Origin of the sequence: Clostridium sp. MSTE9 (genome assembly GCF_000277625.1) — a bacterium.
GTDB lineage: Bacteria > Bacillota > Clostridia > Oscillospirales > Acutalibacteraceae > Faecalispora > Faecalispora jeddahensis.
In genome coordinates, this window is the sequence record NZ_AKFU01000001.1 from 1 (window position 1) to 41721 (window position 41721).

A 41721-nucleotide genomic window follows, 5' to 3' on the forward strand; every position below is an offset into this window, starting at 1 on the left:
GACCAAAGGCGCTGCCTTTGGAAACCGGGAGAAGCTCCCGCTCTGGTTCTTACTCACGCACAGGCACAGCCTGCGCGTGAAGCGGGTTTGTAAGGAAAGCTTTCACGCCTGCAACTGGTACGGAAAGTGTTCTCAAGCCAATAAAAAAATGCGGCGAAGCCGCATTCCCCACAAAACTGCGAGCTAACGAGAGCGCTCTGAAAATGCCCGCCGACAGACGAGAATGCTAAGCTTGTTTCTTGATGAAGTTCGGAGAGTGGGCACTTTCATTGGAGCGCCTTACGGATAGTTATTGTTTGCACTTACAAGGACCGTTCCCCAAACGGATTCCAAATGTGTCCTTTGGAAGGCCTTTGCTTACTTTCGTCCTTTCACGAAAGTAAGTGCCCGCCCCGGCACGAGGGGCATGCTCTGCGCAAGCAGAAACCCCGCGGTATGGCCGCAAAGAAAAAATTCGTTCCTTTATGTAAAAATAAATCAAAAGCATAAAGCAACAAAAAAGCAAGTCCGTTTCGGCACAAGGGGCAAGCCCTACGCAAGAAGAATTTCCGTGCGTGGGCACCCTCAGAATGAATTTACTCTTTCAAAGCAGACCATAAAAAAAGTCGGCTTTCCCCAATACGAAAAGCAAGCCGAAAACATGCTCTCTCACCTGTGAACAAAAGACTTCCTGCAAATGGAAAAAAGCCCTGCTCCTGTCTGAGGAGCAGGGCTTTGCCAGCAGGTCAAGCCTGAATGAGCCCTTCAGGCTGTTTGACGCGGCTGAGCAGTTTTGCGCGCCGAGGCAGTTTTGCACGCCGAACGGGGCCGGCGCCGCGCCCGATGGATTCATAAGTGCAGGAGATAGAATTCATCGTTTGCAGATCGTAGCAGTTGCGCCCGTCCAGTACGACCGGGCGGCGCATGAGCATGGCGTAACGGCTCGGGTCATAATCGAGGATTTCCTGCCACTCTGTCATAATCAGGCACAGGTCGGCGCCCAGAACGGCCTCGTCAATGCTTTCGCAGCAGGTGGCTTCGTTATCGAAAAGCTGCCTGAATTTATCATACCCGGAGGGGTCCCATACGTACACACGGGCGCCCTCGTTCAAAAGAATCCGGATGCTCTGCACGGACGGGGCCTCTCTCAGATCGTCGGTATTGGGTTTGAAGGACAGGCCCAGAACCGCGACGACAAGGCCACCAAAATCCTGATAGTGCTTTCTGGCCTTTTGAATCAGGCGCAAGCGCTGGCTTTCGTTGACTTCTATGGCTGCTTTCACGGTCTTGATCTCATAATCATGAAATTTTGCCATCCAGTGCAGCGCCTTTGTGTCCTTTGGGAAGCAGGAGCCGCCGTAGCCGATGCCGGCTTTCAGGAAATTCCCCCCGATGCGGCGGTCCAGTCCCATCGCGTAAGCTACGGTTTCGATGTCGGCGTTGATCAGCTCACACAGGTTTGCGATTTCATTGATGTAGGAAAGCTTCAGCGCCAGAAAGTTATTCGACGCGTATTTCACCATCTCTGCGCTTCGGCGGTCGGTAACGATTTTTTTCGTAGGAAAGGACTTATATATTTTTAAAAGGATGCGGGCCGCGCGCTCCGACTCCGCTCCGATCACGATGCGCTCGGCCTCCATGAAATCATGTACGGCTGTTCCCTGCGCCAGAAATTCCGGATTGGAAACCACGTCTGCGGTGATGCCTGCCGGCGCTTTCAGGCGAAGCCGCTGTTCCAGCTGATCGACGGTTCCGATCGGCACGGTGGACTTTACCACGACCACGCAGTCGCGCCGGATGCTGGCGGCAATCTGGTCGATGGCGCGGTAGACGTCATTCAGATTAACCGATCCGTCTCCGCGCTCCGGGGTTCCCACACAGATGAAGATCACGTCGGCCTGCGCGCAGGCGGCTTCCTGCTCGGTTGTGTATTGAAGCCTTTCGGCGTTTTTCTCCATCAGCTCCGCGACCCCACCCTCCAGAATCGTGGGGGTGCCGGACTCCAGAAGCCGGATTTTACTCTGATCGGAATCCAGGCAAATGACCTCAAGCCCTGCGTTTGCCAGACAGACGCCCGTAACGAGCCCTACATATCCGGTTCCGAAAATGACGATTTTCAAAGGCTTGCTCTCGCTGCGGGCAGCTTCCAGAACCGACTCGTACTGCTGCATCAGCTTGCCGAGGATGCTTTCCCAGCTTCTGGAGTGCGCGGTAGACACAGAGGTGCTGCCAAGACGCAGGCGCAGCGTTTCATTTTCGATCATCCCGGTCATTTCTTCGGCCAGGCTGTCGGCGCTCCCGCACCGGAAAACAGAGGCGTTGATCCTGTGGACGGTAAAATCGGTGACTCCGCCCTCGTCGGCGCAAATCACGGGCAATCCGCTCGCCATTGCCTCCAGCACCACATTGCCGAAGGTTTCCGTGCCCGACGGGAACACGAACACATCGCTGCTGGCATAAAGCTCTGCCAGCGCTTCGCCCGTGAGGAAGCCGGTAAAGACCGTATTGGGAAGGGCCTGCTTCTGCAGCGCGTCAAGATAGGGGCCGTCGCCGGCAAAGACAAACAAAACGCGGTCAGAATACTTTTTATTTACGATGCGGATGCTTTCCATCAGGGTATCCAGACCCTTTTCGGCGGAAATCCGGCCCGCGTACAGAAAGATCAGGCGGTTTTCTCCCCCCAGCGATTGCCGGAGAGACCCTTTGCGCTTACCGGGAGAAAACTGCGAGATGTCGACCCCGCGGGACCAGATCCCCAGGTGTTCAAAGCCCTGGGCAGAAAGGCGCCGCCTGGTATCCTCAGACGGGCAGAGCGTGAGCCGGGCGAAGCTGTGGAACCATCTCATATAGGAGCCGACGGGCTTTACCAGATGCGGCATATGGTAAAAATTCAGGTATTGATCTATGTTGGTGTGGTACGACGTGATGAATGGAATGCCCAGCTTTCGAGCGGCCTTGAGCCCCGCATAGCCGATCCCGAATTCCGTTACCACATGGATGATGTCCGGCCCGAATGCCTGAAGCTGCTCTTTGATCTCTGCAAAAACCGGGAAAGCCAGACAGCACTGCGGATAAAAAATCGGGTGAACCCCCTTAAAGCGGATCACATGGGATTCATATGCCGACGGCTCGCCGTAATCGGGCGCAAAAATCAGATAATCGATCTGGTGCTCGGAAAAATATCCGCACAGCTTGGTCAGCGTGTTGGTCACGCCATTGATCTGCGGAGTGAAGGTGTCTGTAAAAATAGCAATTTTCATATGCGGTTTGATACCTCCCTAATCTCATCCATGCTGTACAGGGCAAAGGGCTCGTACTTGCTGTCGCCGAGGCTGTAGAGGGCGGCCTGCCCGGCAAGGCTGCAGGCCGCAAGTGCGCCCAGAATTTCTGACTCGAAGCTGTGCGGCTTTGACTGAAAATCATCATTGAGCTGTTCTATGATTCCGATGGCCTGCTCCGCGGCGTCGCTTTGAAGTGGAAGCTGTGGAAAGTCCGCTCTCTGCAGAGCGGGATAGTGATTGCGGCAATACAGCTCAAGCCGCCGCTCGTGTGCGATATGTTTTGCCAACCCGCCGTGAAAATTCGGCGTGTGTGCATAACAGAAAAAATCCGCCAGAAAGTGACAGACGATGCCGAGCCGGACGCTGAACCGGCGGGTGCTTGGCGGCGGGACGCCCCTTTCTCTGTGAGAAAGCTGCCGGAGCATTTCCGCGGCTGTTTCCCAATAGTTCTCCCTGGTGTGCACCGCGCGCAGCAGGCTCAGGTCATAATCGGGTGCGATATTGCCCCACAGAAACCGGGACTCATTCAATCGAACACTTAAACTTCTCTCAAAATAATCGTACGTGATTTTGCCGATCAGTAAATGGTTCGTTGTATTCACGTTCTCACCTCCACTTAGATGATAACAAGACATCGTTTCATTCAAATCAGGTTCAAGTAAAATCTTCATGATAATGAGAAGAAATGATTGGAAGCGGAAGGCCGTGCGGAAAAAAGAAAGCGCACCCGCCGATTTTTCCGGCGGGTGCGCTCAATTTGTCGAAAAAGTCGTGCAGCCGCAAAAGGAGGGTATCCTTTTGCGGCTGCGTTGGTTGCATCTGCAATATCGGGCCCATACGGCAAGTATGCTCCCTCATTGACGAGCTGGCCGTCTTGCCTTGCACGATTTTCGGCAGTCTATTGATTGTTTGCTGCATTGTTGTGAAAACGGGACGCTATTTGCAAAAATCTTTTTTTCGGAATCGTGCACGCAGTAAAATCATCACTCCCCAAGAGACGGAGAGCGTAGGCATACAGGCGAGCAGAACGGCCCGAAGCGGGGGAATATCTGAAAAACAAATCGGGCCGAAGAAAATCATAAAAGTGATCACCATCATCAAAATCAAAATAATTCTTTCTTTTTTGGTGTTGGGCGGCGTGAAAAAGATTTTTGCCAAATCCATTTTTACGATTTCTTGAGCCTGTTTTTTCATAATAAAGACCTCCCGATGGCCTGTTCGGCGATTTCAGCCAATCTTCCGGAATGGATGAAATTTCGCAAGAATTCAATATGCGGGTGTAAAAAGACATCTTGTTCGATGGTAGGGACATGTTGGCCGATCTCGGCCAGTATCTTTGCTGTTACAGGGCTGCGCGCAAGGGATGGATCGAGAAATACCTGCGACTCATACGCGGAAAGCAGCTCGATCGCCAGGATGTATTCCAGCTTTTCGGCAATTTGAACCGATTTCTTCGCGGCGTTGTAGCCCATCGCCACGTAATCCTCCTGATTGCCGCAGGTGGAGGTGTTGTCGATCGTGGAGGGGGTAGAGAGCATCCTCATATCGCCCAAAAGACCCGCCTGCGTGTACTGGGGAATCATCAGCCCGGAATTGAGGCCCGGATTTTTAATCAGGAACCACGGGTTGCCGGACAGCGTTTCGTCGATCATACGGTTATTGCGGCGTTCCGACATCTTGGCAAGACACGTTGCCGCGATGCAGGCACTGTCCATTTCGATGCCGACGTAGGAGGAATCGGGATTGCAGGCGGAAATCACATCCTCCTCGCCCGGTTCGCTCCAGATGATGGGGTTGTCGCAGCAGGAGTTGATCTCGATCTCGAGGGTCCTGCGGGCATCCAGCAGAGTTTTTCTGGCGGCCCCATGCAGCTGCGGCACACAGCGAAGAGAAAGCGCATCCTGAATACGGGCGTTCCGGCAGTGATCGATCACCTCGGAATCCGCAAGAATGTCGCGTATGTTGGCGGCTGTTTCGCTCTGCTGGGGGTGCGGGCGAACCCGCATCACTCTGTCATCGAAGGCTCGGATCAGCCCTTTCGAGGCCTCTAGGGTAATGGCGGCGATCACGTCCGCCGCTTTGGCGGCGCCCAGCAGATCGTACAGGGCCAGCGCGGCCAGCGCGGTGGCGGAGGTTGTTCCCGAAATCAGTGCGAGACCTTCCTTTGCGCAAAGCTCGATCGGCTCGATCCCGGCTTCCTCCAGCGCCTCGGCGCCCGGGAGCAGCCGGCCATCAAAATAGGCCTTGCCCTCGCCGATCAGCACCAGCGCCATGTGGGCCTCCGGGCAGAGATAGCCCACCGAGCCCTCCCGGGGAATCCACGGGACAAGGTTGCGGTTGAGGAATTCGCGGTATTTTTCCAGTACGGCCAGCCGCACTCCGCTGTAACCCTGCCCCAGATTCTGTAAAACCATCAGCATGGTCGCGCGCGCCTGCTCTTGCTTTAGCGGCTCGCCTACGGAGGTGGAATGCGAAAGGATAATGTTGCGCTGCAGCTGGGCTGTCTCTTCCTTAGAGATTGCTTTTGTGCACAGAGCCCCAAAGCCAGTGGTAACACCATACATAACGCGATTCTGGTCTACCCATTGTTCCACCAGGGCCCGGGAACGGTTGACCCGCTCCCGGTAGTCCTCAGAAAATTCCACCCTGGCTCCATGGCGTGCCACGCTGACCAGATCCTCCAGCGTAATATCGGGTCCCAGCGTGATGCTTTTAAGATAAGGCTTCTGCACGGGCTTTCTCCTTTCCGGCTTCCTGTTCGGTTTCTTCGATTCCTTCGATTAAATCTTCACTGTCTACAATATCCTTCTTCGTTTCCTTATCCAGGAAGAACACCTTGAACGTAGACGCTACCTGAAGCACAAACACGAACAGAACGGCAAAGCCGCCGCAGGCCGCAAGGTATTTGACGCCGTCAACGCCCTGCTCGCCGCCGCCGAATGCCACCATGATCGCGGAAATCAGGCCGATGGTGACGCCCCAGAGAATTTTCAGCCAGGTGGCCGGCTCTTCATCGTGGCGCGAGCCCTTTGTGCAGATGGAAGAAATCGTAGTTGCCATGCCGTTGGCGGTATTGGCGTATTCTGCAATCAGCGTGATAATGACAATGGGGATAAATACGGCGCTCAGCGGGATGTGCTTTAAGAATTCCCATATTCCGGCTACGGCTCCGTTCTGCTGAATGATGGAAACCATATCCGCAACGCCGGAGGTCTGCCAGTCGAGGGCGGTGGCGCCCCAGATGCTGAACCACACGATGCTGAAAACGGCGGGAGCGATCCAGTTGACGACCAGGAACTGGCGGATCGTGCGGCCGTAAGAGATCATGGCGAAGAAAATACCCATCAGCGGCGCGTAGGCGATCCAGATGGCCCAGTCGTACATCGTCCACCAGGTGACCAGCGCTTCGCCGCCCATCACGTAGGGATCAAGGCCCCAGGACCAGAAATGATCCAGCCAGTAGCCCATGCCAACGTTCATCATGTTCAGAATGTACAGAGTCGGCCCGATGAGAATGAGGGCGGCGACCAGAGCGTAAAAGATTTTTGAGGTCAGGTCGGCCAGCCATTTGATTCCCTTGTCAATGCCCTGAACGGAAGAAACGGTAAAAGCGGCGGTGATGAGCGCTGCGAGGGCGAACCAGAGAACGGGCCCCTGCGCGATGCCATAGGCCGACTGTAAGCCGCTGCCTACCAGAGCGAGTCCCGCGCCGAGGGAAGAGGCCAGCCCGAGAACAATGGCCAGAACAGACAGGGTGTCGATCACGTTGCGTGGGAGGCCCTGCGTTACCTTCGGCCCGAACAGGGGAGTGAGGGAGCCGGATACGGAAAGCTCCTGCCCGCGGTTATAGTATAAATACCCGATGATGACTCCCGAAAGAGCATACATGGCGTAAGGGATAAACGACCAGTTGTAGAACACACGGCCCATTGCAAAGAACGCCGCTTCGGGCGTGCCGGGCGCGATGCCCGAGGCGGTGAGCTCGCCGTATATGTTCCCAAAATAGATCAGCGGCTCGTTGGCCCCGTAAGTAATCAGGCCGGTCGCGATGCCGGCGGTAAGTATCATGGCGAACCAGGACGCAAAGGAGTATTTGGCCTTGGCCTTCGGGCCGCCAAACCGGATTTTTCCGATTCGGGAAAAGGCCATAATGGCAATCATGATGAGGGTGAACATCGCGACAATCTGGTAGAGCCATGCGAAATTTCTCAAAGACCATTCAAAAACGGTGTAGGTTGCCGATGTCAGCCACTCGTTGTTTACCAGCCCAAGGATAGCTGCGCCGCCGGTAATGACGAACGAGGGGATGAAAACCCCCAGTTTGAGAGGCTTTTTCTGCTTGGTTTCGGTTTCTTTCATTCTGTTTTCCTCCTTTTCAAAATAACCTGTGGATCCCTGAACCGTATCCGCATGCTTTTGGTACAGGGCTTTTTTGCTAGCAATGGGTATAGTAGCACATTCCGTGCCAAGTGAAAAATACAGAAAAAAACAGAATGATACAGAAAAAATCCGCAGTTTAGGCCGCTTTTACGGTAAAGTAAAAAAGTGACTGTCGGGCTGTTTTCTGAATAAGTGCCAAATTATTTGGCACTTCGGCAAGCCATTTTGCACTCATTGACCAGCCGAACGCCTTGTGCTATGATTTGAGGAAAGTGATTTTCCATCATCTGAAAAGCCGGGGAGGTGCCAGTTATGAATATGGCCGATGTCGCCATTGTTCTGGATCGGGAAAAGCGGATTCAATCTTTTGAATGGATGGACATGGCGGCGAAGAGCAGCTGCGCGCATATATGGTCGTCGTTTTTGCACCAGCCGTTCTCCGTTTTGTTTTCTCAGACGGATTTCAGCCGGAACCAGGGGGAGCTGAGCTGGAACGGCGAGCTCTTTGACTTTATTCGCTGGGACTCGGGCCACGGTATGGTCTACTACCTGAAAAAGCATACGGATGTCAATTTTCTCTACCAGTCCGCGCTGGAGAGGGTGACGGACGGAGTGCAGATTTATGACAAGGATGCTTGTCTGGTGTATCTCAACGAAAACAGCAGAAAGATTTCCGATATTCCCGACAGCCTGTCTGTGCGGGGAAAGCACTTGCTCGATATGTATGATTTGGACGAATCCATCAGCACCGTGCTGACATGCCTGAGAACGGCTGCACCCGTTCTGAACCGTTTCGATACGTTCAAGACGACGACCGGCAGCGGTGTGGCCTCGGTTAACACGGGGTACCCGATTTTCCAGAACAAGGAACTGGCGGGGGTGGTGGTCTTTGAGCAGAATCTTGAAGTGATTCAGGCCCAGATCGCCTGGCTGGAAAAAATACGCGCCGCTCTGACCGATCAGGGAGAAAAGCTGCCCCCTGCTAGGTTTTCGGGGTACACCTTCAGTAACATTATCGGCACTTCGCAGAAGTTAATTGATGCGGTAAATCTTGCCAAACGAGTGGCGGTTCAGAACAGCAGCGTACTGCTGGTAGGGGAGACCGGAACTGGAAAAGAGGTTTTCGCCCAGAGCATTCACAGGTTCAGCTTGAGAAAGGATAAAAAATTCGTGGCCATCAACTGTGCCGCGATCCCCGACACGCTGATTGAGGGGGTCTTTTTCGGAACCCAGAAGGGCGCCTTTACGGGGAGCACCAACTCCGTCGGCCTGCTGGAGGAAGCCGACGGCGGCACGCTGTTCCTCGACGAGCTGAATTCCATGAGTCTTACGATGCAGTCGAAGCTGCTGCGCGTGATTCAGGAGGGCACCTTCCGCCGGATCGGCGGCAGCCAGGATAAAAAGACGGACATCCGTTTTATCTCGTCGTGCAACGAGCCTCCCGCACAATTGCTGAAGGACAATGTTCTGCGCAAGGACCTGTACTATCGCTTGTCTACCGTGACGATTGATCTGCCGCCGCTGCGGGAGCATCCGGAGGACATCCCGCAGCTGGCGGAGGAATATATCTCGGCAAAGTCCTATAAATACGCAAAATCCATTCAGAGCATCGGCCCGGATGTGATCGCGCTGTTTTCTCAGTACGGCTGGCCGGGAAATGTACGTGAGCTTTATAATGTCCTGGATTTTACCCTGAATGTTGTAGACGGCCCGGTGATCGGGGTCGCCCATCTGCCGCGCTACCTGCAGGACATTCAGAAGCCGCAGATTCTTTCTGCTGGGGAGCATCAGGAGGAAAGCTGGCTGCACCACGATCTGCAGTACACGATGGATTCCTATGAAAGCCAGGTGCTGAAAGCGGTTCTGGAATATTACGGCGGCAATATTACGCGTGCTGCCGACTGCCTTGGCCTGCGCCGCCAAAGCCTGCAGTACCGCATGAAAAAGTACGGGATTATTCAGTAGAGAGAAAACCCCCGCCGGCTCAGCCGGCGGGGGTCGCTTGTTTTGCGGGTGCGGAATCAGCGGTCGAGAATTTCGATCCAATATCCGTCGGGATCGTTGATGAAGTACAAATCCATTTCGTGGTTCTCATAGCAGATGCAGCCCATGCTTTTGTGCAGCTCGTAGGCTTCCTGTTTATCCGGCACGCGCACGGCCAGATGAATCTCGTTGTCGCCCAGGTTATACGGTTCCTTGCGGTCGCGCATCCAGGTCAGCTCCAGTTCGAAATCGGTGGAACTGTCCGTAAGATACACGAGGATGAACGAGCCGTCTGCCGCTGTTTTGCGGCGTTTTTCTGTTAGGCCCAGCGCCTTGCTGTAAAAAGCCAGGCTTTTTTCCAGGTCGAACACATTGAAATTGAAATGCAGAAAAGTAGATTTCATAAAGCTTCTCCTTCTCGGTCAGATGGTCATCGATTTGCCAAACGGTAAATTTCCGCCATATCCTGGCGGTTCAGTTTCTGGAAGGTGCCGATGGTGCGGGTATCCTGGAAAGAGCAGCGCCAGGCCAGTTCTTCAATGACCTCTTCCGTCTGCACGCCGATGCCCAGCTCGGTGAAGTTGGTGGGCATGTCGAGCGAACGGAAATAACGGTCGGCCGCTTCGATCGCGGCTTTCGAGAGCTCCTCCGTATCACTGCCGGTCAGACCCCACACGTTTTTGCCGAAGCGGGCAAAGCGCTCGGGATTTGTGGTGCGGGTGTACGTTGCCCACGAGCTCCAGATCGCGGAGAGCGACGCGCCGTGCGCCACATCGAACTTGCCGCTCAGCTCATGGCCCAGCTGGTGAGGAGCAAAGTCCTTCCGCGCGCCTAGCCCGGTCAGCTCATTGTGGGAGAGACTGCCCGCCCACATCAGCTCACTCATAGCGTTGTAATCGTGCGGATTTGCGAGCGCGACGGGGCCGTTGCGAATGACCACCCGCAGCAGGGCCTCGGCCAGCTCGTCTGTCACCTGGTTGGTCATGACCGGATTGAAGTAGCGATCCATCGTGTGCATCATGATGTCCACCGTGCCGCAGGTGATCTGGAATTTGGGCAGGGTCATGGTCAGCTCGGGGTTCAGCGCCGAAAACGCCGGACGGTTGAACGGGCTGTTCAGCCCGCGCTTATTGTTGGTTTCATCATCGGTGAGAACAGCGGAATCGCTCGTTTCGCTGCCTGCTGCAGAAATGGTGAGCACTACAGCTACCGGCAGGGCTTTTGTTACGGTTTGATGGCGCAGCCAGAATTCCCAAATGTCCGTATCAGGATTCGCCGTGCCGATCGCGATGGCCTTCGCGGTATCGATTACACTGCCGCCGCCTACAGCCAGAATCAGCTCTGCGCCGAATGCCAGTGCCTGCTGCACGCCTTTTCGGGCCAGCTGAAGCCTGGGGTTCGGCTGTACGCCGCCCAGGGTCTGCACCTCGATCCCGGATTTCGCCAGGGACTCTTCCATCCGGGCCAGCAGTCCGTTTTTGACAACGCTGCCGCCGCCGTATACCAAAAGAGTCCGTTTCACACCGCGGGCTGCGGCTTCCGGTGCGATCTGAAGCTCTGCGTCTTTTCCGAAAATGACTTTGGTAGGGACCTGATACACGAAACTTTCCAAAATGAACACCCTTTCTGTTTTCACGCTCCAGTTTTCGTTTTGTGCAATTTCTGCTCTTATTCTATATCGTGGGAACCTGCAAAGTCAAGCGAAAGAGCGCCTGTCTGCCGCTGGGCGGCAAAATACGCCGCGGGCTGTTGGAAAAGCTGCGCAGCCGCAAAAGGTTTTCTAAATAAATGATGAAACAATTTTACTTTCAGCGTTGGCCCGCAAAGTTCAATTTCATAAACAAGCGGGATTTTTCGTTTTGTTTGCCGCCTGATCCTGCACGATTTTTCTCTGCTTTGTATTTTTCATCAGACTGACGTAAGAAAATACCGTCTGTATGTTTTTAAACTGCTTGCAGACAATAAAGAACGGAGGTGAAAAGAAAACGCGAGTGCGGATGAAAAATAGCGAAAACAGTAGAATAGGTGTGCTTGGAACATGTGAATTTCGCGGATAAATCAGGTGGTAGTGCCAAAATCTAATCGGATGTCAGTCGTCAGACGTCACATGACGTTTGGTGGATTTTTAGTACTGTTTGATAATTTAATGTCCAAAAAATAAATATAATTATAAAAAGTCTTGAAATTCGATTTTGAGTTTGGTATAATCAAATCGTCAAATTTGTGTATTTGCACAAAAAACCTGATGAAACGCAGCTTTCGTCCGGGAGGGACAGAATGCGCAGCGCAGCAAAAACCGAGGAGTGTGGACATGAGTCAAATTTTGTTTGGGACCAGAGAACTTCCCCTCTTGATTTCCAAAAAATTGAAGGAAATGATTGTGGAAAAAAATCTGAAGCCCGGCGATCGTCTTCCAAGTGAGGGAGAGCTGGCGGTCATGTTCGGCGTGGGGCGCTCTACTGTGCGTGAAGCGGTCAAGCTGTTGATCGCCGATAATATTGTTGAAATTCACAGGGGGAGAGGCACTTTTATTACGGAAAGCCCCGGACTCAAAAGCGACCCTTTGGGGCTGCATTTTGCAAATCCGAATAAACTGCTTCAAAACCTGCTGGAAAGCAGACTTCTGATAGAACCGCAAATCGCGAGGCTGGCGGCGCAAAGGGCCACCAGCGAGAATCTTTATAGGCTCGGCCAGGCAATTGAAGAGATGGAAACCGCGGAGCGCATCAATGGGCTCGAGTACCCTTCCCGCGACGTGGATTTTCATACGGCTGTGGCGGAGTGCACGCAGAATGACGTATTAAAGCGCATTCTGCCTTTAATCTGTGAATCGATTCGGGAGGGTTATCTCGAAACGATGAATGTTCCTGGCACGCATCAGCGGGCCATCGCTGCTCATATCCGCATTTTCGAGGCAATCCGGGATAAAAATCCGGATGTCGCGGCGGAGGAGGCACGGCGGCATATTTTGCAGGCCATGGACGATTCTCAGCTTAAATACTAGGAGGAATGAAAGTGAAAAGGAAAAAAGTACTGGCACTTACCCTGGCGCTCGCAATGGCAGTCACATCGTTTGCCGGCTGCGCCAAACAGCCCGGAACCGCATCCAGCGCGGCGGAATCTCAGGCGGCCAGCGGCGAACCGGTTACCATTACCCATTGGTACTGGGCAGACAGCTCCGACTACTCCGCTAAAATGAAGGAAATTGTGGAAGATTTCAACAAGTCCAACAAGAGCAACATCACAGTGAAAGCCGAGGAATATCCCTGGGACGGCGGCGCGTACAGTGAGAATCTGTTCAATGCCGTTATGGGCGGCGGCGGCCCCGACACCGCGGCATGGAAGCTGACTTCCACCCCGCTGTTCACCGCCAACAACCTGCTGGCCAGCCTCGACAGCTATGTTTCGAAGTGGGACAAGAAGGACGACATCGACCAGAACATTTACGACATTATGAAGCAGGCCGGCGGCAAGGACGAAATGTATGTCATGCCCTGGAACATTCAGGTTCTGTATGTGTACTATCGTCCGTCCATCTTCAAGCAGGCCGGCGTAGAGGTTCCGAAGACCTATGAGGAATTCCTTGAGGCGATCAAGAAGACCACCCTGGACACCAACGGTGACGGCAAAACCGATGTTTACGGCTTTGGCATGCGCGGCGCGAAGGGCGGCCAGGAACCCTGGGGCAGCTTCATCTATGGCCGCGGCGGCAGCTTTGAAGACATGACCACCCCCGAGTCTGTTCAGGGTATGCAGGATTTCATCGATCTGTACAAGAACGGCTATGTACCGCCCACGGCGACACAGGACGGCTTTAACGAGATCATCGCAAACTTCAAATCCGGCAAAACCGCTATGACCATTCACCACGTTGGTTCTTCTGCCGGCATGGTAGAGACCTTCGGCGACGACGTTGACGCGTTCCCGTTCCCCGCAGGCAAAGGCCAGTGGACCTCCATGGGCGACACCGAGAACGTTATCTTCGAGGCCTGCAAGAACAAGGAAGCTGCTTTTGAGTGGGTCTCTTATCTGGCAGCCGGCGAAGGCCAGGAGAAATGGTGCAAAATCACCGGCAACATGCCTGTGAGCAAAACAGTACAGGCTCTGCCTGACTTCAAGGACAACAAATTCATGAAGGCCTCCATCGCTGGTCAGTCTTACGCGGGCATTATCCCGATCAAAGACACCACCACCGAGTGGATCAGCACGATTTGGCCGAACACAGTCGCTTCTGCCCTGACCGGCAAAGAGACTGCTGCTGACGCCATGAAGACCCTGCAGGAAGGCCTGTACGGCAAAAAATAAGATCTGAAGACATGGGCTACGCGGGCTGCGGTCGGGCGGAAGCACGGCCGCGGCCCCATTCTTTCGAAGAGGTGAAGATACAGTGCAGCGTAAAAAGATGAATATCTGGCCGTATTTGCTGATCACGCCTGCGGTGCTGATTATTATCGCGGTTGTTTTATTCCCTGCGCTCAACGCGGTTTTAATGAGCTTTCAAAGTTACGATTTAAGAAGGCCGAGTGATATCGGTTTTGTTGGGCTGACCAATTACATTGATGTGCTGCAGGATAAGCTGTTCTGGGCATCCCTTTGGAGGACAATCCTGTGGGTTGTTTTCGGTGTAGGCTTCCAGTTTGTTTTTGGCTTTATTCTGGCGAATCTTTTGAATAAGGGCTTTCATGGCCGCGGTGTTGTGCGCGCGGTAAGCTTGATCCCCTGGGTTACCCCCGGCGTTCTCATCGGTTTGATGTGGCGCTGGATTTACGACGGCAGCTACGGCGTGCTCAACGACCTGCTGATGAAGGTCGGACTGATCTCCGCGCCGGTTCCGTTCCTCGCGCAGGAATCGACGGTTATGCCGTCTGTCATTCTCACGATCATCTGGCAGGGCATCCCGTTCTTTGCCCTGATGCTTCTGGCAGGCTTGCAGGGCGTGCCCGGTGAGCTGTACGAGGCGGCCGACATCGACGGCGCCACGGGATTCCAGAAGCTGTTCCGCATCACGATTCCCGCGATTAAAAACACGATCTTCGTCACCACGCTGCTGCGCATTATCTGGGTGGCAAACTCGGTGGACGTGATCTTCAACATGACGGGCGGCGGACCTGCTTACGCTTCGCAGACGCTGAGCGTTTATGTATTCAACAAAGCGAACGCCCTGAACCTGGGCTATTCGTCGACCATGTCGCTCCTGCTCACATTCCTGCTGCTGCTGGTGGCGATTCCGTATCTGAAAAGTATGTTTGCGAATCAGGAGGCGTAATGTTATGCAGCATAAAAGAACACCGATGCAGAATTTCCTGTTGCTGTACCTGCCTCTGTTTGTGATCCTGCTGTTTCTGCTCTTCCCGTTTTACTGGACCTTCGTTACCTCCATTAAGCCGGAAGCAGAGCTGTACGGCAGCGTGGTCACCTACTGGCCCCATAACCTGACATTTGAATCCTACAGAAAGCTTTTTGTGGATTTTAACTTTTTAAAGCCTATGGGCAACAGCTTTGTGGTGGCGATCATCACCACACTGATTACCCTGACCGTTTCGATGCTGGCGTCGTACTCTTTTTCGCGTTTTCGTTTTGCCGGCCGAAAAGCATTTATGGTTCTGTTTTTAACCAATAACATGTTCCCTACGGTCTTGCTGTTGATCCCTCTTTATGCTATTATGCGTAGTATGGGCCTTCTGTACACTCCCCTTTCTCTGGTGCTTTCTTATGCCACGTTCACCATTCCGTTTTCGGTATGGCTTTTGAACGGCTTTATCAATGACCTGCCCTTGTCTTTGGAGGAAGCCGCCATGGTAGACGGCTGCAACCGGGCGCAGGCATTTACACGCATTATTTTCCCCGTGCTGGTGCCCTGTCTTGTCGCTACGGGTGTGTACATCTTCATGACCTCCTGGAATGAGTACACTTTCGCCGTGATGTTCACCAACGAGCGGAACCGCACAATTCCTGTGGCTCTGAAAAATCTGATCGGCCAGCTGGGGGTCCAGTGGGATCTTCTGACGGCCGGCGGAATCATAACGATCATCCCCGTCTGCATCATGTTCTTCTTCGCGCAGAAGCGTTTGGTGGAAGGCCTGACCGCGGGGGCCGTGAAGGGTTAATTGTAAAGGAGTAATCGAAATGAACAGCGAACTGAACGCAAAAGCCAAGCAGATTAGAGCCGATATTTTAAAATCGCTCTATGCCTGCCAGTCGGGCCATCCCGGCGGATCCCTGTCGTGCGTAGAGATCCTGTTGGCGTTGTACGAAAATGTAATGAAGTACGACCCCAAAAACCCGCACATGGAAGACCGCGACCGTTTCGTAATGAGCAAGGGTCATGCCTGCCCCACTCTGTACGCGGTTCTGGCGGACAAGGGTTTCTTCCCGAAGGAAGATCTCCAGCATCTGCGTCAGGCGGATTCTCACCTGCAGGGGCACCCCGATATGACCAAAACCCCGGGCGTTGACTGTAACACCGGCTCTTTGGGCCAGGGAATTTCAATTGCCGGCGGTATGGCGATTGCGGCAAAATACAAGAAGGCAGATTACAAGGTTTACGCCCTGATCGGTGACGGCGAAATGCAGGAGGGCCTGGTATGGGAGGCGGCGATGTCCGCGGCTCATTACAAGCTCGACAACTTCACGGTACTTCTCGACTTTAACCATCTTCAGATTGACGGCAGCAACGATCAGGTCATGAGCGTTGGCGACCCGATTGAAAAGTTCCGCGCATTCGGTTTTGAATGCCTGGAAGTGGACGGACACGATATCGACGCGATTACTGAAGCGATCAAGAAGCCGGTCGTCGGCAAGCCCAAGTTTATTTGCTGCCATACCCACAAGGGCCATGGGATTTCCTTTATGGAGGATAACCACGGATGGCACGGCAAGCCGATGTCTAAGGATGATTTCGCGGCGGCAATGAAGGAACTGGGGGTAGAGATCGATGGCTGAGAAAAAATCTTTAAGAGTAGCATACGGCGAGGCTCTGGTAGAGCTTGGCGCGAAGAACGATAAGGTAGTCGCGATGGACGCCGACCTGGCCCACGCTACCATGAGCAGCATGTTCATGGATGCATACCCGGACCGCTTTTTCAACTTCGGTATTGCGGAGGCAAACCTCGTCTGTGCGGCAGCGGGCTTTGCACATTCCGGTCTGATCCCCTTTGCCAGCACCTTTGCGCTGTTCGGCACCGGACGCGCATACGAACAGATTCGCAATGGAGTTGCGTATGTAAACGCCAACGTGAAATTCGGCCTCTCTCATTCCGGCCTGTGTGTCGGTGAGGACGGTGGCAGCCACCAGTCCATTGAGGACCTGGCGCTGATGCGCGTTGTTCCGAACATGACCATTTTTGTTCCCTGTGATCCGATTGAAACCAAGAAGGCTGTCTTTGCTGCGGCAGAGATCAACGGCCCTGTTTATATCCGCGTGGCGCGCCCTGTGTGCGACGTGATTACCGAAGAAGATACTCCCTTCATCCCCGGCAAGGCCAACATCATGAAGGACGGCACCGACGTATGCCTGGTTGCCACCGGCCTGATGGTTCCCGAGGCGCTGAAGGCTGCCGAACTGCTGGCGGCTGACGGCATCAGTGCTGCGGTTGTGAACGTTCACACCATCAAACCCTTTGATGATGAAACGATCCTCAAGATGGCTGAGAAGTGCGGCGCCATGGTTTCTGTGGAAGAGCATTCCATCATCGGCGGCCTCGGCTCTGCTGTTGCGGAAGCTCTGGCGGGCAAATCCAGCGCGAAGTTCGATCGCGTGGGCGTAATGGATAAGTTCGGTAAGTCCGGCAAGCCGGCAGACCTGTTCCGCATTTACGGCCTGACCCCGGAGAATATTGTGGCAAAAGCCAAGGTACTGCTGAAATAAGAGGGAGACAAAACCATGAAAATTCAAAGCTTTGAGATGAACGGCGAAGGAATGCAGAGAGTCTACGAGAATGAGAAGTGGACTGTCGGCATTAAGAACTGGAAGCCCGCAAACGACATTACCGGCCTCGATTGCCTGGAGCGCCACAACAAGACCGACGAGTTGTTTGTGCTGCTCAGCGGCCGCTGCACCCTGATCAGTGCAGAAGAGACTGATGGCGAGCTGAAGATGGAAGCGCTGGAAATGGAGCCGTTCAAGGTTTACAATATCCCTCAGTCCCTGTGGCACAACACCGTGACCCAGAAGGACACCAAGATGATCCTGATTGAGGATGTTTCCACCGGCATGGAGAACAGCGATATTCTCGATTTGACTCCCGCTCAGATTGAAACATTGAAATCTCTGGTAAAATAAACCGCAAGCGGCTGTTTACCGCCATATGGATCAAGAGACCGCAGCAGCGCTTTGCGCTTGCGGCAGCATAAGCAAAATTGCACAAAAGTAAGGCGGTGCGCCGTGTTCCTTTGGGAGGCGGCACACCGCTTTTTCAGTTGACTGATTTAAAGTATCATACTATAATAAAAAGTAATTCAAAGTGAATGCTCTTTTAAGATGGCGGCTTCTTTTCGCTCCGAAGGCGGATGGAAAAGAGCCGGATAATTTTATCTTTTTTTGAAGCGGCATTTCGCAGAACAATCGCGATTCTTGGTTTTATCGAGAATCCGTATCAAATCAATATTACAAGTGGGAAGGTGGAGTACGATGATCAGCGGAGCGGAAATCATGGTGAAATGCCTGGAGCAGGAAGGGGTCGTCCTAACGTTCGGCTATCCGGGCGCGGCGATCTGTCCTTTTTATGATCAGCTATCACAGTCCTCCATCCAGCACGTTCTGGTTCGGCAGGAGCAAAACGCCGGTCATGCGGCAAGCGGCTATGCGCGTTCGAGCGGAAAGCCCGGGGTGTGTATCGCTACCTCCGGCCCCGGTGCGACGAACCTGATTACGGGCATCGCGACCGCCTATATGGATTCGGTGCCTCTGATCGCCATCACCGGGCAGGTTCGTTCCGAGCTGCTCGGCCGTGATGTGTTTCAGGAGGCCGATATTACCGGCGCCTGCGAGCCGTTCACGAAGCACAGCTATTTGGTAAAGGACACTGCCGATCTGCCGCGCGTGTTTAAGGAGGCGTTCCATATTGCTTCCACAGGCCGCCCGGGCCCGGTGTTGATCGATGTGCCGGTAGACGTGCAGCAAAACCAGATCAAAGAGTTCAAATACCCGCAGCACGCGGATATTATCGGATATAAGCCCCGCACGCAGGGACATGCCCTGCAGATCAAGCGCGCTGTCGAGGCGCTTGCCGGAGCGCAGAGGCCGCTGATTTGCTGCGGCGGCGGCGTGGTGCTGGCGGGCGCCAGAAAAGAGCTGATGGGCCTGGTGGAGAAAACGGGAATCCCTGTGGTTTCTACCATGATGGGCATCGGCGTGGTTCCGCTGGACAGCGATTCTTACCTGGGAATGGTCGGCTCGCACGGCAAGAAAAGCGCCAATCAGGCGCTGCTCTCTGCCGATGTGGTCATTCTCTGCGGCGCCAGAGTGGGCGACCGCGCGATTATCGCCCCCGAAATGCTGGGCAGCAAGTCGCAGATCATCCACATTGATGTGGATCCCGCGGAGATCGGCAAGAATATTACCGCGCATATCCCGATCGTTGGAGATATCCGCCTTGTGCTGAACAGCCTGGCAGATAAGGTGAGCAACGCGGCGCCGCAGGAGTGGCTGAACCGGGTTCAGGAGCTGCGGCAGGCGGATGTACCGCATGGGGAGCCTTCTCAGGATTATGTGGAGCCGCGCTCATTCATGCGCATGCTCTCTTCGATGATGAAAGACGACGCGATTCTGGTTGCGGATGTTGGCCAGAACCAAATCTGGTCCGTCAACAACTTCAATGTAAAGGAAGGGCGCTTTTTAACGTCCGGCGGCCTCGGCACCATGGGGTATTCGATCCCGGCGGCTATCGGCGCAAAGCTGGCAAAGCCCCGCCGTCAGGTTGTGGCGGTTTGCGGTGACGGCTCGTTCCAGATGTCGATGTGCGAGCTCGGCACGATCATGCAGAGCGGCGTTGGCGTCAAGATCATCGTTATGGTCAACGAGCACCTTGGCATGGTGCGCGAGATTCAGGATAAGCAGTACGGGGGAAGGCATATGGCCACCGAGCTGCACGGTAACCCCGATTTCGTGGCGCTGGCCAGGGCCTACGGAATCGAATCCGCTCAGGCGGAGAACAATCCCGAGGCGGAAGAGCTGGCCAGGAAAATGCTGGCATCCAATAAGCCGTATCTGCTTGTCTGCAAGGTTGATCCGACCTTGCCGTCGATTTGAAAGGGAGGGAGCCGAAATGAAATATACTCTCTCAGTTCTGGTAGAGAACCAGCCCGGCGTTCTGTCTAAGGTTTCAGGCCTGTTTTCCCGCCGCGCGTTCAACATTGACAGCCTGGCCGTGGGCGTGACGGAGGACCCCGCCATTTCCCGCATGACGATCGTCGTCAACGGCGACGAATATGTGATGGAACAGGTGGAAAAGCAGCTCAACAAGCTGATCCCCGTCATTAAGGTCAAGCGCCTCGACGACACCGGCCCGTTCATCAGCTGCGAGCTGGCGCTGATTAAAGTGAGCTGCACGCCGCAGTACCGCCCCGAAATCATTCAGATTGCGGAGCTGTTCCACGCGCGCGTGGTGGATGTATCCCTTACTTCGCTGACGATTCAGTTTGCGGATACCGCTGAAAAAATAGAAACCATGCTGACGCTGCTGAAGCCCTACGGTATTAAGGAAATCGCCCGCACGGGCACAGTCGCACTGGAGCAGGGGCCCCAGGTAACCAGAAAACAGAGCGTTTGAGCGGACTTGGCAAACGAAACTTGAACTCTGTCTTATAAATTTTATACCTGCTGAAGGAGGAACATGTTATGCCGAAGATTTATTATGAAGCCGATTGCGATATCAACGTACTCAAGGGGAAAACCGTAGCGATTATTGGCTATGGCAGCCAGGGCCATGCCCATGCTTTGAACCTGCATGACAGTGGAGTCGATGTTGTAGTAGGCCTTTATGAGGGCAGCAAGAGCGCAGAGCGCGCAAAGAAGGCGGGCCTGAAGGTTCTAACCGTACCGGAGGCTACCAAGGCTGCTGACATTATCATGATTCTGATCCCCGATGAGCGTCAGGCAGAGATGTACAAGAAGGACATTGAGCCGAACCTGACCGATGGCAAGGCCATTGCGTTTGCCCATGGCTTCAACATTCATTTTGGTCAGATCAAGCCCCCCAAGTTTGTGGATGTGTTCATGATCGCCCCGAAGGGCCCCGGACACACCGTTCGCAGCGAATTCCAGGAGGGCAAGGGTGTTCCCTGCCTCGTAGCGGTTGAGCAGGATTACACCGGCCATGCGCTTGATGTAGCATTGGCTTACGGTGCGGGCATCGGCGGCGCGCGTGCGGCTGTGATGGAGACCACCTTCCGTGTGGAAACTGAAACAGACCTGTTCGGCGAGCAGGTGGTTCTGTGCGGCGGCGTCTGCGCTCTGATGAAGGCCGGCTTTGAAACGCTGGTAGAAGCGGGCTATGCTCCTGAAAACGCATACTTTGAGTGCATTCACGAGATGAAGCTGATCGTCGATCTGATCTACAAGGGCGGTTTTGAGCTGATGAGATACTCCATTTCTGATACCGCGGAGTTCGGCGATTACGAATCCGGCAAGCGCCTGATTACGGACGACACGAAGAAAGAAATGAAACAGATCCTTTCTGAGATTCAGGACGGCACCTTTGCTGGCAAATGGATCGCGGAGAATAAGAATGGCCGTGCGCACTTTGGCGCGATGCGCCGCATTGAGTCCGAGCATCAGCTGGAATCCGTTGGTAAAGAGCTGCGCAAGATGTATTCCTGGAGCGAAGAGGACAAATACGCCGATTAATCCGGGCAGAACAATCTAATTAATAACGCAGTACAGTATCGGTAACAAGGGATCAGGCAGAGTCGGACAACACCGATCGCCTGATCCCTTATTGTTGCAATTTGGGCAGAAGAATCATACCATGAAAGAGCGGCGGTTGGCCGCCAGGGAAACAGAAGATTGCTATCTTAAGGAAGGAAGCTGTGGCGGTGTTAGGCGCCGCCGAATGGCAGAAGCATAAAATTCAAGCATGGCAGAGCGCCGGGCGCGCAAGGGCTGACAGGCTGGCCCTGCCTTTCAATGGAAAATTTATGATAGGCACTGTGGCCGCGTTTAGGCATAGTGGCCAAGGGCTGTATCGTATGATACAGAAAAGAGTGAAAGGGGTCTTACTAGAAAATGTGGAGCAGAGAGATTGTGAAGAGCAATGCGAAAGCGGCAATCCGGGGCGGAAAGTATTGGATGGCATTCCTGGTTTCTGCCGTGATTATGATCGCACCCTCGCTGATAGAATGGATTACCGGTTACGGTGAGGTCAACGATAAGTGGATCTCCGGACTGGAGAATGGTGTGCCTGAGGTTGCGCCCGGCGTGTTCATGGGGTATAATCTGGGTTTCTTGCTGCTGAATATCTTTATTCTTTTTCCGCTGATTGTGGGAGTGTACGGCTTTTTTGTACGCAACCGGTTTGACGCGGGGCAGTTTTCCGATGTGTTTTTGGGCTTTCGGAACGGGTATGGCAACGTGGTGCTCACCAGCTTTGTGACCAACCTGTTCATCGGCCTGTGGACACTGCTGCTGATTATCCCCGGCATTTACAAGGCGCTGCAGTACATCATGGTTCCGTTTCTGCTGTCTGACAATCCCCGGCTTTCGGGCCGGCGGGTACGGCAGATCAGCCGCCTGATGACCGATGGGGAAAAGGGTGCGATCCTTGTGCTGTCCCTTTCCTTTATCGGCTGGTTTTTAATCCCGATCGCTGTGTCGATCGTTCTGGAGATGGCTTCTGCGCCCATATTCTTAACGAATATTGTGGTTACATTGGGTTTGGCTCTGATTATGCCGTATTATTACGCAACGCTTGCAGAGCTGTATATTTTCCTGCGCGACCGTGCGATTCAGACCGGCATGGTGCAGCCCGAGGAGCTGGGCCTGTAACTCAGGCTTGCCGGGAAAGCGATATGTGCCTTGCCTTACACAGGTTTCGGCGGCTGATATGTATCAAAAAACGAAGGGAAAACCGCACTGCGGTTTTCCCCTTTTTGCCTCTGTACGGTGAACTATATTTGAAATAGGAGGAACATGAAATGGAAGAAGGCGTTCGGCTCACCTAATGTATTTTATGACAAGCCCCCGCATTTGTTGACAGGTCTGTCCCAACTTTGGCGACTTCTCCAAACAAGCCCTCCGGCCTTTGGTAAGAGCGCTTATGCCGCGTGAGCGGAGCGGTTTCCGGTGCGGTCGAGCACCTTGACCAGCGCGATGGTGACGACAGAGGTGATCACGAGTTCGGGCAGCATATAGCTTCCGTTATAAATCAGAGAATACAGCCACACAGGCGTTCCCTCGGGCGCATACTCGCCCCAGATCAGGATGCCGGAGGCAAAGCTGCACAGAAAGCGCAGGAATACGGCGATCGCCGCGCCGAATGCGATGCTGGCCGAACGGTTGCGGATCGGCTTGCCCCAGAACGCCGCGCTGCCCAGCACGGTAAAGGCCAGCACATAGTCGAGCAGTACCACCAAAGCGAACGCGGTAAGCGTTTTTGCGGGCGGGGCGTTGAACTGCAGCAGCATCTGCAGCAGGCTGTGAACAAAAGCGGTGCCGAGGCCCCATTTGACCCCGTGGCGGTAAGAAACCAGTACCAGGGGCGCCATGCTGGCCAGGGTGATCGAACCGCCCTGCGGCAGCTCGAATACCTTGATCATGCTCAGAACAGTGGAGAGCGCGATCATCAGCGCACATTCCACCAGAATGATGGTGTTGTTTTTTTTCATAAAAGATCCTTCCTCGCGCCGATTGATACCGGATCTTCCATCAAAACAGTGAAGGAGGATCGTTTCAGGCGCGTCCGCTGTTCCGGTAGCGGAAACCGAAAGTGTGAACTGCGATCTTTCCTGAAAAACATGCCGCACGCAAAAAGACGCATTGCGGGTAATACCACAATGCGTCTTGCTGTGCTGCAAAAGTTTCCTACGCTGGCATTATCCAGATCAGGTCAAAGGGACATAGGCGTCAATCCGCCTCATCTCAGCCGCGTATACGCAGCGCCCCGTATTCAGTTCCAATATCACTATATCCGTATCCGCTCAGTTTGTCAAGAGCAAGCGTTCCAGCTCTATAAAATCCGCGGCGAACCGCGCGCCGGAAAATTGCTCCTGCATCTCTTCGCGGGTGCCGTAGCCGTGCAGCATCCCGATAAAATCCGTGCCTGCCAGGCGTGCGCCTTCGGCGTCGAACTTCGTGTCGCCGATCATCACCGCGTTCTGCGGTTTGGCCGAGAACCGCTCCACGCACGAGGTGATCAGCTCTGCCTTTGAGCTGGCGCGCTCCTCGCTGCCGGCGGGGCCCGCGACAAAATCTACCAGCGGGGCCAGCTTAAAGATTTCTGCCACGCGGTTTGCCTGCGGCAGGGGCTTCGAGGTGGCGATGCAGAGCTTTGCTCCCGCGCCCCGCAGAGCGGAAAGCAGCTCGAAGGTATGCGGGTACACCGAGTTTTTGTAAAGGCCATCGGTTTCGTAAAGGCTGCGGTACAGCTTCACCGCCCGGTCGCTCACGTCGTCCGGCAGGCCGCAGGTCTGCGAAAAGCTTTGAAACAGCGGCGGGCCAATAAAGGTGCGCAGAATCTCCGGCGGCGGCTCTGGCACCCCCAGGCGCTGCATGGTTTCCTTTACACAGCTCAGGATGCCCGGGCCGGATTCGGTCAGGGTGCCGTCCAGATCAAATAAAACGATGGGGTAAACAGGTTTCATCGGGAGTTCCTTTCGTCAGAGGTTTATTGCTTGGCGCGTTCCGCTACTCTTTTCAGATAATTCTCACGCTTGATGCTGGCGCGCTCATGCGTGCAGGTAGAAATCAGGCCCACATTGTCAGATGCCTCTACCTCAAAGGTGAATTTGCGGCCGTCGCTTTCGATCAGCTTTGCCGTCAGGTGGATGGTAACACCCTCAACCGTGGGCGCCAGATGCTTGATATGCACTTCGGAACCTACCGAGGTGATCCCCTCCGGCAGATAGGTGTTCAGCATCCGGGCGCAAACGCCTTCCATCAGCGCAACCAGCCGGGGCGTGGCAAGCACGTCTACGCTGCCGCTGCCGAGTTTGGAGGCCAGATCGGCGGAGGTAACGGTATAATCCTGGGAAATCGTCTGTCCAATTTTCAGTTCATTCATTGTAATTCTTCCTTTCCTTCGATATAATAAAATAAAATGATATCTTTGGATACCGGCGCGGACTGACGCACCGGACAATTCAGGGCAAATCTGCCTGAGTCTAGTATAACACGGTACGGCTCTGGTTTGAAGCGGTAATTTTGCTTATGTTCCCGCAAAAATCCGGCAGATTTTGTATATTGACAACCACTTTTGGGATTCGGCGGGAGGAATCAACTTGAACGAAAGCACACAGTCCCCGGCGGCAGCTACGCGCCCCCGGCTTCACCTGATGGACGAGCTGCGCGGTTTTGCCGTGTTCTGCATGGTCTTTTACCACGCGTTTTACACCTTTGCCTTTCTGTACCAGATTTCATGGATGATGGTGCTATTCCGCTTTTTTACCCCGGCGGAGCCATTTTTTGCGGCGCTGTTTATTTTTATTTCGGGAATCTCTTCTCTGCTTTCGCGATCGAATCTGCGGCGGGGATTGCGGCTGTTTGCGGTCGCGCTTGTGGTTACGCTTGTCACCGTCCTCGTCACGCCCCAGTATGCCATCTGGTTCGGCATTCTGCATTTTCTGGCAGTGTGCATGATCCTGTACGGCCTTTTGGGACAATATCAGAAAAAAATCCCCTTTTCGTGGCTGCTGGTTCTGCTGTGCTTTGTTCTTTATTTCTTCACACGGCCCATCCCGTCGGGTTATTTGGGGTTCGGCCCGGTTTCGGTGATTCCTCTGCCGGAGGCGATTTACCATGTGAAGTGGCTGTTCCCGCTGGGCTTTTATGATTCCTCGTTCTCATCGTCGGATTATTTTCCGCTTTTGCCCTGGGGCTTTGTGTTTCTTGCGGGAACCATGGTGGGCAGGCCGGTGGCCGCGGGATTGGCCCCGAAATGGATGTACCGCAGCCGTGTTCCGTTCTTTTCGCAGATGGGCCGCTGGGCGCTGGTGATTTACATTGCGCATCAGCCGGTGATCTACGCTTTTGCGTGGCTGCTGGAGCGGCTGGGGCTGATTGGCTGAAAGAGCCTTGCGCGTATCGCGGAAAAAGAATATAATAAGAGTTAAATGTTTTATGCGAGAGAAAGAGGTTGATGAGTGAAATGAAGCTGGGAATCGTCGGGCTGCCTAACGTTGGAAAGAGCACGCTGTTCAATGCCATTACCAACGCCGGGGCGCAGTCCGCCAACTATCCTTTTTGCACTATAGAACCGAACGTCGGTGTGGTGGCCGTGCCGGACAAGCGTCTGGACAAGCTGGCCGAGATGTACCACCCCGAAAAATACACCCCCGCCACGATCGAGTTTGTCGATATTGCGGGTCTGGTGCGCGGCGCCTCTAAGGGGGAGGGCCTGGGCAACCAGTTTTTGGCGAATATCCGCGAGGTGGACGCGATCGTTCACGTTGTCCGCTGCTTTGAGGACGACGATATCATTCATGTCGACGGCAGCGTAGACCCCGCGCGCGACGTGGAGACGATCAATCTGGAGCTGATCCTCTCTGACATGGAGGTGCTCGACCGCCGGCTGGACAAAACCCGCAAGATGCTCAAGGCGGACAAGAAATACCAGACGGAATGCGAGTTCTTTGAGCGCGTGCGCGCCGAGCTGGACGCGGGCCATACCGCACGCAGCGTGGAATGCACCGAGGAAGAAGCGGAGCTTTTGGCTACGGTGTCTTTGCTGACGAACAAGCTGGTCATTTACGCGGCCAACATGAGCGACGCCGATTTTAAGGGCGGCGTGGAGAATAATCCGTATTTTGCTGTGATCGAGAAGCTGGCCAGGCAGGAGAATGCAGGCGTTCTGCCGATCTGTGCGGAGGTGGAAGCCGAAATTTCCGGCATGGAGCCGGAGGAAAAGCAGATGTTCCTGGAGGACATGGGCCTTTCGGAATCCGGTCTTGACCGTCTGATCCGCGAGTGCTACACTCTGCTCGGCCTAATTTCGTACCTGACCGCGGGCCCGCAGGAGGTGCGCGCCTGGACGATCAAAGAGGGGACGAAGGCTCCCCAGGCTGCCGGTAAAATCCACACCGATTTTGAGCGCGGCTTTATCCGCGCGGAGGTTGTTGCCTACGACGATCTGATGGCCTGCGGCACGATGGCGGCCGCGAAAGAAAAGGGCCTTGTCCGTTCCGAAGGCAAGGAGTATGTGATGAAGGACGGCGACGTGGTGCTGTTCCGCTTTAATGTATAAGTGATTTTTTCAGCCCTGCTCTTGGATTGGAGCGGGGCTTTTCTTTTTTTATCGGTGTTGGCCTGAAAGAGTGGGTTTTTCTTTGTGAGGTTTCACCGCAGTTTTTTGCTGGTGTGGAAGATTCGTTTTTACGGTTTGTTTTGAGAGAGAGGATTTATTTTTGCGGGTGCCCCCGCGTGGGTTTCTGCTGGCGCAGGGTTTGCCCCTCATGCCGGGGCGGGCACTTACTTTCGCAGCGAGGCGAAAGTAAGCAAAGGCTCGCCAAAGGGGAGAGTTTCGATTCTCTCCCCCTTGGAACCCCCTCTCAACGACCAAAGGCTCTGCCTTTGGAAACTGGGAGAGGCTCCCGCTCTGGTTCTGTTCCACGCACAGGCACGGCCTGCGCGTGAAGCGAGTGCGTAAGGAAAGCTTTCACGTCTGCAACTGGTACGGAAAGTGCTCTCAAGCCAACAAAAAAATGCGGCGAAGCCGCATTCCCCAGAACTGCGAGCTAACGAGAGCGCTCTGAAAATGCCCGCCGACGGACGAAGCGCTAAGCTTTTGATTTTCTGTTGCTAGGAGAGTGGGCATTTTCATTGGAGCGCCTTTTCAGTAGCTTTCGGCGTTGCATTCCGGAACTTGTTCCCCGAACGGATTCCAAAGGTGTCCTTTGGAAGGCCTTTGCTACCTTTCGTCCTTTCACGAAAGGTAGTGCCCGCGCCGGCATGAGGGGCAGGCCCGCGCAAGCGGAAATCCCATGCGGGGGGTACCCGCTAAAAATTTGTTCTTCACCCTCGGGTAAAAAGTTCATATGGAACAGGCAATCAACCCGCCCCGGCACGAGGGGCAGGCCTGCGTTAGAAGAATTCATACGGGGAATTTATAAAGACAAAAAATATTTATAAATAGAAGGTTGTTTCCGCGTGAGAACAACCAGCGCACGCGCGACGAATGGAGTGCGAAGCGGGAGGTTCTCTTCGAGCTGTCCCGTGACGTGCGTGCAGGCTCAGCCTGCAAAAGAAGCGCCGTCCCTCGGGGAGGGACGACGCTTTCGGCCAAGGGCCGGTCAGCCGCACAGGGGCGATTCGTGCGGCAGTTTTGTTCTTACAGACAACGGCGCGGCGGAGCCGGGACCACGGTGCCGGGGGAGGCCCGCGGTTTTGAAAAGCATGCAGATCAATCATTGGGAATCATGATGGTTGAGATTCAAATTTTTTAAGGAACCCGGCCCGCTTTGCCCTGTCTGTAAGGCAGCAAAAAAGCGCCTGTTACGGATTCCCCCAGCGGGGGGATACATCCATAACACAGCGCCTAATATCACAAGTGCAGTACACAACCCGCAGAACGGGACCCATTTTCGGGATCCGCCCCCCTCTGTACAAGAAAGCGGAAATGAGTTATAATGTGTAAGCAACGCGCGGTATATCCGTTGTGTATGGAGGCTACTTCTCCGTATGCAGGGGATGAGGTGTTCCTGCACCTCGTCCCCGCTTTGCACTTAATTGTACCTTACCAGTAAATTGTAGCATTTTCTGGGATTGATTGCAAGCTGAATTGTTGATATGAGAAAAAATATCACATGATAAAAGACAGCGCCGGATTTTTAGAAATCCGGCGCTTTTTGTATTGGAATGTGCCTGCCTGCCGCGTGCTGGAATAGAACGCTTGGGGCATCGAACAACAGAAAAACCGCGGAACAATAACGTTCCGCGGCGGCTCTGAAGCATCTTCTTGCAGAGAACCAGACTTTGCTGTTCGCTGCTTTTTATGGGCCGGGTACGGCCCTGCTATAACGCTGTCCCTTTGAAAAAGGAACCGCTTAATAGTTTTCAGCTTTGCGCTCGAAGAAAGCCTGGGGATGTTTGCAGGCAGGACAGATCTTGGGGGCCTTGTCGCCAATATGAATGTATCCGCAGTTGCGGCATACCCAAACGGTCTGCTCGCCGCTCTGGAAAACAATATCTTCCTGGATGTTCTTCAGCAGCTTGCGGTAGCGCTCTTCGTGGGTCTTCTCCACAGTGCCTACCAGCTTCATCGCAGTGGCAATCTCTTTAAAGCCTTCCTGCTCAGCGGTCTCGGCGAACTCTTTGTACATCTCTGTCCATTCGTAGTTTTCGCCCTGCGCAGCATCCAGCAGGTTATCCTTTGTGCAGCCGATCTCGCCGCCATGCAGATATTTAAACCACAGCTTGGCGTGTTCCTTCTCGTTGCCGGCGGTTTCCTCAAAAATAGCTGCGATCTGCTCGTAGCCTTCTTTTTTCGCCTGAGAAGCGTAGAATGTGTACTTGTTTCTGGCCTGGGATTCCCCTGCAAATGCGGTCAGCAGATTTGCTTCGGTTTTGCTTCCTTTCAGTTCCATACGGTTCGTCCTCCTTGTAAAAAATCAGTAAGGGATGCCACCCTGTTCCGGCCGCTTTTGCGCGACGGAACGAAACGCCGTTTCACCGGCATTTGGGAATAGGATGTGATCGCTTTCTTTTATTATACTAAATAATGTCAAAATTACAAGGGGATAAGGCAAAAAATCGAGAATTATTCGCAAATTTTTTTATAAATCTCCGCTTTGGAGTGTCCGCTTTCCTTTGCGGCACGTTTGGCAGACTCTGAAACAGAGGCGCCTTCCTCTAAAAAAGTGCGCGCAAGCTCTATGGCTTCCTCCAGCGTGAGCGGTTCCTCCACAGGGACGGGAGCGCCTTCGATCACCAGCACGAATTCCCCCTTGGGGCTCTCTTCGGAATACCGGCGCGCCGCTTCGGAGAGGGTGGTGCGGATGACCTCTTCGTGAATTTTCGTCAACTCGCGCACGAGCGCGATGCGGCGGTCGCCCCAGGCGGCCAGCATGTCGGCAAGGGTGGCAGAGAGCTTGTGCGGCGCTTCGTAGAACACCATGGTGCGGGTTTCAGCGGCCACCTGCTGCAGGTGTTCGCGCCGGGCACGCTTATTGACGCTCAAAAAGCCCTCGAACGTAAAGCGGCCCGTAGGCAGGCCCGAAATGGCCAGCGCCGAAATCACCGCGCTGGGGCCGGGCACCACGAGCGTCTGGATCCCCAGCTCGGCACACTGGGCTACCAGCAGCTCGCCGGGGTCCGAAATCGCGGGCATTCCCGCATCGGAAACCAGAGCACACGTTTCGCCCGCCAGTATCCTGCGGGTGATGACCCCGCCGCGCTCGAGCTTGTTGTGCTCAAAATAGCTCACCATCGGCTTTTTAATGCCCAGATGATTGAGTAGCTTTACGGTCACGCGGGTATCCTCCGCGGCGATAAAATCCGCCTCGGCCAGCGTCTGCGCCGCGCGGGGCGAAAAATCCGATAAATTCCCGATGGGCGTGCCCACCACATACAGTTTTCCGGTCATCAGTGCCCCTCCTTGTAGTTACCGTAAATCTCCAGCATTTCCCGGGTGAAGGTTCCGTCTTCGTTGTGCAGGATCAGCGGCGGCTCCACCAAAAGGCCGCCGGGCTGCCCGTTTTTGCGGGCCTGAAGCAAAAAGAGCTTCGGCGCTTTGCCCTCGCGGGCCTGTACGAACCGCAGGCGCTTCGGCTCCAGGCCGTTCGCGCACAGGGTCGTGAGAATATCCGTCAGGCGCTCCGGCCGCTGACACAGGCACAGGCGGCCCCCGTAGCGCAGGCAGGATGCGGCGGCGCGCGCCACGTCCTCCATGGTGCAGGTTTCCTCATGCCGGGCCATGCGCTTGCCCTGTTCGGGGTTTTCGATGCCCGTTCCCTGCGCCTTGTACGGCGGGTTGCACGAAATCAGGTCGCAGTTTTCCAGCCATGGGTCGCGCGGCTTTGTTTGATCAAGCTGCCGCAGGTCGAGGTTCAGAACCCGCAGGCGGTCTGCTACGCCGCAGTGCTCGGCAGACTGCCGTACCAGCTCGCAGGCGTCGGGCTGGATTTCTACCCCGCAGATTTGGGCAGGCTCGTACCGCGCCAGCCAGATCAGCGGAATGGCGCCGCAGCCGGTGCCGAAATCGGCGCACTTCTCGCCCCGCTTGGGGGCCGCGAAATGCGCCAGCAAGATCGTATCGGTATTAAATCGGTGCGTCTGTGAGACGAACACGGAGATACTGGGGGAGAGTGGCTCCAGTTCAGGCTGCATGGGTTACCTCCGGCAGATCATTTTATGGGAGAAGAAAACTTTATTTGAAAGCAAGCGGCGGGCAGCGGGAGCCGCGCCCGAATACTTGTCCAAAATTTAAGGCGGAGCAACGATCGCTCCGCCTTAAATCACTTTCATTGAGCCTTAAGCCTCGGGATTCGGGGCTCCTACGGGACACACGGAAGCGCAAGCACCGCACTCTGTGCAAAGCTCGGGATCAATTACGTACTTGTCAGCACCATCAGAGATGGCGCTCACGGGACACTCACCTGCGCAAGCACCGCAGGAAATGCAATCACTGTTAATAACATATGCCATTGTTAAGCACCTCCAGAATAAGTATTACACCCTTATTCTAACACACAATGGCAGAATTGCAACTGGTTTTTCTGAATTTGTGAATGGAATCTCAATCCTTTTCCAGCTCTTTTAGCTGATCGAGTTCCGCCTTGTTTACGCGGAGCTGGGCGTCTTTGATGAGCCTCACGTCCTTCACTTTGTAAGTAGAGGGCGCAGCATCCGGCGCTTTGTCGAGCCGAATCTGCAGTACGCCGGTCAAAAGATTCTGATCCACCACGGTGCCGCGGCCCTCGGGCGTCATCACAATCGCGTTCAGCTTCGGGGTCGTACGCAGCAAATCGAGGTAAGCCTCCTGCTCGTATTTCAGGCAGCACATCAGGCGGCCGCACGTGCCGGAGATTTTGACAGGGTTGAGCGAAAGGTTCTGCTCCTTGGCCATCTTGATGGAGACCGGCTGGAAGCTGCCCAAAAAGGTGGAGCAGCAGAACGGCCGTCCGCAGATGCCAAGGCCGCCGAGCATTTTCGCCTCGTCGCGCACGCCGATCTGGCGCAGCTCGATGCGTGTGCGGAACACGGAGGCCAAATCCTTGACCAGCTCGCGGAAGTCCACACGGCCGTCGGCGGTAAAGTAAAACAGAATCTTGCTGTTGTCGAAGGTGTATTCCACGTCCACCAGCTTCATTTCGAGCTTGTGGGCGGCAATCTTTTTGTTGCAGATCTCGAAGGCGCTCTTTTCGCGGATCTGATTTTCCGCAAGCTTCTTGAGGTCCTCCTGATTCGCAATGCGGATCAGCTTTTTGAGCGGCTGCACAATGCTTTCATCGTCTACCTGGCGGTTTTCCATGGCGACCTCTCCGCATTCCACACCGCGGGAGGTTTCAACAATGACCATGTCGCCTTTTTTTAAATTATTTCCATCGGGGTCAAAGTAATATACTTTGCCCACGTTTTTAAATCGTACGCCAATTACTTCGGCCATAGCTCTCTCCTTTATTGTTTAATATCCTGCCACGGCACGCAGCTGCGCACAAAAAACCGTGACAAGGAGGGTATTGTTCGCGTTTTGATCCATGCGGCGGCGGGTCTGGATGCTGAGCTCCGTCAGCGCCAAAAGGCGGTCACGGGTCAGCTGGCGGGCCAGCTCCTGCGCAGAAGGATCGCGGGTAAGCGAGGTTCCGCCGGCGCGCAGCACGGCGGCATCGCGGAACAGCACCGTCAGGCGGTCGAGCACCTGGCGCAGCAGCTCGCGATTCTGGATCAGCGGCGCGCATGTTTTCAGCACCGCGGATTCATCCGGCAGAGGAAGCTCACGCAGAATCTGCGCGGCCAGCGCCGCGGCCTCGGGGTGATCTCCGGATTGCTCTCGGGGCTCCAGTGTCAAAATCAGCGAACGGGAGCGGATGGTGGGCAGCAGCGCGGAGGCAGACGGGCACGTGAGAATAAACAAAATCCCATCGGGGGGCTCTTCCAAAATTTTCAGCAGGGCATTCTGCGCCTGTTCGGACATGGTTTGAGCCTCAAACAGGCAGTATACTTTTCGGGAAGCCTCATTCGGCTTGATATACGCGTCGGAACGAACGCGGCGCACGGCATCCACGTGGAACGACCGCGCGGCAGTGCCGCCGCTTTCCACAATAATGTCGGGGTGCGACCCCGCTTTGGCCTTGATGCAGGCTGGGCACACACCGCAGGGGCGCTCACCCTGGGCGGTGCAGACGCAGGCTCTGGCCAGAATCTGCGCCAGAGTACGCTTGCCGCTGCCGGGCGGCCCCTCCAGAATCACCGCGTGAGGCAGGCGATCCTGTTCCAGCGCAAGCGAAAGCTGCTGACGCAGGGAATCGTTACCGAAAAATCCTTCAAAGATCATACTTTTTCATACCGCTCAACATTCATTACAAAAATAGTCGATCCACCGACCGTGACCTCCACGGGGAAGGAGGCGTAAAGCCCCATATCCATGGCAGAAGCGCTGGGCACGATCTGGGTTCGGCGGCTGCTGTGAGCGGCAATCTCGGAAATGACCTCTTCTACTTTATCGTCCTCTACACCGACGATGAAGGTGGTGTTGCCGGCTTTTAAAAAACCGCCGGTCGTTGCCAGTTTTGTGATGGGGAAGTGCTTTTTCGTCAATGCGGCCTGTACCGTGGCACTGTCGTCACTGCTGACAATGGCAAGGATCAGTTTCATAATATATCCCTCCTATACAGGTTGCGGAACGTTTTAAAAAGCGAAAATAGGGTATCTGATTTATTTTACCACTTTCAATGAAAAAATGCCATACCCACGTAAAAAGTCAGCAATTTCGTCCGTAATTTTTTCTCCGGGCATCACTACCGGCACGCCGGGCGGGCATGGGCAGGCGGTTTCCGCTGCGATTCTGCCGACGGCAGCCGCGAGAGGGAGCTCTTCTGCCGGGGAAAGCAGCGCCTGCCGGGGTGTGAGCGGCATGGGCGGCAGCGCGGGCAGCGCGGGTGCGGCCTCTGCAATTGCTTTGCCGGGCCGCAGGGCGCGAATCGCCGTTTCGAGGCGCTGAAAATCGCTTTCGCTGTTGAACGGTGTGGCAATCAGCACCACCTGGGCCGCGTCGGCGTATTCGGGCTCTATGCCATGTTCGCGCAGAAGCTCGGCGGCGTCTGTGCCAAGAATTCCCGCCTCGGCGGTACGCAGCGTGAGCCGAACCGGGTCGCAGTCGCCCTCCGGTGCGGAAATGCCCTGCCGGGCTGCCAGCTCCCGTACCGCCGCGACCCGATCCTCCAGCGCGGCGAACGCGGCGCGGCCGCTTTCTTCGAGCCAGGCGCGCGCCAGATCGAGCGACGCCATCACGGGGTACGACGGGCTTGTGGAGCCAAACAGCGCCATGGCTCTTTTGGCGTCCGGCACAAAGGACGGTTCCGCAAGATTGAGCCATGCCCCGCCGGTCAGCACCGGCAGCGTTTTGTGCGCGGAACAGGCCGTGGCACAGGCGCCCAGGAACAGCGGATGAAGATTCTTCTTTAAAAATGCCAGATGGGTGCCGTGGGCGTTGTCCACCAAAAGGGGAACTCCCGCTTCCCGGCAAATGGCGGAAATGGCGGGGATGTCCACCAGAACGCCGTAATAGTCGGGGCTGGTGAGAAACACGGCCTTCGCGTCGGGGTGCTCCCGCAAAGCTGAGAGGACATCGCGGCTGTCTACCCGGCCGGGCAGGCCGCGCCCGGCGGTGGGCCGGGGAAGAATCCAGACCGGCGTAATGTTGAGCAGGGCCATGGTATGAACCACGCTGCGGTGCAGTACGCGGTCAAACAGAATCGTACCGCCGCGCGGCGCGGCCAGATACAGCATCGCCTGCAGGCAGAGCGTGCAGCCGCCCGCGGAAAACAGCGTGCGTTTTGCTCCAAACAGCCGTGTCGCCCGCTGTTCCGCCGCAAGAATGGCCCCCTCGGCCTCAAAGAGGCTGTCGGTATCCGGCAGCTCGGTGAAATCGAGCGAAAGTAGGTCCGGCGGCAAAGCACCCGGCACATTTTTATGCCCCGGCGTATGAAAGGAGGCCCGGTTTTTCTGCCTGTGTTCCAAAAGCGCGGTGTAGAGCGGCGTATCTGTCATAAGAAATCCTTTCGGGGAAACATGTTCTTCTTTTCTATTGTGAACCATAAAGCAGGAAATTACTTTGCTCCCTGCTTCAATTATACCATAAATAATCAAGTGCGCTAATGAGAATATGATCCATTCCCGGAATCAATCAGCCGACAATGCTTTTTCAGGCTTTGAAAGCTTTGCTTCGGCTTGTGCTGGAAGATAATAATAGCGTACCGAATCGGGCTTTTCAATCGCCAATGCGCCCCGTGGGAATCCGGTAATCCTTTTCCCAGATCAGGATCGTCAAAGCGTCTGCGGGCGCGGCGTCGTAAAGCGAGCGGCGGGAAAGCTCCGCCAGAGCGGCCTCCGTTCCGGGCGCGGGGCGGTAGGGCCGGTGCGAGGTCATCGCTTCAAACACATCCGCCACAGCCAGAACACGGGCCTCCGGCAGAATCTCGTCTGCTTTCAGCCCGCGCGGATAGCCGGAGCCATCCATACGCTCGTGGTGCTGCCGGATGATCTCTGCCAGCGGAGTGAAAAAAGAAATGTCTTTCACCATCTGATAGCCGGTTTCCGCGTGGGTGCGGATCAGCGCCATTTCCAGCGGGGTGAGGACGGTAGGCTTTGTGAGCAGATCGCCGGGGATGCCGATCTTGCCGATGTCATGAATCAGTGCGGCGCGGCGCAGCAGATCGCACCGCTCGGGCGGCCAGCCCATTTCCAGCGCGATATCGGTGGACAGGCAGCTTACCCGAAGCTGATGCCCCGCGGTGTAAGGGTCTTTCTGTTCGACCATGCGGGCCATCACCAAAAGGGTGTCGTCCATCGCCTGCTCCAGCAGGCTGGCTTTTTCGCGCAGCTCCCGATGACAGCAGAAGGATCTGTTTTCTTCGGGAGGGCCGGTGATCACCTGATACAGGGTTCCTCCGCGCCGGGCAAAATGGGGGGATTTTGGGAATTGCATAGCGGCTTCTCCTTTCCATAGCTTGTTTCATTGTATGCGCCGCAATGCCAAGGTTTGCCCGGCAGTTCGCACGCGCGGAAAGGAATTTTCGGGTTGTGAAAAAATCGAAGGACAAGGATTGCATAACCGGAGCGGTTGTGCTATACTACTATGGTAATATTTCCGCCCGTGGCGAAGCTGGATATCGCAGCAGATTCCGATTCTGAAGGCCGGGGGTTCGAATCCCTCCGGGCGGGCCAGCAGGCTGAGCCTGCACGCAAGACGCGCTCCTCACCATGTGTGAAGCGCGTTTTGTTTTACGCCCACGTTTCAAACTGCATCTATTTTGAGCTAATGACACAATTTTAGCCTAATTTCTATGTTATATTTACATAATCAGATTATTTATAATAAAGGAGGAAAAAGGGAGTGGAATATTCAGCCATTGCATTGGTATTGATTGCTGGACTGTTGGCATATAACGAAATCTTAGCCTTAAAGAAAGAGATTAAAAATCAAGAAAAGCGGCTAAATCAATTAGCAAAACTGACAGGTCATGAAGCTTTGTCTTCTCAATGGATTTCTGATGAATTAAAAGAGCAGATAATTCAGCTAAAACGAGACGGGAAAGAAGTAGAGGCCATTAAAAAAGTTCGTGAACAAACCAAAATGGATTTAGTAGAAGCAAAACAATATGTTGACAACTTGTGATAAAAACATTTGCCGTCAGCAGATTAGGCGCATAGCTTGAAGCCTTTTCATATAAATTGAGAAAAGCTGTGCCTGCATCTGTTTTGTACTGATGACACATAGAAAACACAGTTTAGCCTTTCTGGTTGGGCTGATTTTTTTTATGATTGAGCGATTCTTAGCGCGAAAGCACATTGCTGCCTTGAGCGCCGAACCAGCGGGCTTGCCGCCGCAGGCGCGAACGGCATGAATGCCCGAAAGGGTCTGAGCGTGAAGAAAACGTGCCGGTGGCACATTTTTAGCGAGGAGCGGCGCAGCGGCTGTGCTGTAAGCCGGAAGGCGGTGCAACCGCCATGAAATTCTTTCGGGTGGGGCACAAAAAAACAACATGTTAGGATTTGAACCTACATGTTGCTTTTTTTGCATACAAGTTCACAAGCTGGAACACACGCCGAACCGCAATAATAGAAACGGTTGTGTCTTATTTCGTTGATTGGTTTGATCTGAATAGTAAAATGCTGCCCCAAATACCGCCCAACAGCAAAACCTCGAAAATACCCAGAATATGAATCATATAGGCAAGAGAAAAATTCTGTAATAATGAGATCAGATGGTTAAGTCCCAACAGCAAGCAGAGAACCGTTGATTGAAAAGTTAGTATTTTCATATATTCCAGACTTTCTTTTATCAGTGCCGCAATAATTGCCCCAATAATACCGATGTTCCATAAGGCGATTTCACGCTGCCAACCGATACTGTTTTCCCAACTTGTAAATTGTCCGCTTAAATTGGGCAAAAAAAATTGCCAGACAAACGCGCCGCCACAAGCAACAAGCATGAATATAAGATAAATTTTGTAATGCTTCATTGTAATTCTGGTTTTGGGCTGTTTCATAGTATCTCCTCTCTAAACATGAAATTTATTTCATATTTAGAGTATATCTCTTTCTACCGGTGTTGTCAAAGAAATGTGAAATGTTTTTCATGTTTATTGATTTTGGCACGCTTTTATCATATAATGGTCTTGAAATAAAGATAGGTGGGGCGAAATGGCAAAACAGGAAATTAGGGAACCAAAACAAAAGAGGTCCATAGAGAAGAAGCAGAGTATTATAAGGGCGAGCTACAAGCTTTTTAGTGATAAAGGCTACTATAAAACCAATACAGCGGAAATTGCGCAAGAGGCTAGTGTTTCTACAGGGATTGTATATAGTTATTTTCAAGATAAAAAAGGCATCCTTTTAGAAGTGGTTAAGTTCTATATTTCTTTACTGGAAGAGCAGTTTCAGCCCTTGCTGTGTGGCCCTGTCAATAAAGAAAATATGCCTGACGTGATCAAAGAGTTTTTGGATATTTCCATTTCATCACATACAATGAATGTCGAAGCCCATAATGAGTTCTTGGCTCTGTCACTGCTTGAAAAAGAGATATTTGTTTTATTTAGTGATTTTGAAAATTCTGTATTATCAAAGCTTTCTATATTATTGGTGGGTGCGGGATTTTCAAAAACGGATTTGCTTGAAAAATTGAGAATTTGTTATGGCATAGTGGAACGGGTGTGCCATGATTCTATTCAGCGAAAACAGACGCCGGAAGAATTAGATACTACAAAATCACTTGCCATTCACATCATAGTCACTCTATTGAACGATACGATTTGAATGCTTTTCTTTTCGATTAAAAGCTGCATCTGTTTTGTACTCATGCACAAAGAAATAGGATGTTTTATCGATACGGTGGTACTTGTATTCATCGATCAATCGTGGAAAGTAAATAGGATAATGGAGGTGTCTTTTGTGTTTGAAATAATTGCGTTTTTGGCAACCGTTATTGCAGGTTTATTTGCAGAGGCAGTGGGCGCAGGATCTCATATATCCGGATGTGGCATTATCGTTGCGGTTGCCACTATGGGTGCGTTTATTCTGTGGTCGATCAGACATAAAGAGTAAGAAACCTTTTTTCAGCGAGGAGCGTCGCGGCGCTGGGCCGCAGGACGGCAAGCGGTGCAGAGCTGTGAAATCCCGGGCGGGCTATAAAGAAGTCGATTCTGAAAAGAATGGACTTCTTTTATTTTATAGGGTAGAATGATAAAAAGGATTTTCATTATTTGTATGATCGGAGGGTTAACGTTATGGATGATGAGCTGAAAATCAAAATGAGCGCATTTACACTGGACTGCAAGGACCCGAATGAATTGGCAAAATTCTATGCGGCGCTGCTCAAATGGGAAATACCGTTCTATGATGAGGAATATGCAGTCGTGGGTGCTCCGGGGACAAATCAGGGAGCATACCCCGGTATAACGTTTCAGCGGAACCCGGAGTATCAGCCGCCTGTATGGCCCGAAGAGCCGGAAGCTCAGCAGCAAATGGCGCATATCGACTTTGCAGTGAATGATTTGGAAAAATCGGTTGAATATGCAATCCACTGCGGGGCAACAGTCGCAGAGAAACAATTTTCTGACAGTTGGACAGTGATGTTCGACCCCGCCGGACACCCTTTTTGCCTGTGCCAAATGAAGCATGTTTTTGAGAGCCCCCATTTTGCGCTGCTGTAGAAAGCTGCGAAGCGGAATGGTATGAGCATGACGCGAATCTGTCCGGGTATCTATATTCACCTGACTTCTTACCAGACTGAGTCTGGACGCAATTCGCGTTCAGGCTCTTTTCTTTTTTCTTTCGTGAAAACAAACAACTTGTAAATGAAAAACTCAAGCAAAATACCGAATGTTAATTGACAAACAAAGCAGAATGCCGTATCATGTTAGCTATAGCTAACATGATACGGCATTCTGCCGGCAACTGCTGATAAGGTAAGGAAGGTGATAAACTTGTACGTACTGGATTACGTGAATAACGTTTTATGGCTGGGGGTCCCTGACCTGATAAAGGGACTGGTTCTATCCATTGTATTTCTCTTCATTTTTAAAAACGCCATCCGAAAGCACAGTCTTATTTTTTACATTTATCCCGGGCTTTTGTTTTTATGGTATTGTACATACGGAATCTTAAATTTGTTTAACGTGAATCTGTACGAAATGATAGGGGAAACCGTTTGGTGGACGATCCTTTGGTTACCGCATTCTTACGCATTGGATACCGTGATCGGAATCGCGTTTATTTTGATTGTCATGTTTATCGGGGTACTGCCGAAATGGGAATTTGTAAGGCAGCTCTATACCATCAGAAAAGAGATGTCGATTATCGGGGGACTCATTTTAATCGGTCATGGGGTAATGAGGCTCCCCACCATGAAATGGGCCTGGGAGAATATGAAAGAAATGAACGGGTTCCTCGTCTTTTCGTACGCAATACTGGGCGTTGTTTTATTGGTGCTGATTTTCATTCCATGGATCACATCGTTCCACTTTGCGAGAAAACGGCTCACTCCCAAGGGCTGGAAAAAGCTGCAGACTTACACAAGCGTTCCGTTAATGATATTGATCTGCGTTTTTGGAATCGCGATCAATTTGGGATGGGGCTTTGCTATCCTGCCAGGCTTCGGTTCCTCCCTGTGGGACACCCAAACGGCCGCGGACGGTACGGCTGTGTCGAATCTTTCTCAGGGCTATCAGGTGGCAACCGCATTTTTATCCGCCAAGCTGTATTTGGCTTTGATGGTTGTGTATATTTGGCTGAGAAGAAAGAAAATAAAGAAACAATCCCAGCCGGTGAAGCAGGTTAAAATACAGGAGAAAACCGATCTGGTAAACGTAAATTAAGCGGCTCAACGATCAGGTGAAAAAAGGGCATGGATTGGAATCATTTCTGATCCGTGCCCTTGTTTTTTTCTGTCGGCAACGGAACAACAACCAATTCTGCCTCCGGCGAAGAAATCAATTGCTCTTCACATTCACATTGTGCCGTCATCAGAATACGGATCGCCTGTTCAGATGCTCTAAACATCGTCAAATACATTTTTTTATAGTCCACTGTAATCTCACCCCATAAATATTATAGAGTTTATGACACTAAAAGTCAATAGAGTTATGAACTCTATAATATGCTGTAACTGGGTGATGATAATGAAGTATCTTGATCGAATTCGCGCTTTAAGAGAAGATAAGGACTTGACGCAAACAGATATAGCGAATCTTCTGAATATTGGTCAAAAGACATATTCGGACTACGAATTGGGAAAAACGAGGATTCCCCTCGACAGCATGCTGGTGCTTGCAAGATTTTACGATGTCAGTATGGATTATCTGAGCGGGGCCAGCGATATCAAAACTGCATATCCCAGAAAATAATGAAAATGCTGCTTACCGGTGAATCCTTCGGGCGGGCGGAAAATAAAAACAGGGCCGGGGTTTTATATAAAACCCCGGCCCTGCTGCGTTTCAAACAGATCACATGCTTTTTCCGAAATGCTCCATCGCCTTTTTAAACTCATCCACATACTCAGGCTTGATCAGTTCAAGGATTCTTTTTCCGCTTTCGGCAAGTGCATCGGCATCAAAGGCGCCCGCCTGCTGCTGCGCAAAGTTTTCTTTCAGCAAAGCAGATAATTCGGCTTCTTTTCCTTCCCGTGCACGTTCAAGAATCCAAGTGAAAAATTGATTTTGACCTTTTTCCATGACAGGTTCCCCTTCCTCGCGTTTGGTCATTATGATGCCCCAAAAGCAAATGGGTATCAAGGGCCTTTCCATTTTCAAAAGCAGGGAACTGCTCTGATCTGTCACTTTAGCTGTGTTTTACAGGCACACTTCTTGGGATTCAGAAGGAAAAACCGCCCAGTCTGTTTGAAAAAAGATTAGCTCTGTGTATTTATAGTGCACTTAGAGCCTATCCATAAATTAAAACAAGGTGTAAAATAGGGACTGGTGAGAGAAGAATGAAAGAGAAGAAATCTTATCAGTCATGGACAATATCGGATGAGTTTTGGGAAGAAATCAAGGATAAGATACCAGTAAAAAAGCGGGACCCGCAGAAAAAGTATAAACACGCACCCGGACAAGGCCGTCCTCCGATACCGCCAAGGAAAGTGCTGGAAGGGATTTTTTACGTATTACGCACAGGATGCCAGTGGAAGGCTGTTCCCAGAAAGTACGGCTGCGCGAGCAGCATTCATCGGTATTATCAGGAGTGGGTGGCTGCCGGCTTTTTTGAAACGATTTGGGCGATGGGTCTTACAAAATA

The 41721-nt window shown here is 53.2% G+C and carries 44 protein-coding genes, 1 tRNA gene and 1 riboswitch; of the genes, 22 read left to right on the forward strand and 23 right to left on the reverse strand.

Annotation, left to right across the window (positions count from 1 at the left end):
* Nucleotides 1-725: 725 nt before the first annotated feature.
* The 5 genes from HMPREF1141_RS16775 to HMPREF1141_RS00040 form a co-directional block, all read right to left on the reverse strand.
* Complete coding sequence (locus HMPREF1141_RS16775; RefSeq protein WP_009059721.1) at nucleotides 726-3239, reverse strand: nucleotide sugar dehydrogenase; 2514 nt, start codon at nucleotides 3237-3239, stop codon at nucleotides 726-728.
* Complete coding sequence (locus HMPREF1141_RS00020; RefSeq protein ID WP_009059677.1) at nucleotides 3236-3862, reverse strand: zinc dependent phospholipase C family protein; 627 nt, start codon at nucleotides 3860-3862, stop codon at nucleotides 3236-3238. Before HMPREF1141_RS00020 ends, HMPREF1141_RS16775 begins: the two co-directional genes overlap by 4 nt.
* Before the next feature lie 334 nt (nucleotides 3863-4196).
* The gene (locus HMPREF1141_RS00030) at nucleotides 4197-4454 is read right to left on the reverse strand and encodes a hypothetical protein (protein WP_009059703.1); all 258 of its coding nucleotides are present in this window, start codon (nucleotides 4452-4454) and stop codon (nucleotides 4197-4199) included.
* Nucleotides 4451-5992, reverse strand: a complete 1542-nt coding sequence (locus HMPREF1141_RS00035; RefSeq protein WP_009059695.1) for an aromatic amino acid ammonia-lyase — start codon at nucleotides 5990-5992, stop codon at nucleotides 4451-4453. Before HMPREF1141_RS00035 ends, HMPREF1141_RS00030 begins: the two co-directional genes overlap by 4 nt.
* Nucleotides 5973-7619, reverse strand: a complete 1647-nt coding sequence (locus HMPREF1141_RS00040; RefSeq protein WP_009059671.1) for a BCCT family transporter — start codon at nucleotides 7617-7619, stop codon at nucleotides 5973-5975. Before HMPREF1141_RS00040 ends, HMPREF1141_RS00035 begins: the two co-directional genes overlap by 20 nt.
* 333 nt (nucleotides 7620-7952) lie before the next feature.
* On the opposite strand from HMPREF1141_RS00040, the gene HMPREF1141_RS00045 reads away from it, so the two are divergent.
* A complete protein-coding gene (locus HMPREF1141_RS00045) occupies nucleotides 7953-9605 on the forward strand; it encodes a sigma 54-interacting transcriptional regulator (protein ID WP_009059715.1) in 1653 nt (550 codons plus the stop codon).
* A 56-nt stretch (nucleotides 9606-9661) separates the two neighbouring features.
* On the opposite strand, the gene HMPREF1141_RS00050 is transcribed toward HMPREF1141_RS00045, so the two are convergent.
* The gene (locus tag HMPREF1141_RS00050) at nucleotides 9662-10027 is read right to left on the reverse strand and encodes a VOC family protein (protein ID WP_009059676.1); all 366 of its coding nucleotides are present in this window, start codon (nucleotides 10025-10027) and stop codon (nucleotides 9662-9664) included.
* 26 nt (nucleotides 10028-10053) lie between these two features.
* Nucleotides 10054-11235 carry an iron-containing alcohol dehydrogenase gene (locus tag HMPREF1141_RS00055; RefSeq protein WP_035316304.1) on the reverse strand — a complete coding sequence of 394 codons (1182 nt, stop codon included), beginning with the start codon at nucleotides 11233-11235 and terminating at the stop codon, nucleotides 10054-10056.
* A gap of 699 nt (nucleotides 11236-11934) precedes the next feature.
* Here HMPREF1141_RS00055 and HMPREF1141_RS00060 point away from each other — a divergent pair.
* The 11 genes from HMPREF1141_RS00060 (at nucleotide 11935) to HMPREF1141_RS00110 (ending at nucleotide 22605) form a co-directional block, all read left to right on the forward strand.
* A complete protein-coding gene (locus HMPREF1141_RS00060; protein WP_009059678.1) occupies nucleotides 11935-12627 on the forward strand; it encodes a FadR/GntR family transcriptional regulator in 693 nt (230 codons plus the stop codon).
* A 5-nt stretch (nucleotides 12628-12632) separates the two neighbouring features.
* Nucleotides 12633-13928 carry a sugar ABC transporter substrate-binding protein gene (locus tag HMPREF1141_RS00065; protein WP_035316305.1) on the forward strand — a complete coding sequence of 432 codons (1296 nt, stop codon included), beginning with the start codon at nucleotides 12633-12635 and terminating at the stop codon, nucleotides 13926-13928.
* 82 nt (nucleotides 13929-14010) lie between these two features.
* Nucleotides 14011-14889 carry a sugar ABC transporter permease gene (locus HMPREF1141_RS00070; protein WP_009059700.1) on the forward strand — a complete coding sequence of 293 codons (879 nt, stop codon included), beginning with the start codon at nucleotides 14011-14013 and terminating at the stop codon, nucleotides 14887-14889.
* Between the two features lie 4 nt (nucleotides 14890-14893).
* Nucleotides 14894-15730, forward strand: a complete 837-nt coding sequence (locus HMPREF1141_RS00075; protein WP_009059689.1) for a carbohydrate ABC transporter permease — start codon at nucleotides 14894-14896, stop codon at nucleotides 15728-15730.
* 19 nt (nucleotides 15731-15749) lie between these two features.
* Entirely contained in the window at nucleotides 15750-16565 is an 816-nt protein-coding gene (locus tag HMPREF1141_RS00080; RefSeq protein WP_009059685.1) for a transketolase, read from the forward strand.
* On the forward strand, nucleotides 16558-17490 hold the full coding sequence (locus tag HMPREF1141_RS00085) for a transketolase C-terminal domain-containing protein (RefSeq protein WP_009059657.1): 933 nt from the start codon (nucleotides 16558-16560) through the stop codon (nucleotides 17488-17490). The genes HMPREF1141_RS00080 and HMPREF1141_RS00085 overlap by 8 nt, the downstream gene beginning before the upstream one ends.
* Before the next feature lie 15 nt (nucleotides 17491-17505).
* The gene (locus HMPREF1141_RS00090; RefSeq protein ID WP_009059706.1) at nucleotides 17506-17904 is read left to right on the forward strand and encodes a cupin; all 399 of its coding nucleotides are present in this window, start codon (nucleotides 17506-17508) and stop codon (nucleotides 17902-17904) included.
* A 348-nt stretch (nucleotides 17905-18252) separates the two neighbouring features.
* Nucleotides 18253-19872, forward strand: coding sequence for a biosynthetic-type acetolactate synthase large subunit (ilvB, locus tag HMPREF1141_RS00095; RefSeq protein ID WP_009059713.1), 1620 nt, complete (start codon nucleotides 18253-18255; stop codon nucleotides 19870-19872).
* Between the two features lie 16 nt (nucleotides 19873-19888).
* The gene (ilvN, locus tag HMPREF1141_RS00100; protein WP_009059655.1) at nucleotides 19889-20392 is read left to right on the forward strand and encodes an acetolactate synthase small subunit; all 504 of its coding nucleotides are present in this window, start codon (nucleotides 19889-19891) and stop codon (nucleotides 20390-20392) included.
* Between the two features lie 68 nt (nucleotides 20393-20460).
* The gene (gene ilvC, locus HMPREF1141_RS00105) at nucleotides 20461-21468 is read left to right on the forward strand and encodes a ketol-acid reductoisomerase (protein WP_009059723.1); all 1008 of its coding nucleotides are present in this window, start codon (nucleotides 20461-20463) and stop codon (nucleotides 21466-21468) included.
* Nucleotides 21469-21846: 378 nt separating this feature from the next.
* Nucleotides 21847-22605 (forward strand): DUF975 family protein, encoded by a 759-nt coding sequence (locus HMPREF1141_RS00110; RefSeq protein WP_009059710.1) that lies wholly within the window; start codon nucleotides 21847-21849, stop codon nucleotides 22603-22605.
* A gap of 269 nt (nucleotides 22606-22874) precedes the next feature.
* On the opposite strand, the gene thiT is transcribed toward HMPREF1141_RS00110, so the two are convergent.
* The 3 genes from thiT to HMPREF1141_RS00125 form a co-directional block, all read right to left on the reverse strand.
* Nucleotides 22875-23444 (reverse strand): energy-coupled thiamine transporter ThiT, encoded by a 570-nt coding sequence (gene thiT, locus HMPREF1141_RS00115; RefSeq protein ID WP_035316306.1) that lies wholly within the window; start codon nucleotides 23442-23444, stop codon nucleotides 22875-22877.
* Between the two features lie 176 nt (nucleotides 23445-23620).
* A riboswitch (TPP riboswitch) is annotated at nucleotides 23621-23732 on the reverse strand.
* A 24-nt stretch (nucleotides 23733-23756) separates the two neighbouring features.
* Nucleotides 23757-24419, reverse strand: a complete 663-nt coding sequence (locus HMPREF1141_RS00120) for an HAD hydrolase-like protein (protein ID WP_009059707.1) — start codon at nucleotides 24417-24419, stop codon at nucleotides 23757-23759.
* A gap of 23 nt (nucleotides 24420-24442) precedes the next feature.
* On the reverse strand, nucleotides 24443-24838 hold the full coding sequence (locus HMPREF1141_RS00125) for a thioesterase family protein (protein ID WP_009059719.1): 396 nt from the start codon (nucleotides 24836-24838) through the stop codon (nucleotides 24443-24445).
* Between the two features lie 217 nt (nucleotides 24839-25055).
* Here HMPREF1141_RS00125 and HMPREF1141_RS00130 point away from each other — a divergent pair, with 217 nt between their 5' ends.
* Both HMPREF1141_RS00130 and ychF read left to right on the forward strand, forming a co-directional pair.
* On the forward strand, nucleotides 25056-25841 hold the full coding sequence (locus HMPREF1141_RS00130) for a heparan-alpha-glucosaminide N-acetyltransferase domain-containing protein (protein ID WP_009059688.1): 786 nt from the start codon (nucleotides 25056-25058) through the stop codon (nucleotides 25839-25841).
* Nucleotides 25842-25921: 80 nt separating this feature from the next.
* The gene (ychF, locus tag HMPREF1141_RS00135; RefSeq protein WP_035316307.1) at nucleotides 25922-27016 is read left to right on the forward strand and encodes a redox-regulated ATPase YchF; all 1095 of its coding nucleotides are present in this window, start codon (nucleotides 25922-25924) and stop codon (nucleotides 27014-27016) included.
* A 1798-nt stretch (nucleotides 27017-28814) separates the two neighbouring features.
* On the opposite strand, the gene rbr is transcribed toward ychF, so the two are convergent.
* From rbr to HMPREF1141_RS00180, 9 genes are all read right to left on the reverse strand, one after another.
* On the reverse strand, nucleotides 28815-29354 hold the full coding sequence (gene rbr / locus HMPREF1141_RS00145; RefSeq protein WP_009059691.1) for a rubrerythrin: 540 nt from the start codon (nucleotides 29352-29354) through the stop codon (nucleotides 28815-28817).
* A 173-nt stretch (nucleotides 29355-29527) separates the two neighbouring features.
* A complete protein-coding gene (gene rsmI, locus HMPREF1141_RS00150; protein ID WP_009059698.1) occupies nucleotides 29528-30352 on the reverse strand; it encodes a 16S rRNA (cytidine(1402)-2'-O)-methyltransferase in 825 nt (274 codons plus the stop codon).
* Entirely contained in the window at nucleotides 30352-31095 is a 744-nt protein-coding gene (locus HMPREF1141_RS00155) for a tRNA1(Val) (adenine(37)-N6)-methyltransferase (RefSeq protein ID WP_009059659.1), read from the reverse strand. Before HMPREF1141_RS00155 ends, rsmI begins: the two co-directional genes overlap by 1 nt.
* Before the next feature lie 144 nt (nucleotides 31096-31239).
* Nucleotides 31240-31413, reverse strand: a complete 174-nt coding sequence (locus HMPREF1141_RS16965) for a 4Fe-4S binding protein (protein WP_074432630.1) — start codon at nucleotides 31411-31413, stop codon at nucleotides 31240-31242.
* 91 nt (nucleotides 31414-31504) lie between these two features.
* The gene (locus HMPREF1141_RS00160; protein WP_009059694.1) at nucleotides 31505-32374 is read right to left on the reverse strand and encodes a stage 0 sporulation family protein; all 870 of its coding nucleotides are present in this window, start codon (nucleotides 32372-32374) and stop codon (nucleotides 31505-31507) included.
* Between the two features lie 18 nt (nucleotides 32375-32392).
* Nucleotides 32393-33262 (reverse strand): DNA polymerase III subunit, encoded by an 870-nt coding sequence (locus HMPREF1141_RS00165; protein WP_009059673.1) that lies wholly within the window; start codon nucleotides 33260-33262, stop codon nucleotides 32393-32395.
* Nucleotides 33259-33582, reverse strand: a complete 324-nt coding sequence (locus HMPREF1141_RS00170; RefSeq protein WP_009059687.1) for a cyclic-di-AMP receptor — start codon at nucleotides 33580-33582, stop codon at nucleotides 33259-33261. The genes HMPREF1141_RS00165 and HMPREF1141_RS00170 overlap by 4 nt, the downstream gene beginning before the upstream one ends.
* A 60-nt stretch (nucleotides 33583-33642) precedes the next feature.
* On the reverse strand, nucleotides 33643-34977 hold the full coding sequence (locus HMPREF1141_RS00175; protein ID WP_035316313.1) for an amino acid decarboxylase: 1335 nt from the start codon (nucleotides 34975-34977) through the stop codon (nucleotides 33643-33645).
* 220 nt (nucleotides 34978-35197) lie between these two features.
* The gene (locus HMPREF1141_RS00180; protein WP_009059726.1) at nucleotides 35198-35914 is read right to left on the reverse strand and encodes an HD-GYP domain-containing protein; all 717 of its coding nucleotides are present in this window, start codon (nucleotides 35912-35914) and stop codon (nucleotides 35198-35200) included.
* A gap of 162 nt (nucleotides 35915-36076) precedes the next feature.
* On the opposite strand from HMPREF1141_RS00180, the gene HMPREF1141_RS00185 reads away from it, so the two are divergent.
* Both HMPREF1141_RS00185 and HMPREF1141_RS00190 read left to right on the forward strand, forming a co-directional pair.
* A tRNA-Arg gene (locus tag HMPREF1141_RS00185) sits at nucleotides 36077-36153 on the forward strand.
* A gap of 169 nt (nucleotides 36154-36322) precedes the next feature.
* Nucleotides 36323-36604: a hypothetical protein gene (locus HMPREF1141_RS00190; RefSeq protein WP_009059704.1), complete on the forward strand. Its 282-nt coding sequence runs from the start codon at nucleotides 36323-36325 to the stop codon at nucleotides 36602-36604.
* 15 nt (nucleotides 36605-36619) lie between these two features.
* On the opposite strand, the gene HMPREF1141_RS17225 is transcribed toward HMPREF1141_RS00190, so the two are convergent.
* Both HMPREF1141_RS17225 and HMPREF1141_RS00195 read right to left on the reverse strand, forming a co-directional pair.
* The gene (locus HMPREF1141_RS17225) at nucleotides 36620-37009 is read right to left on the reverse strand and encodes a hypothetical protein (RefSeq protein WP_155863424.1); all 390 of its coding nucleotides are present in this window, start codon (nucleotides 37007-37009) and stop codon (nucleotides 36620-36622) included.
* Between the two features lie 55 nt (nucleotides 37010-37064).
* Nucleotides 37065-37478, reverse strand: a complete 414-nt coding sequence (locus tag HMPREF1141_RS00195) for a hypothetical protein (RefSeq protein ID WP_009059709.1) — start codon at nucleotides 37476-37478, stop codon at nucleotides 37065-37067.
* 154 nt (nucleotides 37479-37632) lie between these two features.
* Between HMPREF1141_RS00195 and HMPREF1141_RS00200 the strand changes: the two genes are divergently transcribed.
* The 4 genes from HMPREF1141_RS00200 to HMPREF1141_RS00215 all read left to right on the forward strand — a co-directional run bounded on the left by HMPREF1141_RS00200 (nucleotide 37633) and on the right by HMPREF1141_RS00215 (nucleotide 40304).
* A complete protein-coding gene (locus HMPREF1141_RS00200; protein WP_009059702.1) occupies nucleotides 37633-38244 on the forward strand; it encodes a TetR/AcrR family transcriptional regulator in 612 nt (203 codons plus the stop codon).
* A 135-nt stretch (nucleotides 38245-38379) separates the two neighbouring features.
* A complete protein-coding gene (locus tag HMPREF1141_RS17230; RefSeq protein WP_009059708.1) occupies nucleotides 38380-38532 on the forward strand; it encodes a hypothetical protein in 153 nt (50 codons plus the stop codon).
* A gap of 182 nt (nucleotides 38533-38714) precedes the next feature.
* Nucleotides 38715-39140: a VOC family protein gene (locus HMPREF1141_RS00210; protein WP_009059662.1), complete on the forward strand. Its 426-nt coding sequence runs from the start codon at nucleotides 38715-38717 to the stop codon at nucleotides 39138-39140.
* A 456-nt stretch (nucleotides 39141-39596) separates the two neighbouring features.
* The gene (locus HMPREF1141_RS00215; protein ID WP_155863425.1) at nucleotides 39597-40304 is read left to right on the forward strand and encodes a hypothetical protein; all 708 of its coding nucleotides are present in this window, start codon (nucleotides 39597-39599) and stop codon (nucleotides 40302-40304) included.
* Nucleotides 40305-40344: 40 nt separating this feature from the next.
* Here the strand turns inward: HMPREF1141_RS00215 and HMPREF1141_RS17235 are convergent, their stop codons facing one another.
* Nucleotides 40345-40515 carry a hypothetical protein gene (locus tag HMPREF1141_RS17235; RefSeq protein WP_009059667.1) on the reverse strand — a complete coding sequence of 57 codons (171 nt, stop codon included), beginning with the start codon at nucleotides 40513-40515 and terminating at the stop codon, nucleotides 40345-40347.
* Nucleotides 40516-40607: 92 nt separating this feature from the next.
* On the opposite strand from HMPREF1141_RS17235, the gene HMPREF1141_RS00220 reads away from it, so the two are divergent.
* On the forward strand, nucleotides 40608-40832 hold the full coding sequence (locus tag HMPREF1141_RS00220; protein ID WP_035316310.1) for a helix-turn-helix transcriptional regulator: 225 nt from the start codon (nucleotides 40608-40610) through the stop codon (nucleotides 40830-40832).
* 99 nt (nucleotides 40833-40931) lie between these two features.
* Here HMPREF1141_RS00220 and HMPREF1141_RS00225 read toward each other — a convergent pair whose 3' ends face one another.
* The gene (locus HMPREF1141_RS00225) at nucleotides 40932-41159 is read right to left on the reverse strand and encodes a hypothetical protein (RefSeq protein ID WP_009059686.1); all 228 of its coding nucleotides are present in this window, start codon (nucleotides 41157-41159) and stop codon (nucleotides 40932-40934) included.
* 257 nt (nucleotides 41160-41416) lie between these two features.
* Between HMPREF1141_RS00225 and HMPREF1141_RS00230 the strand changes: the two genes are divergently transcribed.
* A partial coding sequence (locus HMPREF1141_RS00230) for a transposase (protein WP_009059682.1) occupies nucleotides 41417-41721 on the forward strand: 305 nt, incomplete at its 3' end.

Bases quoted from the DNA above. Each gene is read 5' to 3' on its own strand.
- HMPREF1141_RS00050 (WP_009059676.1), bottom strand. From the start codon at position 10,027: ATGAAATCTACTTTTCTGCATTTCAATTTCAATGTGTTCGACCTGGAA.
- HMPREF1141_RS00085 (WP_009059657.1), top strand. From the start codon at position 16,558: ATGGCTGAGAAAAAATCTTTAAGAGTAGCATACGGCGAGGCTCTGGTA.
- ilvC (WP_009059723.1), top strand. From the start codon at position 20,461: ATGCCGAAGATTTATTATGAAGCCGATTGCGATATCAACGTACTCAAG.
- HMPREF1141_RS00200 (WP_009059702.1), top strand. From the start codon at position 37,633: ATGGCAAAACAGGAAATTAGGGAACCAAAACAAAAGAGGTCCATAGAG.
- ychF (WP_035316307.1), top strand. From the start codon at position 25,922: ATGAAGCTGGGAATCGTCGGGCTGCCTAACGTTGGAAAGAGCACGCTG.
- HMPREF1141_RS16775 (WP_009059721.1), bottom strand. From the start codon at position 3,239: ATGAAAATTGCTATTTTTACAGACACCTTCACTCCGCAGATCAATGGC.
- thiT (WP_035316306.1), bottom strand. From the start codon at position 23,444: ATGAAAAAAAACAACACCATCATTCTGGTGGAATGTGCGCTGATGATC.
- HMPREF1141_RS00110 (WP_009059710.1), top strand. From the start codon at position 21,847: ATGTGGAGCAGAGAGATTGTGAAGAGCAATGCGAAAGCGGCAATCCGG.
- HMPREF1141_RS16965 (WP_074432630.1), bottom strand. From the start codon at position 31,413: ATGGCATATGTTATTAACAGTGATTGCATTTCCTGCGGTGCTTGCGCA.
- HMPREF1141_RS00175 (WP_035316313.1), bottom strand. From the start codon at position 34,977: ATGACAGATACGCCGCTCTACACCGCGCTTTTGGAACACAGGCAGAAA.
- ilvB (WP_009059713.1), top strand. From the start codon at position 18,253: ATGATCAGCGGAGCGGAAATCATGGTGAAATGCCTGGAGCAGGAAGGG.
- HMPREF1141_RS00125 (WP_009059719.1), bottom strand. From the start codon at position 24,838: ATGAATGAACTGAAAATTGGACAGACGATTTCCCAGGATTATACCGTT.
- rsmI (WP_009059698.1), bottom strand. From the start codon at position 30,352: ATGACCGGAAAACTGTATGTGGTGGGCACGCCCATCGGGAATTTATCG.
- HMPREF1141_RS00060 (WP_009059678.1), top strand. From the start codon at position 11,935: ATGAGTCAAATTTTGTTTGGGACCAGAGAACTTCCCCTCTTGATTTCC.
- HMPREF1141_RS00045 (WP_009059715.1), top strand. From the start codon at position 7,953: ATGAATATGGCCGATGTCGCCATTGTTCTGGATCGGGAAAAGCGGATT.
- HMPREF1141_RS00210 (WP_009059662.1), top strand. From the start codon at position 38,715: ATGGATGATGAGCTGAAAATCAAAATGAGCGCATTTACACTGGACTGC.
- HMPREF1141_RS00160 (WP_009059694.1), bottom strand. From the start codon at position 32,374: ATGGCCGAAGTAATTGGCGTACGATTTAAAAACGTGGGCAAAGTATAT.
- HMPREF1141_RS00225 (WP_009059686.1), bottom strand. From the start codon at position 41,159: ATGGAAAAAGGTCAAAATCAATTTTTCACTTGGATTCTTGAACGTGCA.
- ilvN (WP_009059655.1), top strand. From the start codon at position 19,889: ATGAAATATACTCTCTCAGTTCTGGTAGAGAACCAGCCCGGCGTTCTG.
- HMPREF1141_RS00170 (WP_009059687.1), bottom strand. From the start codon at position 33,582: ATGAAACTGATCCTTGCCATTGTCAGCAGTGACGACAGTGCCACGGTA.
- HMPREF1141_RS00040 (WP_009059671.1), bottom strand. From the start codon at position 7,619: ATGAAAGAAACCGAAACCAAGCAGAAAAAGCCTCTCAAACTGGGGGTT.
- HMPREF1141_RS00155 (WP_009059659.1), bottom strand. From the start codon at position 31,095: ATGCAGCCTGAACTGGAGCCACTCTCCCCCAGTATCTCCGTGTTCGTC.
- HMPREF1141_RS00120 (WP_009059707.1), bottom strand. From the start codon at position 24,419: ATGAAACCTGTTTACCCCATCGTTTTATTTGATCTGGACGGCACCCTG.
- HMPREF1141_RS00075 (WP_009059689.1), top strand. From the start codon at position 14,894: ATGCAGCATAAAAGAACACCGATGCAGAATTTCCTGTTGCTGTACCTG.
- HMPREF1141_RS00180 (WP_009059726.1), bottom strand. From the start codon at position 35,914: ATGCAATTCCCAAAATCCCCCCATTTTGCCCGGCGCGGAGGAACCCTG.
- HMPREF1141_RS00065 (WP_035316305.1), top strand. From the start codon at position 12,633: ATGAAAGTGAAAAGGAAAAAAGTACTGGCACTTACCCTGGCGCTCGCA.
- HMPREF1141_RS00030 (WP_009059703.1), bottom strand. From the start codon at position 4,454: ATGAAAAAACAGGCTCAAGAAATCGTAAAAATGGATTTGGCAAAAATC.
- HMPREF1141_RS00165 (WP_009059673.1), bottom strand. From the start codon at position 33,262: ATGATCTTTGAAGGATTTTTCGGTAACGATTCCCTGCGTCAGCAGCTT.
- HMPREF1141_RS00080 (WP_009059685.1), top strand. From the start codon at position 15,750: ATGAACAGCGAACTGAACGCAAAAGCCAAGCAGATTAGAGCCGATATT.
- HMPREF1141_RS00195 (WP_009059709.1), bottom strand. From the start codon at position 37,478: ATGAAACAGCCCAAAACCAGAATTACAATGAAGCATTACAAAATTTAT.
- rbr (WP_009059691.1), bottom strand. From the start codon at position 29,354: ATGGAACTGAAAGGAAGCAAAACCGAAGCAAATCTGCTGACCGCATTT.
- HMPREF1141_RS17225 (WP_155863424.1), bottom strand. From the start codon at position 37,009: ATGCAAAAAAAGCAACATGTAGGTTCAAATCCTAACATGTTGTTTTTT.
- HMPREF1141_RS00220 (WP_035316310.1), top strand. From the start codon at position 40,608: ATGAAGTATCTTGATCGAATTCGCGCTTTAAGAGAAGATAAGGACTTG.
- HMPREF1141_RS00090 (WP_009059706.1), top strand. From the start codon at position 17,506: ATGAAAATTCAAAGCTTTGAGATGAACGGCGAAGGAATGCAGAGAGTC.